The 44,747-nt window shown below is 35.9% G+C and carries 39 protein-coding genes and 4 tRNA genes; 16 read left to right on the top strand and 27 right to left on the bottom strand.

Features of this window, described 5'->3' with window-relative positions:
* Positions 1–197 precede the first annotated feature (197 nt).
* On the bottom strand, positions 198–1,787 hold the full coding sequence (locus AC59HC_RS22210; protein ID WP_496559383.1) for an ABC-F family ATP-binding cassette domain-containing protein: 1,590 nt from the start codon (positions 1,785–1,787) through the stop codon (positions 198–200).
* A 393-nt stretch (positions 1,788–2,180) separates the two neighbouring features.
* On the opposite strand from AC59HC_RS22210, the gene AC59HC_RS22205 reads away from it, so the two are divergent.
* From AC59HC_RS22205 to AC59HC_RS22180, 6 genes are all read left to right on the top strand, one after another.
* Positions 2,181–2,735 (top strand): phosphoribosyltransferase, encoded by a 555-nt coding sequence (locus AC59HC_RS22205; RefSeq protein ID WP_047374145.1) that lies wholly within the window; start codon positions 2,181–2,183, stop codon positions 2,733–2,735.
* A 151-nt stretch (positions 2,736–2,886) separates the two neighbouring features.
* The gene (locus tag AC59HC_RS22200; RefSeq protein WP_202839791.1) at positions 2,887–3,465 is read left to right on the top strand and encodes an adenylate kinase; all 579 of its coding nucleotides are present in this window, start codon (positions 2,887–2,889) and stop codon (positions 3,463–3,465) included.
* A gap of 61 nt (positions 3,466–3,526) precedes the next feature.
* Positions 3,527–4,510 carry a GTPase ObgE gene (gene obgE, locus AC59HC_RS22195; RefSeq protein ID WP_202839793.1) on the top strand — a complete coding sequence of 328 codons (984 nt, stop codon included), beginning with the start codon at positions 3,527–3,529 and terminating at the stop codon, positions 4,508–4,510.
* 305 nt (positions 4,511–4,815) lie between these two features.
* Positions 4,816–5,307 carry a DUF6438 domain-containing protein gene (locus AC59HC_RS22190; RefSeq protein WP_411414348.1) on the top strand — a complete coding sequence of 164 codons (492 nt, stop codon included), beginning with the start codon at positions 4,816–4,818 and terminating at the stop codon, positions 5,305–5,307.
* Between the two features lie 94 nt (positions 5,308–5,401).
* A complete protein-coding gene (locus AC59HC_RS22185) occupies positions 5,402–6,031 on the top strand; it encodes a porin family protein (protein WP_411414347.1) in 630 nt (209 codons plus the stop codon).
* Between the two features lie 178 nt (positions 6,032–6,209).
* Positions 6,210–7,514: a DEAD/DEAH box helicase gene (locus AC59HC_RS22180; protein WP_110010791.1), complete on the top strand. Its 1,305-nt coding sequence runs from the start codon at positions 6,210–6,212 to the stop codon at positions 7,512–7,514.
* Between the two features lie 220 nt (positions 7,515–7,734).
* On the opposite strand, the gene AC59HC_RS22175 is transcribed toward AC59HC_RS22180, so the two are convergent.
* The 7 genes from AC59HC_RS22175 to AC59HC_RS22145 form a co-directional block, all read right to left on the bottom strand.
* Entirely contained in the window at positions 7,735–8,496 is a 762-nt protein-coding gene (locus tag AC59HC_RS22175) for a TatD family hydrolase (protein ID WP_137905421.1), read from the bottom strand.
* A 5-nt stretch (positions 8,497–8,501) separates the two neighbouring features.
* The gene (locus AC59HC_RS22170; RefSeq protein WP_411414345.1) at positions 8,502–9,023 is read right to left on the bottom strand and encodes a DUF4269 domain-containing protein; all 522 of its coding nucleotides are present in this window, start codon (positions 9,021–9,023) and stop codon (positions 8,502–8,504) included.
* Complete coding sequence (locus tag AC59HC_RS22165; RefSeq protein ID WP_343643837.1) at positions 9,024–9,974, bottom strand: GSCFA domain-containing protein; 951 nt, start codon at positions 9,972–9,974, stop codon at positions 9,024–9,026. It abuts the gene before it with no gap.
* A gap of 76 nt (positions 9,975–10,050) precedes the next feature.
* Positions 10,051–11,022, bottom strand: a complete 972-nt coding sequence (locus AC59HC_RS22160) for a polyprenyl synthetase family protein (RefSeq protein ID WP_110010795.1) — start codon at positions 11,020–11,022, stop codon at positions 10,051–10,053.
* A 102-nt stretch (positions 11,023–11,124) separates the two neighbouring features.
* Complete coding sequence (locus tag AC59HC_RS22155; protein WP_110010796.1) at positions 11,125–12,267, bottom strand: inorganic phosphate transporter; 1,143 nt, start codon at positions 12,265–12,267, stop codon at positions 11,125–11,127.
* Between the two features lie 13 nt (positions 12,268–12,280).
* Complete coding sequence (locus tag AC59HC_RS22150; protein ID WP_027374906.1) at positions 12,281–12,919, bottom strand: DUF47 domain-containing protein; 639 nt, start codon at positions 12,917–12,919, stop codon at positions 12,281–12,283.
* A 150-nt stretch (positions 12,920–13,069) separates the two neighbouring features.
* Positions 13,070–14,767 carry a DEAD/DEAH box helicase gene (locus tag AC59HC_RS22145; RefSeq protein WP_202839809.1) on the bottom strand — a complete coding sequence of 566 codons (1,698 nt, stop codon included), beginning with the start codon at positions 14,765–14,767 and terminating at the stop codon, positions 13,070–13,072.
* A 441-nt stretch (positions 14,768–15,208) separates the two neighbouring features.
* On the opposite strand from AC59HC_RS22145, the gene AC59HC_RS22140 reads away from it, so the two are divergent.
* The 3 genes from AC59HC_RS22140 to AC59HC_RS22130 all read left to right on the top strand — a co-directional run bounded on the left by AC59HC_RS22140 (position 15,209) and on the right by AC59HC_RS22130 (position 18,400).
* Positions 15,209–15,874, top strand: coding sequence for a DUF2461 domain-containing protein (locus AC59HC_RS22140; RefSeq protein WP_343644243.1), 666 nt, complete (start codon positions 15,209–15,211; stop codon positions 15,872–15,874).
* 243 nt (positions 15,875–16,117) lie between these two features.
* Positions 16,118–16,912, top strand: coding sequence for an FkbM family methyltransferase (locus AC59HC_RS22135; protein WP_202839813.1), 795 nt, complete (start codon positions 16,118–16,120; stop codon positions 16,910–16,912).
* Between the two features lie 9 nt (positions 16,913–16,921).
* Positions 16,922–18,400 carry a lipopolysaccharide biosynthesis protein gene (locus tag AC59HC_RS22130; protein ID WP_429816230.1) on the top strand — a complete coding sequence of 493 codons (1,479 nt, stop codon included), beginning with the start codon at positions 16,922–16,924 and terminating at the stop codon, positions 18,398–18,400.
* A gap of 19 nt (positions 18,401–18,419) precedes the next feature.
* On the opposite strand, the gene AC59HC_RS22125 is transcribed toward AC59HC_RS22130, so the two are convergent.
* From AC59HC_RS22125 to AC59HC_RS22110, 4 genes are all read right to left on the bottom strand, one after another.
* Entirely contained in the window at positions 18,420–19,460 is a 1,041-nt protein-coding gene (locus AC59HC_RS22125; protein ID WP_496559382.1) for a hypothetical protein, read from the bottom strand.
* 119 nt (positions 19,461–19,579) lie between these two features.
* A complete protein-coding gene (locus AC59HC_RS22120) occupies positions 19,580–20,434 on the bottom strand; it encodes a glycosyltransferase family 2 protein (protein WP_496559381.1) in 855 nt (284 codons plus the stop codon).
* A gap of 91 nt (positions 20,435–20,525) precedes the next feature.
* Entirely contained in the window at positions 20,526–21,926 is a 1,401-nt protein-coding gene (aspA, locus tag AC59HC_RS22115) for an aspartate ammonia-lyase (protein ID WP_227943907.1), read from the bottom strand.
* A gap of 72 nt (positions 21,927–21,998) precedes the next feature.
* A complete protein-coding gene (locus tag AC59HC_RS22110) occupies positions 21,999–23,024 on the bottom strand; it encodes an N-acetylmuramoyl-L-alanine amidase (protein WP_496559380.1) in 1,026 nt (341 codons plus the stop codon).
* Positions 23,025–23,159: 135 nt separating this feature from the next.
* On the opposite strand from AC59HC_RS22110, the gene AC59HC_RS22105 reads away from it, so the two are divergent.
* From AC59HC_RS22105 to AC59HC_RS22095, 3 genes are all read left to right on the top strand, one after another.
* Positions 23,160–23,244, top strand: a tRNA-Ser gene (locus tag AC59HC_RS22105).
* Between the two features lie 14 nt (positions 23,245–23,258).
* Positions 23,259–23,333 (top strand) — tRNA-Pro (locus AC59HC_RS22100).
* A gap of 41 nt (positions 23,334–23,374) precedes the next feature.
* Positions 23,375–23,448: transfer RNA gene (locus tag AC59HC_RS22095), tRNA-Arg, on the top strand.
* Positions 23,449–24,058: 610 nt separating this feature from the next.
* Here the strand turns inward: AC59HC_RS22095 and AC59HC_RS22090 are convergent.
* Complete coding sequence (locus AC59HC_RS22090; RefSeq protein WP_496559379.1) at positions 24,059–25,189, bottom strand: hypothetical protein; 1,131 nt, start codon at positions 25,187–25,189, stop codon at positions 24,059–24,061.
* Positions 25,189–26,829: a helix-turn-helix domain-containing protein gene (locus AC59HC_RS22085; protein WP_496559378.1), complete on the bottom strand. Its 1,641-nt coding sequence runs from the start codon at positions 26,827–26,829 to the stop codon at positions 25,189–25,191. The genes AC59HC_RS22090 and AC59HC_RS22085 overlap by 1 nt, the downstream gene beginning before the upstream one ends.
* Before the next feature lie 350 nt (positions 26,830–27,179).
* Here AC59HC_RS22085 and AC59HC_RS22080 point away from each other — a divergent pair, with 350 nt between their 5' ends.
* From AC59HC_RS22080 to AC59HC_RS22070, 3 genes are all read left to right on the top strand, one after another.
* Positions 27,180–29,471 (top strand): fibronectin type III domain-containing protein, encoded by a 2,292-nt coding sequence (locus AC59HC_RS22080; protein WP_496559377.1) that lies wholly within the window; start codon positions 27,180–27,182, stop codon positions 29,469–29,471.
* Positions 29,472–29,549: 78 nt separating this feature from the next.
* Entirely contained in the window at positions 29,550–32,705 is a 3,156-nt protein-coding gene (locus tag AC59HC_RS22075) for an FIDD domain-containing protein (RefSeq protein WP_496559376.1), read from the top strand.
* Between the two features lie 57 nt (positions 32,706–32,762).
* Entirely contained in the window at positions 32,763–35,849 is a 3,087-nt protein-coding gene (locus AC59HC_RS22070) for an FIDD domain-containing protein (RefSeq protein ID WP_496559375.1), read from the top strand.
* 103 nt (positions 35,850–35,952) lie between these two features.
* On the opposite strand, the gene AC59HC_RS22065 is transcribed toward AC59HC_RS22070, so the two are convergent.
* The 13 genes from AC59HC_RS22065 to AC59HC_RS22005 form a co-directional block, all read right to left on the bottom strand.
* Complete coding sequence (locus tag AC59HC_RS22065; RefSeq protein WP_496559374.1) at positions 35,953–36,477, bottom strand: thermonuclease family protein; 525 nt, start codon at positions 36,475–36,477, stop codon at positions 35,953–35,955.
* 142 nt (positions 36,478–36,619) lie between these two features.
* Positions 36,620–37,324, bottom strand: a complete 705-nt coding sequence (locus AC59HC_RS22060) for a hypothetical protein (protein WP_496559373.1) — start codon at positions 37,322–37,324, stop codon at positions 36,620–36,622.
* A gap of 19 nt (positions 37,325–37,343) precedes the next feature.
* A complete protein-coding gene (locus AC59HC_RS22055) occupies positions 37,344–37,838 on the bottom strand; it encodes a hypothetical protein (RefSeq protein WP_496559386.1) in 495 nt (164 codons plus the stop codon).
* Between the two features lie 84 nt (positions 37,839–37,922).
* On the bottom strand, positions 37,923–38,324 hold the full coding sequence (locus AC59HC_RS22050; RefSeq protein ID WP_496559372.1) for a hypothetical protein: 402 nt from the start codon (positions 38,322–38,324) through the stop codon (positions 37,923–37,925).
* A gap of 7 nt (positions 38,325–38,331) precedes the next feature.
* Entirely contained in the window at positions 38,332–38,781 is a 450-nt protein-coding gene (locus AC59HC_RS22045; RefSeq protein ID WP_496559371.1) for a hypothetical protein, read from the bottom strand.
* The gene (locus AC59HC_RS22040) at positions 38,781–39,314 is read right to left on the bottom strand and encodes an RHS repeat domain-containing protein (protein WP_496559385.1); all 534 of its coding nucleotides are present in this window, start codon (positions 39,312–39,314) and stop codon (positions 38,781–38,783) included. Before AC59HC_RS22040 ends, AC59HC_RS22045 begins: the two co-directional genes overlap by 1 nt.
* A gap of 135 nt (positions 39,315–39,449) precedes the next feature.
* Positions 39,450–39,794: a hypothetical protein gene (locus AC59HC_RS22035; RefSeq protein ID WP_496559370.1), complete on the bottom strand. Its 345-nt coding sequence runs from the start codon at positions 39,792–39,794 to the stop codon at positions 39,450–39,452.
* Positions 39,791–40,807, bottom strand: a complete 1,017-nt coding sequence (locus AC59HC_RS22030) for an RHS repeat-associated core domain-containing protein (RefSeq protein ID WP_496559384.1) — start codon at positions 40,805–40,807, stop codon at positions 39,791–39,793. Before AC59HC_RS22030 ends, AC59HC_RS22035 begins: the two co-directional genes overlap by 4 nt.
* A 117-nt stretch (positions 40,808–40,924) precedes the next feature.
* Positions 40,925–41,527, bottom strand: coding sequence for a hypothetical protein (locus AC59HC_RS22025; RefSeq protein WP_496559369.1), 603 nt, complete (start codon positions 41,525–41,527; stop codon positions 40,925–40,927).
* An 886-nt stretch (positions 41,528–42,413) separates the two neighbouring features.
* A complete protein-coding gene (locus AC59HC_RS22020; RefSeq protein ID WP_496559368.1) occupies positions 42,414–43,052 on the bottom strand; it encodes a hypothetical protein in 639 nt (212 codons plus the stop codon).
* A 218-nt stretch (positions 43,053–43,270) separates the two neighbouring features.
* Positions 43,271–43,510, bottom strand: coding sequence for a hypothetical protein (locus AC59HC_RS22015; RefSeq protein ID WP_496559367.1), 240 nt, complete (start codon positions 43,508–43,510; stop codon positions 43,271–43,273).
* Between the two features lie 144 nt (positions 43,511–43,654).
* Positions 43,655–44,053 (bottom strand): hypothetical protein, encoded by a 399-nt coding sequence (locus AC59HC_RS22010; protein ID WP_496559366.1) that lies wholly within the window; start codon positions 44,051–44,053, stop codon positions 43,655–43,657.
* A gap of 82 nt (positions 44,054–44,135) precedes the next feature.
* A complete protein-coding gene (locus AC59HC_RS22005; protein WP_496559365.1) occupies positions 44,136–44,429 on the bottom strand; it encodes a hypothetical protein in 294 nt (97 codons plus the stop codon).
* A gap of 240 nt (positions 44,430–44,669) precedes the next feature.
* Between AC59HC_RS22005 and AC59HC_RS22000 the strand changes: the two genes are divergently transcribed.
* Positions 44,670–44,744, top strand: a tRNA-Pro gene (locus AC59HC_RS22000).
* Positions 44,745–44,747: the final 3 nt, after the last annotated feature.

Here is a 44,747-nt window from a genome sequence, read left to right as displayed (position 1 = left end):
AGGGTAAAAATCAAAGACGTTCACCCTACGCAAGCTAACTCAAGGTCGCTTTTATAAATATAAATGTATAAAAAATAATTTGGAAGTTAACACAGAATCTAAAGCCGGATGAATTTTAATTTTTTTGATAAAAGGGCTAAAGCCCACCCCTATTGAATATCTAAAGAATTTTGTCTGATTTGCAAGAAATATAATAATTACCCCAGCATCAATTCTCTTTCAATTCCAATCTCCTGAAGAAAAACTTCATCATGGGAAATCACCAGTAGAGTTCCATGATAATCTTTTATAGAATTGGTGAGAATTTCCACATTCTGGAGATCTAAATTATTCGTAGGTTCATCAAGGATAATCATATCGGGTGCTTTATTACTGATGGAAAGCCCACAAAGAAGCAACCGTAAACGCTCTCCACCACTTAGTATTCCACATTTTTTGTCCCAGGTATCTTTCCAAAATAAAAATCTGGACAGTAATGTTTTCACTTCGGATTCCTGCATGGCATTGTCATTGAAAGTCTGTACAAAATCGTAAAGCGTTGAATCATTATTAATAAGGGAATATTCCTGGTCAATATAGATACTGTTGAATTCTGTCTTATTTATTTTTCCTTCCGAAGGTTTAATATTTTCCAACAGAAGCTTTATCAGGGTAGTTTTTCCGGAACCGTTTGAGCCTTTCACTGATATTCGGTCTCCGCTTCGCACCTCCATACTGATGTTTTCTTTCCAGAGTTTTTCTTTTCCGTAAGTGAAATTAATATCTTCAACGGTAACAAGGATCTTTCCTGAATGTAGATTGGAATCATTAAAATTAACTTTCATCTGATCAGAATTCTTTAAGGAGGAACGCAGATCTCTTAAGTCACCGGAAATACCACTAATTTTCTCTGCGTGTAGACTTTTAAGTTTTGAACTGTTTTTTTCCGCATTATTCCGAAGGGTATTCATCATAATCCTTGCTACTCCGGATTTTTCCTGCTTGCCTTTACCTCGTGCATCCAGCTTTTGTTTTCTTTCCAGGGTTTCCCGTTCTTTTTCTTTTGCTTTTTTTAAAGCCCGCTCTTTGGAATGGATATCATTTTGCAATGCTTCCTCCTCCACTTCTTTCTGTTCGGCATAAAAGTCATAGTTTCCACCATAAGTTGCAATTCCCTGATTACTTAACTCAAATATGGTATCCACAAGATTGAGCAAAGTACGGTCGTGGCTTACGATAACCACTGTTGCATCTGTTTTGTCAATAAGATCATACAAGAGTTTTCTTCCTTCCCTGTCCAGGTGATTGGTCGGTTCATCCAATAAGATAATATCAGGTTGGTTGATCTGAATTCCAGCAAGAAAAACTTTAGTCTTCTGTCCTCCGCTCAGGTCTTCCAGTTTTTGAGTTAATTCAAAATTTTCGAGACCCCAATGCTCCAAAGCATTCTGGCATCTTTCTTCAATATCCCAGTCGTCATTGAGCGTTTCAAAATATATTTCGTCCACCTCACCATTGGTAATTTTTTGAAGAGCATGGAGTTTCTGATCTATCCTCAGGCATTCTGCAATGGTAAGATCATTTAAATTTCCAAACATCTGCGGTACATAAAAGATATTACCCTGGATATTGGTATTGCCGTTTAGAGGCTGTATTTCTCCCGCGATTATTTTCAGCAGGGTTGATTTTCCCACTCCATTACTCCCTACCAGAGCAGATTTGGTATGATACTGTATTGTTAAATTGATATGATTAAATAGAAGATTTCCTCCCGGAAACCCAAAGGATATATTTTGCAGTAAAATCATGATTTCTTTCTTAATAAAGGTTGAACACCAGCAACATTGTTGTTACCGTTTTATTGAGTCTGAAAGAAATGATATCCTACATGTCTGTTTTTTTGGGTTTTGAAAGAACAAAGATACTCATTTTTCTGAATATTTGTTTTTATCAATAATCAGGACATTTATCATTATCCTTTTCTTCCTTATTTCAAACACCTGCTTTTAATCCCTTTCAAAATCCTTTTTTTAAGGCTATATCATTCTATCTAATTAAAAATCTTATCATTCTTACTATTTAAACATACTTCGCTGTAATATTCAATTTTGTTGTTGCAATACCTTTTAACTTTCGAACTGACAAAAACAGGAAAGTATTTTAATCAAAAATCCGTAACTTTGCCAACTACTAAAAATTTTATGGAAAGCATTAAAGTTCACGACAAAACTTTCGTTCCTTATTTAAAGGATGCCGAAATTCAGGAAATTGTAAAAGAGACAGCGTTAAGAATTTATGAAGATTACAAGGACGAAGTTCCTGTTTTCATAGGGGTTTTAAATGGGGTGGTGATGTTCTTCTCAGATCTTTTAAAATATTACCCGGGAGAATGCGAAATTGCCTTCATTCAAATGAGTTCTTATGTAGGAACTGAGTCTACAGGGATCGTTTATCAGAAAATGGAGCTTACCAAAGATGTAAGAGACCGTCATATTATTCTTGTTGAAGATATTGTAGATACAGGAAATACCGTTGAAAGTCTTTTCAAATATTTCAAAGAAACACAACGTCCTAAATCTGTAAAACTGGCTAGTTTCCTACTGAAACCGGAGATTTACAAGAAAGATTTCAAACTGGATTATATCGGAAAGGAAATTCCTAACAAGTTTGTGCTTGGATATGGACTGGATTATGACGAATTGGGTAGAAACCTTCCGAATTTATATCAGCTGGAAGACGGACAAATCAACCATTAAACGCTGTTGGCTATTAGCTGATAGCTTTTAGCTTAAAATTATATAAAGAAATAAATTTAATAATAACTTAAAAAAGCTGAAAGCAAAGAGCAAACCGCCAAAAGCCTAAAGCCAGAAGCAAAATGCCAATTGCCTAAAGCGAATCAACATTATGATAAACATTGTTCTGTTCGGCCCTCCAGGAAGTGGAAAAGGAACACAAGCTCAGAATCTGATCGAAAAATTCAATTTAAAACAGGTTTCAACAGGTGATCTTTTCAGATACAACATGAAAAATGACACTGAACTTGGAAAACTGGCTAAATCATACATCGATAAGGGAGAATTGGTTCCGGATCAGGTAACAACAGATATGCTGATCGATGAGATCAAAAAACCAACTGATACCAACGGTTTTATTTTTGACGGATATCCAAGAACAACTGCACAGACAGAAGCTTTGGAAACAATCGTTAAAGAAGTACTGAATGACGAGATTGATATCTGTCTTTCATTGGTGGTAGAGGACAAAATTTTGGTGGAAAGACTTCTGAAAAGAGGTGAAACCAGCGGAAGATCAGACGACAGCAATGTAGAGATCATCGAAAACAGAATTAAAGAATATTATACCAAAACAGCAGAAGTTGCCGAGCTTTATAAGAAGCAGGGAAAATATGTAGAGGTAAATGGTGTTGGAGAAATTGATGAGATTTCCCAAAAACTTTTCGCTGAGGTAGAGAAAATTAAATAATCGGGATATGGCAGGGATAAGAAATTTTGTCCTGTAGCCTGAAGCCCGCAACACAAACTATATGTCTAACTTTGTAGATTACGTAAAGATCCATTGTAAAAGCGGACACGGAGGTGCTGGTTCTGCCCACCTTCGCCGTGAAAAGTATATTCCTAAAGGTGGTCCTGACGGAGGCGACGGAGGTCGTGGAGGTCATATCATCATGAAAGGAAATGCCAATGAATGGACTTTGCTTCCACTCCGATACACCCGTCACGTAAAAGCAGAACGTGGTGAAAACGGAGGAAAAAACCAGCTTACCGGTGCCTACGGAGCTGATGTTTATATTGAGGTTCCGGTGGGAACTATTGCCAAAAATGAAGAAGGCGAAATTATTGGTGAAATTTTAGAAGACGGACAGGAAATCATCCTGATGCATGGTGGTAAAGGAGGGTTAGGAAACGAGCACTTCAAGTCTTCTACGAATCAGACCCCAAGATATGCACAGCCAGGTCTTCCGGGAGAAGAAGGGTATATCGTTTTCGAGCTTAAAATTTTGGCAGATGTAGGTCTGGTTGGGTTTCCAAATGCCGGAAAATCTACACTTTTAGCATCTGTTTCTGCGGCAAAACCAAAAATTGCCAATTATGCCTTTACGACACTGACTCCTAACCTCGGAATTGTTGATTACAGAAATTACAAATCATTTGTAATGGCTGATATTCCGGGTATTATTGAAGGAGCAGCAGAAGGAAAAGGTTTAGGACACAGATTCCTGAGACATATCGAAAGAAACTCTATCCTTTTATTCTTAATTCCGGCTGATTCTGAAGATCATTTCAATGAGTTTAAGATTCTTGAAAATGAACTGAAGGAGTACAATCCTGAACTTCTGGATAAAGATTTCATTATTTCCATTTCAAAATCTGACCTTTTGGATGATGAACTGAAAAAGGAAATTGCAGCAGAGTTCCCGGAAAACAAACAGCCTCTGTTCTTCTCAGGTGTTACCGGAGAAGGTCTCATGGAACTTAAGGATGCGATCTGGAAACAGTTGCACGGATAAAATATTGATTTATCAGTTGTAAAAACTGCGTCATAAAAAACAGCCTCAGATTTCTCTAAGGCTGTTTTTTTTATAATGAATTTTCTTCTGTTAAATATTATTTTAAACCATTAGAAGGGTTTACGAGATCAAGTAAAATTAAGTTCAATTATTCCGATTTTAAGCGTGAAGTGAGACTTTGTTCTTAATATCTTCATCCGAATCTTAATGGTTCAATAAAAATTAAACTGATTTAACATAAAAACAAAAGAAAATTTTCTCTTTTGGAACAATTATTGGGAGATCCTCTGAAATTGAAAAAAACTATGAAATATTTGCTAGCCATTTGTGCATTTGTATTTTTAACATCCTGTACAACCTCTCAAAAAGTAAATTCAAAATATGCTGCCATTGAATATGAGGCGACTCCATGTTTTGGATTTTGTCCTGTTTTTAAAATGACCATCAATGCGGACAGAACTGCAGTCTTTGAAGCGGAACATTTTAATTTTAATGATAAACCTTCAAAAGATGAGTTTTCAAAGCCGCGTGAAGGAACTTTTAAAGGAACCATTAAAGAAGAGGATTACAATAAATTAATCAGCTTGCTCGACGGATTAAATGTAAAAGCATTAAATGATAAATACGGCGAACACAATATCACCGATCTTCCAACCTCTTATTTAAGAATCAAATTTGCTGACGGAACTTCAAAAAATGTGGAAGATTATGGAAAACGTGGAAGCGAGAAACTCTCAGAAGTGTACCAGTTTTTTGAAAATCTGAGAAAAAACCAGGAATGGACTAAAGTGAAATAAGCCTTATAAAAATATTTAAACTATCTTTACCGCAATAATTCCTTCTTTTGGGAGGAATTATTATTTTACAGAACTATTAACCATTCAAAAAAACATGAAGAAGAACATTTTTATCGCTCTGGCATTTGTTTTATCAACAATAAGTAATGCACAAACAACTTCCGAATCTATGAGCTTTGGAGTAAAAGGAGGATATACCTTATCCAGCATGAAATTCTTTAACACACAACTCGATTCAAAATCTTATTTCTACGCCGGAATCCTGGCCGAGCAACCTTTGTCCTCTAAATTTGGCTTGCAGGCTGAAGTATTATATACACAACTGGGTGGTAAAGACGCTTATCCCTGGTATGAGCTGGTAGGCAACGAAGTGGTAAACATGGGTAACATGAACTTTAATTATAAATTCAACCAGATACAGGTTCCCATTTCAGTAAAATATTATATTGTTCCGGAGCTTTCTGCTTCTGTAGGGATGAACTTAGGATTTAATATATCATCCAAAGTAAAAATGAATACTGTTTTTGATGAGGCTGAAACGCACAATTACGAATCTTTAAAAACCTTGAATTTATTTCCTTTTCTGGGTGCAGAATATAAGATTAATCAAAAGTTTTTTGTTGACGCCAGATACAATTTCAATTTTATAGAAATGAATAAAAGCAATGCAGTTCCCATTAAAATGGGATTTCTTCAGGCTGGCGTAGGATATAGATTTAAATAAACTGCAGATATCTAACAGAAAAAAATGGCGGCTCACATTCGGGCGGCCATTTCTGTTTTTCAATAGGCAATAAGTATAAAAAAGTGGAAAAAGATACTTAAAAATATTTAGACTACCTTTGCAGAATGTAATTCTTTCAGACTGAAGGAATTTTTATTTAAATTTTAAAATAATTCATTTGAATTTTACAGACTTAAACTTAATAGAACCTATTGCAAAAGCAATCCAGGAGCAGGGCTACACGACTCCGACTCCTATCCAGGAAAGATCTATTCCTGATATTTTAGAAGGCAGAGACTTTTTAGGTTGTGCGCAGACAGGAACAGGAAAAACAGCCGCTTTTTCCATCCCTATCCTACAGAATTTATCCAAAAATAAAATTCCCAATAAACATATAAAAGCCTTAATCCTTACCCCCACCAGAGAACTGGCCATTCAGATTGAGGAAAACATTAATGCTTACGGTAAATATCTTCCGTTAAAACAACTTGTTATTTTCGGAGGCGTAAAACAAGGAAATCAGGAAGCTGCTTTGAGAAAAGGGGTTGATATTCTGGTAGCAACACCAGGAAGACTTCTGGACTTTATTGCTCAGGGAATCATCAGCCTGAAAAACCTTGAAATTTTTGTTCTTGATGAAGCAGACAGAATGCTGGATATGGGATTTGTACATGATGTAAAAAGAGTTATTAAACTTTTACCTCAGAAGAGACAGACTTTATTCTTTTCGGCAACAATGCCGGCTGAAATTCAGAAACTGGCTAATTCTATCCTGAATAATCCTGTGAAAGTGGAGGTAACTCCGGTTTCTTCTACAGCAGATACCATCAAACAATCTGTATATTTTGTAGAAAAAGATAACAAACTGAATTTGCTTTCTCACATTCTTCAAAATGATATTTCAGATTCTGTACTGGTTTTTGCCAGAACGAAGCATGGCGCGGATAAGATTTCAAGAAAACTTCAGAAAGATAATATCTCTGCAGAAGCGATTCACGGTAACAAATCTCAGAATGCACGACAAAATGCGTTGAACAATTTCAAATCCGGAAAAACAAGGGTTCTTGTGGCGACAGATATTGCAGCCAGAGGAATTGATATTGATGAATTGAAGTTCGTAATCAATTTTGAACTGTCTGATGTTTCTGAAACCTATGTACACAGAATCGGAAGAACAGGAAGAGCCGGAGCTGAAGGAACCTCTATTTCTTTTGTAGACGGACTTGATCTTCTGAATTTAAAGAATACAGAAAAGCTGATCGGCAAAAAAATTCCTGTGATCAAGGATCATCCGTTCCATACAGATGATCTGGTGGCACAGAAGAGGGATTCGAATAATAAACCTGTTCCTGCCGGCGGCGGAAAGCCCAAAACAGAAAACAGTAATAATTCAAGGTCTAATAATAACCGTAAAAAGCCTTCTGCGGGAGCTTCTCTAGGTTTTAAAAAGCCTAAGAATAAGAATTTCACAAGAAAAAAATAAAAAATAAACCCCTTTTCAGTGTTGAAAAGGGGTTTATTTATCTTATTATTAAAGCTTATATTGCTTAACTTGGCTGAATTCGGGATAAGAATTGCAGGTTTTAATAGAGTCTGGAAGCTGGGAGCTGGAAGAGGGAAGTTATTGAGGTTATAACAATAACTGCCAGAAATTATAAGACTAACAGTAACCTCCAGCTTCTGTCTTCCAGCTTCCAGCCGCTTTACTTAAAAAGATTTTTTGCATTCTCTGTTGTGATACGGTCTATCTCTGTAAAGTCTTTTCCATAAATATTCACCAGTTTTCCGGCTACCAGATCAAGATAAGAACTTTCATTTCTTTTGCCTCTGTGAGGAACCGGTGCGAGATAAGGAGAATCTGTTTCCAGAACAATTTTATCCAATGGAACTTCGTTCAGAAACTGATCTATTTTTCCATTTTTAAAAGTGACTACTCCACCGATTCCTAAGATAAAATTAAGATCAATAGCATGTTGTGCCTGTTCCAGATTCCCTGAAAAACAATGGAAAATTCCTCTTAATTTAGGATGTTTTTTTCTTTCTAAAACCTCAAATGTCTCATCAAAACTTTCTCTTGTATGAATGACAATTGGAAGATCTTTTTCTATGGCCCAGTCGATCTGCTGCTCAAAGGCTTTCACCTGAATATCGAGTGTTGTTTTATCCCAGTACAGATCTATTCCGATCTCTCCTATCGCAGGAAAATGTCTTTGATCAAGATAATTTTTTACGATTTCAAGTTCTTTTTCCCAGGATTCCTGTTTTACATAACAAGGATGTAATCCCATCATAGAAAAAATCTGCCCCGGATATTCTGTTTCCAGCTGCAGCATTTTCTCATGAGACCCTGAGTCAATAGCCGGAAGGTAGAATTCTGTAATTCCTTTATCTAAAGCTCTCTGAATAGCTTCTTTTCTGTCTTCATCAAATTCTTCTGCGTATAGATGTGTATGTGTATCAATCATTTTATTTAAAATTTCAATAGATCTTCATAAGGGTTTTCAAGTCCCAGCAATAATCCGAAAGCGGGTTCTGTTTTTATTCCCTGTTTTTTAAGTTCTATTATTTTCTGTTTAAATTCTTCTCCTTTTTCCTGTAATATTTTGTATTCGGCAACCATATGAAGATAAGCGTTTTGCTCTATTGTAGGTTTATTCTGTCCGAAAATCTCGATGGGGAAACCATCAAGCATAAAATTTAATGTAATGCATTTTTCACCGTTTACGATAGGATATTCCACTTCTGCGTCTTGAGGAATGAGCTGACAAAATAGTAAATCATCCAGAAAGTCTTGCTCAAATTTTAAATCCACCTCAAAAATAAGATCCAGATCACTTCCTTTGATATCAATTTCTATAGGAACAGTTCCTGCCAGAATCGGAGAATAATCTTTCAGTTTCTCAAAGACACGATACTTTGTAAGAATTTCATAAGCTCTTTTCTGTCTTTCATTTCCATCCTTCAGATAATCAATTCTGGTAAAATCAGGCATTTAAAATATTTTATGTTTTACTTTTTTACGCTGTGCTTCAATTCTTTGATCCAGTTTTTCTCTGAATTCTATAAACTTGGGATCTTTCTTATCGCTGGTCTTATGTTCAAGAGCTTTGATAATCTTAAAATTTTCTTTGATAAAATTCTGGGTTTCTTCTGAAAAATACGACCTTCCGAATTTCTCAAAAATATAATTAACCGCCTGAGCGCTGGGATGGATCATATCTTCTTTGTAAAAACGGTAATCCCGGAGATCATCCATCAAAACCTCATAGACAGGCAGATAATGACAGTCTTCAAACATTGAAATTGATTCATGAATAGCTGTAATCAGTTTCGATTTGCTTAATTGATTTTCTACCATTCCATCCTTGGTATGTCTTACGGGAGAAACGGTAAACAGGATTTGGACTCCTTCTTTACAAATGTCTTTAAGGTCCAGAATAGTCTGGTAAATTGAACTGGTAAGCTCCTGATGGGACAGCAGTCTTTTCTCAAAAAACTTTTGCGGAATTTTATGACAGTTGGCTACCAGTTTATTTTTGGGCAGAAACTCATAAATAAATGATGATCCATAAGTAATGATGATCCAGTCGGCTTCCTGAAGAAAGGCATTTCCCGCTTCAATAGCTCCATTAATCTTATCTAAGGTCTGATGAATATAACGGGTATCAAAACTGGTATGATGATCCAGAGAGATATATTCTTCATTGTAAGTAATCAGTTCCTCTTCTTCATAAAATGCAGAATCATGTAATCTGTTGATGGCATGATTGATGGAATAAGGATTAAAAATCGTCCCGAAAGGATTATTAAGGGTCTGAAGTTGTCCGTCCTGCAATAGATCTGTCATTTCAGAGGCAAAACATGATCCTATTGAGAATATTTTATCTTCAATCTCAATCTTCTTTTCTGATGCGGGAATATCAACTTCTGTTCTGAATTTCATTGTATAAGGGTTAGGTTGCAGGAAATAAGTAGCGGGCAAATTACTGTTACCTGCTACCTATCATCTGCTGCCTATATTAACTTTCTCTTCTCAACAAATAATTGGCCAGTTCAATAAAAGGTTTTTTCTTTTCTTCCGGCACATCAATTTTCTGAAGATAACTTTGTCCGATTTCATTGTGTTTTTCAATCAGTCGTAATGCTTTTTCATCCACTTTTGTTCTTCTGAAAATCTTTTCTACCCCGTACACTTTATCAACGTTTTCCGTCTTTTTAGAATACCAGTAATCCAGTTCTTTTCTTTCCTCATCTGTAGCATGTTCTCTTGCTAACAGATACAGAACTGTTTTTTTATTTTCGTAAATATCTCCGGCGTGTTTCTTTCCAAACTGTGCCTGATCTCCGAATACATCAAGATAATCATCCATAATTTGGAAGGCAATTCCGATATGTTTTCCGAAATTGAAAATAGCTTTAGCATCTTTAAAATCTGCTTTTGCAATCAAAGCTCCTATTTCAAATGAAGAGGCACTCAACACTCCGGTTTTGTAGGTAATCATTCTGATATAATCATCAAAAGTAACATCCTTCTGAGTTTCAAAGTTGATATCATACTGCTGTCCTTCGCAAAGCAAAAGCCCTGTGTGGGTAAATATTCTGATACAAGCTTTGAAGATTTCAGGTTCAAGATCTTCAAAGAACTTGTACGCTTTCAGCATCAGTCCGTCTCCGGAAAGAATTCCTACGTTAAGACCATGTAAAGTATGAATGGTAGGCTTGTTTCTTCTCAAAGGAGCTTCGTCCATAATATCATCATGGATCAGGGTGAAGTTATGGAAAAACTCGATAGCCAACGCTGGCTTGATGGCCTGTTTAAGATCTCCACCGAACATCTCACATGCCATCAGCACCATAATGGGACGAAGACGTTTTCCGCCATGGGAAATAATATAATTCATCGGCTCGTAGAGCTCCGAAGGTTTATCTTTAAAAGTATATTTAGTGATGGCATCTGCAACAATCTGCTGGTATCTGTCTAAAAATTCCATAAAATCTTATAATTTGAACAAAAATACGATTTTTCAAGGCTTTATAAAACAAAAAACTTTGCCCAAAAGGACAAAGTTTGTATAATTATATGATTTGTTTTTTTAGAAAACGAAGGTTACCACAAGATAGGTAATTCCTGCAACAATTGCAGAGATTGGAATGGTAAGAACCCAGGCCCAAAGTAAGCTTACAGTGATTCCCCATCTTACCGCTGAAATTCTTTTTGTTAATCCTACCCCGATGATAGAACCTGTAATCGTATGGGTTGTAGATACAGGAATACCAAAGTGGTCTGTGATGAATAAAGTAATAGCACCTGCAGTTTCTGCACTTACTCCTTCTAATGAAGTTACTTTGGTAATCTTGGTACCCATTGTTTTGATGATCTTCCAACCACCGCTCATTGTACCTAAACCGATGGCAAGGAACGAAACTAAAGGAACCCAGATATAATGCTGCGCAAAATAATCAAAACGTTCTGCAGAAGGAATATTCAGATACTGAACATCCTGAAGCATATTAACGTGATAGTAAATTACCGCTGCACCAATGATCCCCATTACTTTCTGTGCATCATTCAAACCATGTCCCAAGCTGAATAAAGCGGATGAAGCCAGCTGCAATCTTTTGAAAGACTGGTCTGCTTTGTGCGGGTTTGACCTTTTATAAAGATGTACAATGATCAGGGTAATGATAATTGAAATAATCATCCCTATAATCGGAGCCATGAAAATGAACAGGAAGATAGGAATTACTTTATCAAATTTCACCACACTCTGGTGTGTTACCTGATTGAAAGCTTCTTTCACAGTACCCCACATTCCAAGATCCGGCTGGGCTGCAGCCACATCGTGATAATCCATCATGAAAGCATGCATAAGAGCTGCTCCCAGGAATCCTCCGATCAGCGTATGTGATGATGATGAAGGGATTCCGAACCACCATGTAAGCAGGTTCCAGGCAATAGCTGCCACAAGACCGGAAAATATAACTTCAAGGGTGATAAAATTCTCGTTAACTGTTTTGGCAATTGTATTACCAATTTTGAATTCTCCAATAATATAAGCAGCTATAAAGAATGCTGCGAAGTTCCAAAGCGCCGCCCAAAGTACAGCCTGGAATGGAGTTAAAACTTTTGTAGAAACTATAGTTGCAATTGAGTTGGCTGCATCATGGAAACCATTGATATAATCGAAGATCAGGGCCAGCGCAATAATAACTACAAGTAAAATCGGAAATTCCATTTTTTGCTATGTATTAGGCGTATTTAATCATGATGTTCTCAATGGTATTGGCAACATCTTCTGCTTTGTCTGTTACAATTTCAAGGTAGTTTAATACAGATGAAACTTTAATAATGTTGATGGCATCATTGGTTTCAAATAATTCTACCATTGAGTTGGAAAGCAAATCGTCAGCAATATTCTCAATAGAGTTCACCTTAATACAAGCTTCTTTCACCTGCTCCATGTTTTTGAACCCTTTAAGGTTTTTCATTGCATTCTGAATTTCAAGACATGCTTTGTGGATCAATAAAGAGAAGTCTGAATACGCCTTCATCTCAGGTGATTTGTAAAGGAAAATATATTTTGTGGATGCGTAGATATAATCAGCGATATCATCAAGCCCTGTTGCCAATGTGTGGATATCCTCACGGTCAAAAGGTGTAATGAAGTTTTTCCCTAATTCTACGAAAATTTCGTGAGTAAGTTCATCGTTCTTGTGTTCGAAGTCGCTCATTTTCTTCAACATTGAATCGTCATTAAGATCGAAATCCTTGATTCCTGTGTTGAATTCTTCTGACATTGCAACTAGATTTTCAGTTACTTTTTCGAAAAGTACAAAGAAGATTTTATCTTTTGGTTGAAAAGCGTGGAAAATATTACCAATTCCCATTTTTTAGTATTTATAATTCGTGTGCAAATTTCTTAAAAAAGGATTGTACGTGAAACTATATAACATTAAGTTTTGTTAACATTCGCTTAACTACTGATTATCAAATAAAAAAACCGGCATGAATGCCGGTTTTATATGGTATAGGAAGGATTAGTTGGCTACTTCAGCTCTCATATCTTTTCCTTTGAACTTCATCGATTGAATATTGCTCAATACATTGTCTTTGAACGATTTTTCAACTTCGAAGAAAGAGAATTTCTCTAAGATTTCGATATCACCGATTTCCGCTCTTTTCTTGCTTTTTCCGCCAGCAGTAGCTTTGTTGATAATATCTAAAACATCAAGCTTCTTCAAATGGTCTTTTTTACCAAGGTTGAAGAAGAATCTTACCATGTTTTCATCTCTTCTTCTTGGTTTTCCGCCACGATCTCTGTCTCTGTCACGTCCGCGATCTCTGTCCCTGCCTCTATCTCTGTCTCTGTCACGTCCACGGTCTCTTCTTGAGTAATCGTCATCCCTGCTGCTTAATTTCTGCTCAGCAAGGTCGTGCTTGTCTTTGTAGTATAAAGCAAGATCTTTCAACTGGAACTGTAGCAGCTGGTGCACCAGTTCTTCTTTTGTGAAGTTGCTCAGATCCGGGATTAAGCTATCATCAAATTCGAAAAGATCTTCGTGCTCTGTCAATAATTTTTCAAATACACCTCCTACCTGAGCTTTGATAATATCATCACCTGTAGGGATAAATCTTTCGTGGATTTCAATTTTCGTTGCAGATTTGATCTGCTTCAGCTTTCTGCTTTCTTCAGGCTTGATCAAAGCCATAGAAATACCGTCTTTTCCAGCTCTACCTGTTCTTCCGCTTCTGTGAACGAATACTTCAGGGTCATCCGGTAAAGAGAAGTGAATAACGTGAGTAAGAGAGTTTACATCCAGTCCTCTTGCTGCAACATCTGTAGCCACAAGAATATCAATGTTTTTCAATCTGAATTTCTTCATTACCGTATCTCTCTGCGCCTGAGAAAGATCACCGTGAAGAGCATCAGCGGCATATCCGTTCTGCATTAAGAAATCAGCAACCTCCTGAGTTTCCATTCTCGTTCTGCAGAAGATAATGGAGTACTGGTTTGGATTTGCATCGATAAGTCTCTTCAATGCTTCTTTTTTCTGACGGTATCCTACAACATAGTATTCGTGAGTAATGTTCTTCTTCACTTCGTTGATAGAACCTACAGAAATACGATGTGGTTTTGTAAGATAATTTTTGGAAATTCTTTCCACCTCTTTATTCATCGTTGCAGAGAATAAGAAAGTTTGTTTCGTTTCCGGAGTTTCGCTTAGAATCGTTTCCAATTCGTCTTTGAATCCCATAGAAAGCATTTCATCAGCTTCGTCTAATACTAACCAATGGATCGCAGAAAAATCTAATGCTTTTCTGTTGATAAGATCAATTACTCTTCCCGGAGTTCCCACGATAATCTGTGGCTTATCCTTCAAAGATCTCATCTGCTCTACAATACTACTTCCACCATAAACCGCAGTTGTCTTGATGTCTTTCATATACTTAGAGTAATTCTTTATGTCCTTCGAAATCTGAAGACATAATTCCCGTGTCGGACAAAGCACCAATAATTGGATTTTGCGACTCGTATCGTCAATCATATCCAAAATCGGAAGCGAAAACGCTGCTGTTTTGCCTGTCCCTGTCTGCGCAAGTGCGATCAAGTCGCGAATATCTGAAAGAATAAAAGGGATAGTCTGTTTTTGGATTTCTGTTGGGCTTTCGTAACCCAGTTCGCCAATTGCCTTAAGGATATCAGGACTTAAATTGGTTTCCGTAAATAAATTCATTAACTATTTTAAAATTTTTGCAAAGATACAATAAATATTTGATTTGTTTTTGAATAAATTTTTAAATATGCAAACTTAAATTCACAATCCTTTAATATTTCTTTGATTTTTGGAAAATTAAATCTAAAAAAAGAAGCCTAGATTTAAAAAGTTGTTAAACATTATTTTTTTTTATTAAATTGGATTAATTTTTTCTGTGTTATTTATGAATTTTCAAAAATAAAGCCATGAAATGCAAATTTTTGTTTTTCATATTCTTATTTATCGCTATTGAACATTGTCTCTTCATTAATAGTTTTTGTACATTTGAGTTGTGGGATTCGGGGTCCGGGTTGCGAGATCCGACATCCGAGACTTTGATTCGGGATTCTGGGTATGAAATCCAGAATTGAGAATAGATTTTGAATCTCACTTAATAACAAAAAAAACACCTATTACAATATGTCTTCAAGTATTTCTTCCAAAACATTTGATTTTTTAAAAAAGTTAAACAAAAACAATAACCGCGAGTGGTTTAATGAAAATAAAAACTTATACACAGAATCGCAGCAAAACGTGGTTTCCTTTCTGGATGAGCTCATCAGAGAGATGTCCGGTTTTGATGAAGAACTTGCCAGAATAGACAGTAAAAAAGCCTTATTCAGGATTTACAGAGATACCCGTTTTTCAAAGGACAAGTCACCTTATAAAACCAATTTCGGAGCTTCTCTGGGAATGGGAAAAGGAAATCAGAAAGGAGGTTATTATCTTCACCTTGAACCCGGAAAATCCTTTTTAGCCGGAGGAATCTATATGCCTGAATCTTCTGTACTGAAAGAAGTCCGTAAGGAAATTTCTTTGTATGGAGATGATTTCCTGAAAATTCTCAATAATAAAGATTTTAAAAAACATTTTCCGGAGCTTGATCAGGAAGATAAACTGAAGAAAGTCCCTCAAGGCTTTGAAAAGGAAGACCCTATGGCAGAATACCTCAAGCTTAAAAACTTTATTGTGATATACTCTCTGAAAGATGTGGAAGTACTGGACAAAAATGCAGTGAAAAATATGAGCAGCGTTTTCAAGCTGATGAAACCTTTCAATGATTTCCTGAATACGCCTCTGCTTTAATTTGTGATCATAAATCGCAGATTCAACAGACAACTGTGTGTATTCTTACCGGCCACGATGTTTAAAACATGTGTTGCAGAGATAAAGATATCTCTGTGACAAATTGAGAATATCTTAAAATTCAATGGGGTTACAAAATCAAATTTTAAAATTCAGTACTGAAAATCAAGCTATTACAATTAACATTTTTTAAGAAAAGTTTTACATTTTTATGTATCTTTGCTGTTCGCCAAAAAGCCAACAATGTCTTTATACCAAAAAATTGCAGAGAAACTACAATACATAAGCCCGAATTTTTACAAAAAAAGATATTTTAAAACTTTAAATAATCTTAATAAAAACAACTTTTCGGAACGTAATGTAGAACCGGAACTGGTATGGATCAAAGAATACCTTTCTAAAAATGCTGTAATCCTTGATATTGGTGCGAATGTAGGAACTTTCCTTTATCAGTTGGAAAAAACGTTAAATCATGACCATATTTATGGTTTTGAGCCTAACAAAAAGCTTTGCACACGATTGAAAAGACTGTTTCCGGGCATGCATATCTTTCCTCTTGCTCTTTCTGACGAAAACAGAATTGCTGAGTTCAAAGTACCCATTATAAACGGAAAAACGGTTGCTTCCCGCGGTACTTTAAACACGGCTTACAAAGAAAAGGGAGAAGAGAAAAGTTATACAGAGAAAGTAAAAGTGATCAAGCTGGATGAATGGGCAGCACTTGAACATTTCAACAGACTTGATTTTATCAAAATAGACGTTGAAGGAAATGAAATAAAGACCCTTTCCGGTGCGAGAGAAACTATCAGACAGTTCAAACCAACCCTTATGGTTGAGATGGAACAAAGACACCATGAAACGCCTATCTGGAATGAGATATCCGAAGTGATGAGCTGGGGATATGACGCCAAATATCTGAACAGAAACAGTTTTACGCTGGAGGATCTTACAGAAGATATTATTACACAAAATACAAACGACGAAAAAAATAAAACTCAGTACATCAACAATATTATTTTTATACCTAAAAACATTTAAAACAACTTTATGAGTGTAGTAGCGAGACAAGGCTTCAAATATTCCATTATCGGTTATATTGGTTTTTTGCTGGGCACCGTTTCCGCAATATTCATATTTCCGAATGATTTTGAATTTTACGGAAAGCTGCGCTACAGTATGCAAACCGCTGAAATGCTCGTTCCTTTTGTTGTTTTTGGTATTTCTTATGCGAATGTAAAATTTTTTAACGCTTTACAGAAAGAAGGAAAAAACCAGAATATGCTTTCACTATCTCTTGTGACTGTCCTGATCAATTTTCTCATTTTTGTTACTGTATTTTTTATCCTCCCCTATTTTTATCCGAAATTTGTACATTCAGAAGCATGGAAAATTAAAAAAATTATTTTACCCTTAATTTTAATTTTGTCACTTTGTGCTATTTTCAATAAATACACTTCAAATTATAAAAGAATTGTCGTCTCGAATATCTTTGACAATCTTTTCCCTAAAATAGCAAATCTGGGGGCTTTCTGTCTTTTCTTCTATTTTTCTTTGTCTCAGAATATTGCACTGGCTTTTTTCTTCGGAATATTTGCGCTCATGCTGTTCGGGTATATTTATTATACCAATAAGCTGGAAAAAATAAAGTTCGACATCAGCACAGATTATTTCAAAAAAAATAATTTCTGGAAGGAATTCCTGAACTACAGTTTCTTTGGATTTCTGGGAACGTTTGGAAATTATCTGGCGATCAACAGTTTTATGATTGGAGAATTTATGGGAATGGAAGAAAACGGGATATATTCCGTTCTCTATGCTTTGATTTCTCTGATCTCTATCCCCCAACTGGGACTATTCAATATTTCGGCTCCGATTATCAGTAAAAATCTGGCAGACGGAGATATGGTAGAACTGGACAGGTTCCATAAGAAAACTTCTTTAACACTTTATTTCCTTGGTGCTGTGTTGTTCTCGTGCATTATGGTTGGATTTCCATATCTGACGCAGTTTATGCCAAAGAACGGAACCATGCTCAGAGAGTACGAGCCGGTAGTATGGATCTGGGGCTCTGCTGTATTGATCGACCTTGCAACGGGATTCAATGGAAATATTATTTCACTCTCAAAATATTACAGATTCAATATTCTGGTCATGCTTTTACTGGCCGGATTAACGATCGGACTGAATTATTATTTTATTAAAAACACACCACTTAAACTGATCGGAATTGCTTTATCTACAGCTATTTCACTTACGATTTACAATGTGGTGAAGATTGTTTTCAATTATATTGTATTTAAAGTTTCGCCTTTAAGTATTGAAATGATTTTCGTGTCTATTATCTGTACTTTAGCCATTACAGTAGCCATTGTTCTTCCTAATTTCAACAGCAACCTGCTTAATCTTGTTTACAAACCTGCAGTTGTTCTGGTACTGATCTATATCGGAAATTACTTCACCAAGATTTTCCCGGTTGAAGATTATCTGAATATGAGGTTTATCAAGAGTGTATTTAAGATAAAATAAGAGAATAATCCAGACTTTTTTAGATCAAAGATGTTAAAAATTGTTCCAGTCTCTTCTGAACTTCTTTTCTGCTGTATGTTTTATAAAAATCAAATAGAGTTTCCGAAACAGTGCTTAATTGTTCAAGAACATTTTCTTTTTCAGCAATAATAAAGTCTAATTTTGAGGGATAATTTCCTGGAAAAACAGCCAGTTTCCCATAGGCTATGGCATCGCCCAGGTTTCCTGTCATTTTAGTCAGTCCATAGGTTTCTTTCATGCTAAAGAATTCTGTATCCTGCTGAATCGGGCACCACAAAACGTCTGCTTTCTGCATCCATTTTTCAAAATCCCCGGAGGACACTCTTTCTGAAAAATAGGTAATTTTAATGTTTTCGGGTAATTCTCCGGACAGATTTTCAAGTTGTTTTAACTCGTGTCCGCCTGCTTTTCCAAGGAAAACAAACTGGCAAATCCTGTCTGTATGGAGATTCTGAATAGTTTTAAAAATATAGGCGTAATCTCTTCTCTTTTGCGAAACACCGCCTGGAATTACGACCATAAGATTTTCATTTTTTGTCCTGTCAAAATCTCTGGTATAAAACAGCGGCAGATACTGATATTGATCCGAAATCAATGCTTCATCCAGTACAAAAAGAGACCGGGATGTCTGATACACTTTGGTCTTGTACAGCAACCCTTCTTTCAGCCACAATTTTAACCTGAAAATAACATCTCCTTTGAAAACGCTTTTTATCAGGTCCAGCTTTGAAGATTTTATGAAATTAAGATTATGGGTAATAACTGCTGTATTGTACTTTTTTGTTACTGCAAAAAATGTATTAAAATAACGATGAACAGTTCCTATTACCACAAGGTCATATCCTTTCCCTTTTAACTGATCCAGAATCATGGAACTGTCTGATAAGAAAACAGATTCGTTATGATGGCTGATCTGATCTTTTATCCTTTTTGAAAAATAATAGTCTACGGCAAAATCCTCAGAACCTTCCATAATATCCATGAAAGCCTGAGCAATTTCTGCATGAGTGTCTATTTCTATGTACGCTATTTTTTTCACGGGTTAACGGGAGTTATATCTTAAGTTTGGCTAAAGCCAATGGATTTTTTTTTTTAATTAAACGGGCTAAAGCCTGTTTCTATTGATGCACATTTACAATGTATAAAATAATTTATCTTTTACATCTTCAGCCATTTCTTTTTCAACATTTTCAGACGCTGATCATTAACGGCTTTTTGTTCTTCTTTTGTAATTTTCAATTCTAATTTCTTTGATCTGCAGTTTTCATAAGACCTGATAATATCAAAGAAAAATGAAGCAGACTTACTTTTCACAGCTTCTTTTGAGGAGGCTATGTATGCCAGAAACCTGTTCAGTCCTAAGAAATAAAAATATCTTCCGTAATAATCCGCAGGGCGTATCGTGTAATCGGCTCCTTTTACTTTAATCAGCTTTACATGCAGCTCCGGAAGAACAACTTCTTTCCATCCAAGATTATCCAGTAAAATGGAATCAATATTATCCCAGCCCAGTGTTTCCCTTATGCCGCCAATCTGAATAAAACATTCTTTACGGTAGGCCTTCATAGGACCTCTTACATGATGTTTATTGGAATTTCCCTCATATACCCAGTTTCCGTCTTTTTCAATATACAAAAGACCTCCTACCAATCCAAATTCCGGATGCGTGGCAAAAGCTGTTTCTACTACTGACAGATAATTTTCCGGAAGAATGATATCGGCATCAAATTTACAGATAATATCAAATTCATCCATAGCCTGGGTCTGAAGTCCGTTTTTGAAAGCGTGAACCACTTTTGATCCCGGCTGATGTTCAGATTTCTGAAGGTTGACCGTTTCAAAACGGGAATCAGCTTCCATATATTTTCTGATCACCTCAGCTGTTCTGTCTGTAGAACCGTCATTCACTACCACTACTTTAAAATCTTTGCTGCTTTGCTGTTGTAAAGAATCAAGAGTAAATGGAAGGTTGTTTTCTTCGTTATGGGCAGGAATTATGATTAAAAACCTCACGAATTATAGTATAAATGATGAATAATAAATGATCAATGATGAGAAGCTTTTGAGGGCATCAATTACCATTGATCATTTATCGTTGATGAATTTATTTGTTATGCGGTTTCAGCATGTTCTTCGGATCAAGAATTTCGTCCAGCTTTTCCTGAGAGAGAATTCCTTTTTCCAGAACAAGATTGTAAACGCTTTTCCCGGTTTCCAAAGCTTCTTTTGCAATCTGTGTAGACTGTTTGTACCCGATGTAAGGATTCAATGCCGTTACAATTCCGATGCTGTGTTTCACCATATTCAGGCAGACTTCCTTATTGGCCGTAATTCCAACCACACACTTGTCGCGAAGTGTATCCAAAGCATTGCAAAGGAAGTTGATATTTTCCATGATGGCATGAGAAAGTACCGGTTCCATTACATTCAGCTGTAACTGTCCTGCTTCTGCTGCAAAGGTTACCGTAAGATCGTTTCCAATCACTTTGAAACATACCTGGTTAACCACTTCCGGAATTACAGGATTTACTTTCCCCGGCATAATAGAAGACCCCGGCTGCATTGGCGGAAGATTAATTTCAAAAAGGCCTGCTCTTGGACCTGATGAAAGTAATCTTAAATCATTACAGATTTTAGACAGTTTTACTGCAAGGCGTTTCATTGCTGAAGAGTAGATCACATAAGATCCTGTATCTGGAGTTGCTTCTACTAAATCCGGTGCTGAAACAATTGGGAATCCCGTAATCTGGGCTAAATTTTTAGCACAAAGAGTAGCATATCCTACCGGAGCATTCAATCCTGTTCCGATCGCTGTAGCTCCCATATTTACTTCTACAAAAAGGTTTGCATTGTTATTCAGCTTGGAGATATCCTCTTCCAAAGTGGCTGCATACGCTTCAAATTCCTGCCCTAAAGTCATCGGGACAGCGTCCTGAAGTTGTGTACGTCCCATTTTGATTACATCCTGAAATTCCTGTCCTTTTGCACGGAAAGCAGTGATAATTCTTTCTAATTTTTCTACCAGCCCAATGTTCATCTGAAGCAATCCCATTTTGATAGCTGTAGGATAAGCGTCATTGGTAGACTGAGAAAGGTTGATATGATCATTAGGCGAACAGAATTCGTATTCTCCTTTATTTTTTCCTAATTTTTCCAATACGATATTAGCGATCACTTCATTCGCATTCATGTTGATGGAAGTTCCTGCTCCCCCCTGAATCATATCTACCGGAAACTGCTCATGATATTTCCCTTCTACAATTTCATCACACGCTTCTGCTATTTTAAAATACAGGTTTTCGTCCAGAAGTCCTAATTCATAATTGGTTTTTGCTGCTGCTTTTTTAACAAAAGCCAACCCTTTTATGAAATCCGGATACGAAGACAAAAGCTGTCCTGAGATTTTAAAATTGTCGATAGCCCTTTGTGTCTGAACCCCATAATAAGCATCTAAAGGCACATTCAGTTCGCCTAATAGATCACTTTCTTTTCTGAAATTTTCCATTACAGATATTTTACTGTTTTTGATCGTTTAAAGATAGCAAAAACGCATCTAACCGATGCGTTTTAATTTGAATTATTTTAGTGGATATTTTTGATTTAAAGCCTGGAGTATTGCCCATGTTTCAGCATCCATGATTCCGTCATAATTTTGTGGACGGAAGTGGTACTGGAATGCTTCAATTGTTTTCTTGGTAGCATCATCCCATTGTCCGCTAGGATCAAGTGCATATCCGAATTTCTGCAATGAAGTCTGAATAAGGAAAATAAAACTGGACTCATTATATTTTGCTGCCAGGTCAGCTTGTGCAGGTTCAAGATAAGTCTGTTTAGCAGCTTCATCATACCACATTCCAACCTGATATTCGTCATAGAGCTTTTTCCACGGAAACATCGGTCCCGGATCCTGTTTTCTTGTAGGAGCAATATCTGAATGCCCCAATACGTTTGTTGGCTGGATCTGATATCTTGTTACAATATCTTTAACCAGAGCAGCCACTTTTTTCACCTGCTCATCACTAAAAGGGGCAAAAGTTCTTTTACCGGTACTATCTGTGGTATATCCTGTATTTACAATTTCAATACCGATAGAATTATCGTTAAGATTTTTATCATTTCTCCATGCACTTATCCCTGCGTGGTATGCTCTTTTATTTTCATCTACCAATTGATAGATCTCGTTATCTCCGGTATTATTTACCAGATAATGAGCACTTACTGCCTGTTGGGTAAGAACACTGATTGATTTATCATCTGCAAGAGCTGTATAATGTAATATCAGATAACGCTGTCTGAAATTCTGGGCCACTGCAGGAAAATAAGTTTTTACCACTTTATATCCGCCCGGTTTTGCAGATACAATAGAACCATAACTCACCGTATTATCATTTTTGGTTGGATCTGCTATATTGGTCGTAAAAAATTCTACTCCATGATCAGATATAACTTTGGGTTTTGGAGCAACCGGAGGTTTTGTCTGAACCGTTGGTTTCGCCTGTGTTATTGGGGTTTTCGGTTTGTAAGTATTTTTTTTCACATTTTGCTGAGAAGTACATGAAAAAACAAATGTGCTTAATCCGATGATATATAATGTTTTACGCATCAGTTTGGTTTTTGGATGATTTATTAGTTCAAAAATACACAAAATTTTCTTGAATTTTATTTGGTAAATAAAGAAATCTGTTCTATATTTGCACTCGCAATAACGGAACAACGATCATTAAAAAATAAACAAAAAGGAGGGTTGCCGGAGTGGTTAACGGAGCAGTTTGCTAAACTGTCGACGCGAAAGTGTCGCAAGGGTTCGAATCCCTTACCCTCCGCTCTTCTATATATTCGGGGCGTAGCGTAGTCCGGTCATCGCGCCTGGTTTGGGACCAGGAGGTCGCAGGTTCGAATCCTGCCGCCCCGACTTTTTAATGTGCTTATTACTAAGCGGGAATCAACTTCTAAGGGTGCGTAGCTCAGCTGGATAGAGCATCTGCCTTCTAAGCAGACGGTCAAAGGTTCGAATCCTTTCGCGCTCACAAAAAATCTCACAATTTTTATTGTGAGATTTTTTGTTTTTAAAGGGTTACAATTTTATTTTACAATCCAACAATTTTAATGAATCAAACAGGCTAGAGCATCCCGATTTCAATCGGGACGGCAAAGGTTCGAATCCTTTCGCGCTCACAAAAAATCTCACAATTTTTATTGTGAGATTTTTTGTTTTTAAAGGGTTACAATTTTATTTTACAATCCAACAATTTTAATGAATCAAACAGGATAGAGCATCCCGATTTCAATCGGGACGGTCAAAGGTTCGAATCCTTTCGCACTCACAAAAAATCTCACAATTTTTATTGTGAGATTTTTTGTTTTTATTAACTTCATACAAATTGATCTGCACGATTTATTTTCATCAAAAAATCTTGAACTTTTTGTTTATATTAGTTCTATATGCTATTGTTATATACTTCATTCTAAATCTTTGGATAAATTCTATGTGGGACATTCCTCAGAGCCTTTACAGGAAAGGTGAAAAAGATTCAAAGGATTTACCACCACATAAATAACCATAGTATTTTTAGAAGATTGAAGAAATTCAATAAGAACAAGCTTAACCAAAAATTATAAAAGCCGGATAATCTCTGTTTAATCCCTGATAAGCTGTTTAATTTCATCCTGGTATTTTCTATTCTGCTTTCTGATTTTCATAACAAAATAGGAAAAGATACTTAGTATAAAAAGTCCAAGAATCATCATCCCAGCCATAAAATAATTATATCTGGTGGCTAGCTTTTCACTTTTTTTCAGAGTCTCCATATTATGAACATCAATAGCGTGATTGATAGAGCTTAATTCACTCTGCTCTCTTTTGAATTTCGTTTCAAAATATTTCTTGCTGTACACCTGATAAAGGTCCGGGTTTCCCATTGCCAGATAATTATCCGCCATTTCTTTATAAATTCCTTCATTAAGAGTCAGGTCTCCCGCTTCCCTACCCAGTTCTTCAGCTTTTATCAGCAGTGTAAGAGCTTCCTGATTCTGATGTTTTTGTTTATTCATCTCCGCAAGGCCCTTTAAAGCAAATGCCTCCAGGCTTTTTGCTTTGATTAACCTTGCCAGATTCATAGATTTCATAAAAGCTGTTCCGGCATTGTCGGGCTGGTTCAGATTGAGATAACAGTTCCCTATATTGTAATAAATGATGCTTTGGTTAAAATATGTTTTCTCCTGCTCTTTTACTTTTTCAAAATTTCTGATGGCAATTAAAAATTCCTGAAGAGCTATTTCCGGATTCGACTGACTTTTATAAATCATTCCTCTTAATGCATAACTTCTCGCCGTTTCAAAATGTCTCAGATAAGAATCTTCCGGAAGTTTTGTGAGATATTCATCAGCTTCATCCAGTGTTTCAAGACTTTTGCTGAAGAGTTCCATCTGCTGATACTGCACGGCAGCCGCAATCAAAAAACTGGTGTGAATTTTAGGATCATTCGTTTTCTGAAGCAATTCTCTTGCTTTTAGAATATATTGCAGAGATTCATCAAAGTTTCTTTTGGCAATTCCCGCTGTGGACAAAATCAGATAAATTTTAATGGATTTCTCAAGTCCGTTTTCTTTTCTAAGCAGTTTTTTTCCAATACTGGTAGCATAATCCGGATTGTTATAAATCTCACGGTTGGCAAGCTTCATCAGGGAATCATCAGAAATTTCCTGTCCTGAAAGAGCTGTCTGGAAAAGCAAAACACTCAGTAAAATGATATGGATAAAGAATTTCATCAGCTTTTATTTTTTATAATTTCCTGAATGTAGGTATTGGGAGACATCCCCGTGATCGATTTAAACACATTTGTAAATGCTCCGTGAGATGAAAACCCTGCGTATTCCGCCAGATAGCTTACTTTATAATTCAGATAGGCAGGATCTGTTTTCAGAAGCCGGGCAATGTGATCAATTCTAAGCTCATTAATATAGCCGTTAAAATTTTTTCCTTTGTTATTATTGATCACTTCCGACAAATATTTGGTATTTATTCCTGTCTGAGCAGATAAGATCGCCAGCGACATGTTCTTGTTCAGGTAACTGTCAGATTTTTCCCAGTCTTTGAGCTTCTGCAGAATTTCTTCTTCTTTTTCTTTTGAAATTTTAGAGAGATCTTTTTCCTGGGCTTTATTTTCTTTTAAAATTTCGATTGGTCTTTCAGCTACTCCTCCTGTTATTTCTTCTTTGAATTTCAGTTTTTCAAAAAAAACAAGCTGCTTCTTAAAATCTTTGGCTCTTGCGGATTCAATCAGAAAATAAGCAGTCATTATCAGGATAAGAACTAAAATAATACTTCCTGCTATCCGAAGCTGGTTTATCTTATTTTGTTTCTGAAATTCAAGATTTTTATTATGGTAAGTTTCAAGCAGCTTTACAACATACTGAATCCCTTCTTTTTTGTTAGAATCCAGCTTTGCTTTCAGATCTGTATATAATTTATTGTAGTAGTAATATTTTTCATCATTATTAAGAGCCAGATAGTTGCGGGCAAATAATTCGTAAAAAATAATTTTCAGATCGTTATAAGGAAGATTTTCGATTTCAGAGAATCCTTTTTCCAACTTTTGGATGGCTGTATTATAGTCTCCTTTCATAAAATAGTATCGGGAAAGACTTTCATAAGCAAATGCACAGATAAAGGCATTATTTCCATGCTTTTCAATATCCGCAATGACACTATCAAACAATTTTTTTGATTCTTCCAGTTTGTTCTGACGTAAGAGAAAAGTAGACCTGAAAATGCTATTTTCCCATCTGATAATTCTGTTTTCTTCATTTGTACCAGTGAGATAAGAATCACTCTTATCCATATTCAGTACAGCAGACTCATAGTCTCTTACCATCCCTGCATTGATAGTCTGAAGCTGAAATAACTTGGCGAGAACCATACGTTCTTTTGGATTCTGGCTTTTTAACAGATCCGGATCTTTTAAAATACCTGCAATGATTTTTTTTGACTGCCCATACAATCCTAAATTCTGATACTGATCTGCCAGATTATAATCATCAAACAATTGGATGAATTGTGAAAGATTCCCTCTTTTATCATCTTCTTCCTTCTGATTGGAAATACTTACGGATTGCACATAGTTTCCCTGTAGGGCATAAGCCTGGGAAATAATATTCCGGAGAATGACTTTATGTTCTATATTTTTATCACTGATCAGAAGACTTTGTGAATAGCTGATACACTCTTCAGGATTCTGATATAATTTCTGAAATGCTTTATCGGTTAAAATACTGAAATCCGGAGCCGGCTGCCCATTTATAAAAACCGGGCACCACAAAATGAAAAACAATATTACCATATTACTTTTCAGCATTTTTCTTACCATGAGGACCATTTTCCCACTGTTCTTAACTGATATTTCTATCATTACTCCTTTTAAACCACAAAATCACATATTACTGATTTACAATATTTTAATTTTAAAATTCTTGTAAATTCAGTGAATTATGCAAGCACATTCCTTGATGAGGGGCAAATATAACGCTAATATTGTTCAAACCTTTAAGTCGATTCAAAATATTAGACTTATTCTCAAATTTCAATGTAACCATCACACCTATTAGCCATTATTATTAAAAGAAATTAAAGAGAATATCACTATCATCTAATATATGATTTTTTAAGACATCAATCAATCATCTGTATTCATTAATATAGAAAAGAAATAAAACGCAGACAATAAAGGCGGTATCTAATCTTAAAAAAAATAAAAATAAAATGAGAAAACACTACTTATTATGGATGATTTTCTTCCTCTCAGTTTATCAACTGAATGCACAGACTTACTGTGTTCCTACTGCCGGAGCTTCAGGCCAGAACAATTACTTAAAAAATGCTGTTTTTTCTGATCAGGGAGGTTTATATTATACAGCCACCGCATATCAGGCTTATGCAGATAATTCTTCCAGTCAGATCGTAACTTCCTATCCTGGAGGAACAGTGAACGTTCATCTGGATTTTGCCGGATCAGGAGTAAAATCCTATATCTGGATCGACTGGAATAATGACGGGGATTTTGATGATTTTTATGAGAATCCACTAGGCCCATCAAGTTATTCGGTTGTTGATGATCAGTTTTTTATTCCGCCTTCTCAGGCATCGGGAATATATAGAATCAGGGTACAGAGCGGAACTTCATTTCCCAATCCGGTAAATCCGTGCGGACCTAACAATTATGGTAATTTTGTAGATTTCAGTTTGAAGATAGATGCTTCTCCGGCCTGTTTTGTTCCAACAACTCTTACTTCTTCCGGTATTACCAACAATTCTGCAATTATTTCCTGGACTGCCCCAACTACAGCACCAGGAAGCTATGAATATTATTATACTTCTTCCACTACTATTCCGGATGCCTCTACTCCGATATCGGGAACCAGTAATACAGTCTCAGCACCAATCAGCGGACTTTTGCCTTTTACGACTTACTATTTTTATGTGAGATCAGTTTGCGGTACATCTAAAAGTGCATGGTCTTTAAGGGGGATATTTAAAACCAAGTGCGATGCTAAAACTTCAATGTTTGAAGATTTCGAAAATGCTGCAAGCGGGCCTAATAACGCTGACTGCTGGGATAGAATTATTTTGGGAACAGGATATCAGACTATTGCTTCCGGTAGTGGTGTGAATAACAGTAAAGCGATGTATCAAAGCGCTAATGGTGCAGCCAACACAACCATCGCCGTACTTCCAATGTTCAGTAATGTAAACGCTGGAACCCATTGGTTGAGATTTAAAGCCAAAGTAAGCAGTACAGCCGGAGTATTAGATATTGGCTATGTTACCAGTGATACTGATGCTTCTTCTTTTGTGAATATTCAATCTGTGAATATCAGCAATACGATTTATGACGGTTATGAATACAGCGTTGTAGTGCCCAATACCGTTCCTGCCAATGCAAGACTGGCCATAAGACATGGAGGAGTTCCTTCTGTGAGTATTTACTGGGATAATGTATACTGGGAGCCTAAACCAACTTGTCTCATTCCTACAAATATTGTATTATCCAATGCAACCAGTGCAACAGCGAATATTACATGGACAGCACCCTCTCCTGCACCAGCAATGGGATATGATATCTACTACAGTACAAACAACATTGTTCCAACCTCATCTACAGCTCCCAGTATAACAGGGGTAACAGCAAATCCTTATACTATCCAAGGATTAAACTCTGCAACAACATATTATGTCTGGGTGAGATCAAGATGCAGCTTCTCCGATCAGAGTGCATGGAGTAATATTGCTTCTATCCTGACTCTCTGTGCACCTGTGGCTGGTTTATCCGAGAATTTTGACTCTTATACTACAGGGCTGTTAACCAATGCTCCATGCTGGGGAAGAATTGTAACAGGAATCGCTGGCGTAAACATTAATGGAAACGGAGCTTTCTCCGGAACGAGACATATATTACAGCGCAGTATTTCTGCAGGAGATATATCAATTGCCATATTACCCGTATTCACGAACATCAATGCCGGAACCCATTCTTTAAAATTCAATGCTTATTGCAGTGTTAATACGGGAAAATTAGAAGTCGGATATATGACCAATCCGGCGGATGCTGCCAGTTTCACATTGATCCAGCAGCTGGATATCACAAATACATCCTATACTCCAGCTACAGGAAGCAGTGACTACACTGTTACGATTCCCAATACCGTTCCTGCAGGAGCAAGGCTGGCCATCCGCAATACATATGCTCTTTCAGGGAATGCACAATATTACTGGGATAATATTTCATGGGCTCCTACCCAGACTATGAATGTACATGAGAATACAACCCAAACAAAAACCGGCATCTACCCTAATCCTTTCACTGATGTAATTAAGTTTACTGAAAGCAAAAATCTAAAATCAGTCAGAATCTACAGTACTTCCGGGCAATTCATCACTGAGATCAGAAATTTTGAAAATACCATTTCATTAAAGGATCTGGCATCAGGAGTATATGTAGCAAGAATGGAAATGAAAGACGGTACTTCTCATACCGTAAAAGTTATAAAGAAATAAATGTTGTCTCTGCCATTAAAAGCGGCTGAAATTGATCTGTCGCTTTTATGGCAGTTTTTTTCCCCATAAACTTATTCAATGAAAGACTTTTACTTTGTTTATACTCCGGATTTTACTATAATAAAGCAATGGTTCATACTGATCAGAAGGCTGTTGCTTACGGTATCTCTTTTTCTGTCTGCCACCAATACTCTTTTTTCCCAAAGAGATACTGAACATTGGTTTGCTCCTATGATGTCCAGACTTAATGATTCCAATAAGCAGGCTTTATTTTTATCTACAGATTCCATGACTCCTTTTCCTGTTACAATCTATAACAATAATACCGTCATCGGAACTGTAACTATCAGTAAAGGTAATCCTCAATCTTTTGACATTCCTGTGGATCATATGATTACAGGATTACAATCGGAGGCTTTTAAAGTAACCGGACGAGGTCTTTATCTCAAAGGAGACAAACCTTTTTTCTGTACTTTCAGGTTTTCCACAAAAAATCATGGAGAAATCCTTACGTCCAAAGGAAAAGCTGGTATTGGAAACAAATTTTATGTTGCTTATGGGCCTATTGCTACAGCTTCTTCCAATAACAATTTCACCTGTGGAGTACTTGCTACTGAAGACAATACAATGGTAACAGTATCTAATTATGGAGCTTCCGTTCAATTCTCCAATGGGACTACTGGTACCAACACGCCTTCAATGACTTTTACCTTACAAAAAGGGCAGTCGTATATTATAGAAGGTACAGGAAACCAGGCAGGAAACCAAAGCGGTTTTATTGGAGCTAAAATTGAGTCTAATAAACCCATAAGTGTCACAAACGGAAACTTCAATGGCCAGATTACTAATTCTAACAATGGCGGTGATATTTTAATGGATCAATCAATTCCTGTTGAACGCTTGGGAGATGAGTTTGTTCTCGTTAAAGGAATGGCTCCGATTGCTTCTAATGTAGAAGGTGCTATCGTAACGGCAACAGAAAATAATACACAGGTCTATCTTAATGATGATGTAAACCCTATAGCCACCCTTAATGAGGGGCAATTCTACCACATCAACTCTTCTTCTTACAGTAATCAGAACAGCAGCGGACATTACAATATGCGGATCCGGACAACTAAAAGAGTTTATGTTTACCAGCTTATGGCCGGAACTTCAACTTCATTTGTTGAGATTACTATTGGAGCCAATTATATACCCCCTCTCAGCTGTTTTCTTCCTAAGAAAATTGATGAAATAGGGATGATCAATATATTACCTTACTACACAACTATTACGCCTGCCGTTAAGCTTAATATTATAACCGGGTCCGGGGCAACGGTAACAGTTAACGGAACACTATTAACCTCTGCACAGGGTCCGTTTCCAGTCACCGGAAATGCAAATTGGGTATCTTATTCTGTCTCTAATATTACAGGTAATGTTACCGTTCAGTCTACCCAAGCAGTTACAGCAGGAATTGCTGCCGGTGAAGGAAATGTAGGCTACGGTGGTTATTTTGCCGGATTTTCTTCTATCCCTGTTATTGCAAGGAAAAACGGAACCTGTATTCCCGGTATGACCCTGGAGGTAGATGACAGTTATTCTTCCTATCAGTGGAATTTTAATGGAGCAGCTATTCCGGGAGCAAACAGCAATACTTACACTCCTACCCAGCCGGGAAATTATACAGTGACTGTATCAGTGGGAGGAAGCTGTCCGCCTGCGACAACTCCTGTTTATAAAGCATTTTCCTGTCTGGTACAGACAACAAAAGCGCTGACAGTATGCTCGACAGGCACCCCTTTGACTATAACCCCAGCTTTTACTAATTCTTCCCAAACTCCGGTTCCGGGTACTGTACAGATCATCACTCCGCCAGCCAATGGTACACTCCATGTAAACCCTACAACAGGACTGCTTACTTATACAGCTAATACAGGGGCTGCAGCCGATACATTCACTTATAAATTCTGTGGTAACGTTCCCGAATTTACCGATTGTGAAGAAGTAAAGGTAAACATTACCGTACAATCAGTGAATGTTGTCAATACTACAATCAAGGCCTGCAATAATAACGGAACAGGAATTTTTGATCTTACTTCCGCCAATGTGGGAGGTCCGTCGGGAAGTATAAAAAAGTATTACCCAACCTTAGCAGATCTGACGGCTGGAACCAATGAAATTATACAGGCTAATGCTTATGTATCTGCTATTCCTAAAGATATTTATGTAAAAGTTTCAACTCCTGAAGGATGTTCTGCCCAGGCAAAAATCAGTCTTTTGTTCAGTCTTTCCCCACAGGTTCAGAATGCTTCTTTAGCGTCATGTTATATGGATTCAGCTCCGGATAAAGGAAGTTTTAATCTTACACAGGTTTCGGTTACCAATGAAACAGGTGTTACAAAAGAATATTATAAAACGATACAGGATGCCGTAGCCGGAATCAATGCTATTCAAAACCCTAATGCCTTCATCTCGACCAGCGGAACAATATACATTAAAGTAATTAATGCTACTGGTTGTTATACTATTGCAACGGTAACTCTTACCGTTACCCTGCCTCATCCTTCTCCTTTGCTTAAAGATCAGTTTATCTGTTTTAATTCTACAACCACACTGGATGCAGGAACGGGATATCAGTCATATGAATGGAGCACAGGCGCTACTACCTCATCAATCTCCGATGCAGGAGTGGGAAATTACTGGGTGATTCTGGAACATGATCATTGCTTTACCAAACAGAATATTACGATAAAGGCCGCTCCCCAACCTGTTATCAAAAATATTGATATTGAAAATAATAAAGCTACTCTTACCGTAACCGGCGGACAGCCTCCTTATCTATACTCTCTTGATGGTGCCAGCTGGCAAAGCTCTAATATTTTCATTAACCTCCCGAACGGACAGAACAAATTTTACGTAAAAGATTCTTATAACTGTGAACCTTTAAAAGTAGAATTAACAGTTATTAATCTGATCAGCGCTATTACGCCTAATGGTGATAATATTAATGACACAATTTCGTATGCAGATTTTGCTTATAAAAAAGATCTGTCTTTTACGGTGTACGACAGATACGGCAACAATGTTTTTACCGGGACACGCTTTAACAATTACACATGGGACGGTATGTTCAGTAATAAAAAACTGTTTACCGGAACTTATTGGTACAGCATCACCTGGAAAGAGCCAGCTCTGCAGGATGCCATCATTAAATACACCGGATGGATCTTGTTGAAAAATAAAGATTAATTCAAAGGCTCACAGCCACTGTCAAGTTCAATTTAATTTAATTTTCCCTACAATTTTATGAAAAGGATCATATTTATTTTTATACTGTTATTCTTATCTTCAATTGCTTATGCACAGCGGGATACAGACCACTGGTTTGCTCCCATGGTGGTAAGTTCTTCCAACGGGTCGCCGAAACAGGCACTTTATCTTTCCACAGATAATATAACTCCTTTTCCCGTTACCATTTACAATAATAACACCGTTATTGGAACGGTTACTATCAGCAAAGGAAATCCACAGACCTTTGATGTACCCTGGAATCTGATGACAGGCCAGAATACAACGGATGCCATGAGTGTAAAAACAAGAGGCCTCTATCTTCACGGTGATTTACCTTTCTTTGCTACCTACAGATTTTCGGAAATCAATCACGGGGAAATCTTAACATCAAAGGGAAAAGCTGGAATCGGAACGAAGTTTTATGCAGTGTATTCACCATTGATGAACAATCAGATCAGTCAGAACTTCACTTGTGGTATTCTGGCAACAGAGGACAATACCCAGGTTAAAGTTTCCGGATATGCCATGACTACCTGGTTTTATAATAATTTCAACGGACTGACCCATCCGAGTATTACAATTACTCTGAATAAAGGACAGTCTTATATTTTTGCAGGCTATGCCAATAAACCCGGAAATAAAGATGGTTTTATCGGAGCTAAAATAGAATCTACGAAACCGATATCAGTAACCAACGGAAATTACCACGGTCAGTTTGGGCTGGCTCCTCCTTATAACGGTGAAGACATTGTGATGGATCAGTCTGTTCCTGTAGAACGCCTTGGTCAGGAGTTTGTTCTTATTAAAGGAATGGGTAACCTTCTTCCTGAAATCGAGGGCGCCATCATTGTTGCTACTGAAAATAATACGGAAATCAGACTGAACAACAACCCTACTCCGGTTGCCACTCTGAACGAAGGACAATATTACCGTGTCAGTGCAATGAATTATATCGTTAACGGGCCATCCCATCTCAATATGTATATCAAAGCATCAAAAAATGTGTATGTTTATCAGCTCCTTTCAGGCATTGCAGATAATGATGCCACAGAAGGTTTTAATTACATTCCTCCTTTGAACTGTTTTCTTCCCACTGTTATTGATGAAATTGGAAAAATTGGAGAAATGCCCTACTATACGACATTCAACACGCCACTTTCTGTAAAGCTCAATATCCTGACGCAGGCAGGCGCCGGAGTGGCAGTAAACGGGGTAACACCTGCAGCGGCACAGGGACCTTTTCCGGTAACCGGAACTTCAGACTGGGTTTCTTACTCTATTCCCAATATATCCGGAAATGTTACGGTAACTTCCACCAAAGCTGTTACGGCCGGTATTATTGGAGGCAGCGGAAATCTGGGGTATGGAGGATATTTTGCAGGATTCAATTCTATTCCGGTGATTAGCAAGTCTTCGGGAGAATGTGTTCCGGGAATTGTGTTAGAAGTAGAAAGCGGCTTTGATCATTATCAGTGGAACCTCAACGGAACTCCTATTCCGGGAGCCAACGGTAATACCTACACTCCTACACAAGCAGGAAACTATACCGTATCGATTACGAAAAGCACCTGTACGCCTCTTACAACCTATCCTTACAAAGTATTTACCTGCCTTGTTCATACAGTAAAACTGATGAATGTCTGTAGTGCCGGTACTCCTGCTACCATCACTCCTACCTTCTCAAATTCTACACAGATTCCGGTACCGGGTACTGTACAGATCATAACGCCTCCTGCAAACGGAACTTTAACTGTAAATCCTGCAACGGGAGTCCTTACTTACACGGCCAATACAGGTACTACCACTGATACTTTTACTTATAAGTTCTGTGGAAATGATCCCGATTTTACAGATTGTGAACAGGTAAAAGTAAATGTAACCGTTCAGCCCCTGATTTTAACAGATACTACGGTAAAGAGCTGCGAGAGTAACGGAACAGGTATTTTCGATCTCACGACTGCTGCTGTGGGAGGACCGGCTAATGCTGTCAGGAAATATTATCCTACAATGGCCGATTTAAATGCCGGTACCAATGAAATTATTCCAGCCAATGCTTATTCATCAGCTGTCCTTGCTACGGTTTTTGTAAAAGTGACAACGGTAGAAGGCTGTACAGCTAATGCAAAAATCACACTTCAGTTTTATCCCAAACCAAATGTGCAGAATGCTGCACTCTCGGGTTGTTTTATTCCGGCCAGTCCTAGTACAGGAATATTTAACCTGGCAACAGCACTTGTCACTACGACCAATCCTGTGACCAAAAAGTATTATCCGACATTGAATGATGCAATCAACGGAACCAATGAAATAACAACTCCGAATGCTTATACTTCTCCCAATACCATAGTATGTGTAAAAGTAATCAATGCTAACGGCTGTTTTGACTTTGCTCAGGTCACTTTAACAGTAACACCACCTAAACCTTCACCGCTTTTGACAGACCAGTACATATGCCCGGACGCTCGGGTTACATTAGATGCAGGGCCAGGTTATACCTCTTACTTGTGGAGCACAGGAGCAACCACTCCCTCTATCACAGCTTCCATAGGTAATTATTGGGTGATCCTGACTTCCAACGGATGTGAAACAAAGCAATTTGTAAAGGTGATGTCTGTTCCGGTTCCAAAAATCAAAAAAGTGGAAACTACAGGAAATACAGTTACACTTACTGTAGAAGGCGGTACACCTCCTTACCAATATTCAAGGGATGGAATGGTATGGCAGGATTCTAATGTTTTTACAGGCCTTCCAAGAGGTAAAAATATTTTTTTTGTGAAAGACTCCAGCAACTGCCACCCTGTAGAAGTACAGATTCTGGTTCCAAATCTTATCAATGCCATTACTCCCAACAGTGATGGTATCAATGACACACTGGATTATACGGAGCTTGCATTTCTGAGAGATTTAAAGTTTGGTATATTCAACCGGTACGGACAGCTTATCCATTCTTCGGATAAAAACAATAATTTCAAATGGGATGGCACTATCGGAGGTACTCCGGTAAACAGCGGCACCTATTGGTATGAAATAAAGTGGACGGATCCGGATACCCAGAAAATGGTTTCCTACACCGGATGGATTCTGGTAAAAAACAGGAATTAGATCAAATACAATTATCCAATCAGGATTGTAATACTTTTTGTTTAAAGAAACTGTCTCATTTTTTTGAGACAGTTTTTGTTTTTTCTTCTATCCTTTAGAATATTTATGCAACTCCTTTTATTTTTGCTCCGTTCTTAGCCGCTTCGATTTTCTTAGTATTCCTAAGCTCACGTTTCATTTTACGGTAGTCCCACGGAGCAACCGCATTAATATCCTGCCAAAGTCCTATTTTTTTCTGCTGTGCAGCTTCCTGCAGTTTTCCCAAAGTGGTATCTTTGGAATAGGAAAAATACCACCATCCCAATCCTGCTTTGATAAGCTCTCTGGAAAGGTATTTCCCATCGTCATAATACACTTTCGCAATGGATCTTCCATAACGGTCTGTAGTGGTTTCAACAAAGCTTACTGTTTTCCCGAATACCTGAGCAGAAGTAAACTGTTTTGCATTTTTACCGAACGCCTGCCCACTTTCCGGACAATCGACTTCAGCCAACCTCAGTTTTTTTTGCTGGTTTCCTTTTAACAGTAAAGTAATGGTATCTCCGTCTGAAATTTTGATCACTTTTCCGGTAGTCTGTGAGAATAGAAATACAGGGAAAAGTACGTACAGCAGCATTAATCGTTTCATGGGGCAAATATAGGGATTAGTGGAGGTTTTTAATTAAAAAACCTCGCATTTTGCGAGGTTTTCATAATATTAAATTGAGTTATTTGATTTTTTTCACCTCAAAGTCTGGAGACTTTGCGGAGCGAAGGTAAAGAGCCGGAAATTAGGAAGTTGACACTAACATAAAATCTTCAATTTCCCAATAATTATCATGCAATCTTAGTTTAAATATAGCATTTCTACCGTAATAATCTTTTTTTATACGATGGTCAACAAAAACTAATGCTGTTCTTTTAGAAGGATCAAATACAATCTCTGAAAAATAGACAACACCTATCTCACATTCATTTGTATGTTTATCATACTCTGCCAGATCCAGGACTTTTGCGGTACACAAATTAAATTGATTTGCTTTTATAGAACTTCGTGTACTTAATTTTTTAATAATATCTGTATTACTGGAAAATTCTTTTAAAAGCTCCTTCCTACTTTTTATGTCATTTATATGAGCTTCGGGATGACCTGTAATAAAGTTTTTACTACTTGTAGCAAAATATGTATTTTTACTTTTAGTAGAATCTATATACAAATTGCAAAATTTTTCAGGATGATTAAAAATTTCGTTGTGCGCTTTTGTCTTCTCTTCGATATATAAATCCTCATTATGAACTCTTAAACTATCAAAATATCTTTTTTCACCTAAATAATCTTCTCGAAAAAAATAAGGTATCAACTGATCTGTTAAATCATTATATAGTTTTACATTAGTATCGGTAGATTGGCTTACACATTTTTTCATTTCCTCCTTACAATTCGTAAGTAATGAAGAGGATAATAAAATTATAACTATTTTAGTTTTAAAATTCATATTATTTAGGGATTTTGGGTTAATAACATGGTCTTACTCGCAAATTATCTTTTGGTTTTTTATAATTATCTAAAACAGATGGCATTTTTTGTGATTTTAAGTCCCTGATTTCACGTTGTTGCCTAAAATCTTTTGCAGCATTATTCCTCCTAATTCCATCAAACTTTTCAGTAATTATGTCACGATCAGAAGCAGAAAATTGAGTATCTGTTCCAAAATAAACAGCTTCCCAATTATCTCCTGCATCTGGCCTACCACTTTTTGATTTAAAACTCACCTTAAAAATTCCGTCTTTTTCCTGGGATTTACCGCCCATTTTATAGTCTGCACAATGACCACCTTCATGAATTATAATTTCTGCTAAATTATCAATATACTTTCTATCTCCTTTATTTTTTGAAACCGTGTTTACTACGCCAGAATCTATTTTAATAACATTGGGATTATCTGGATCAAAACTCGCCAAATCAAGTAAACTTTCATTCATTATAACAGTGGGCCCATCTCCAGTTATTTGATTTTTTGCCTCAAAGTCTGGAGACTTTGCGGAGCGGGAAATTTTAAGTAATCTTAATTTTTAAATGTTATATGTTATAATTTATTTTAATTGCCATACAGAACTATACATTTTTTTTTGCTTGAAAAACTGTTCCTTATTAATCTCTTGTATCTTGTATCTCTTTACGTGATAATAATAAACGCCTTCATATGCTGAATATTGATTTTTATAATTATTGTTTATAAATTTATTTCCTTCTAAAGTTGATGTAGCAATAATTTCACCTGACTTTATATATACATTTAAAACACTCGGGATTGTTAAACTATAACCATGTTCCTCTTTATGCATTAAATTATATTCTCCATTAATTTCTAATACATAATATTTATCCATAATATGAACTTCATTTTTGCTTATAAAGAAGTCTGAAAGAAAAACTTTTACGAAAAAAACTCCTACTAATAATATTGATATAACTATAAATATTTTAAATTTCATTTTACAATTATTTAATTTTTGAATTTTTATAGGATTGAATAAAAAAGTCTTTTGTTGGTACGGTCCACATATATAAATGAAACTTGCTGCTACTGCTACTCTTATCCCTTTTTAATAAGCCATCTGTTGCTGATCCTAATGTTTTAGTGTCAAAGACACTCATAATGACATTTTTCCCATCATCACTTACTCTTGCTGTTGACCAAAAGCTTCCTAATACATTCTTTTCTTTAAAGAAAGTATTATCCTCATAAAATTTACCCGAAATAAAGTCTCCTAAAGAATTCATAGCTATTTTCCAAAATTCTTGACCTCCAATCTTTCCAATATCATAAAAGTAACCTTGGGTTTCTCCATTCTCAATTTTTCCATCTTTACCTAATAATTTTGCTAATTCAACTTGGGCTTGTTTTACAGAACTTGTATTTTTTACCAAATCAAGAACAGGTCCTGCCATTACAGTATTTTGTGGATCTGTTTGAATCCCAAATATTCCTCCAATAAATTTAGCCGTCTTATTTCTAGTATTAGCAGTATGATCAAAATACCAAGTTTGTGTATTTGGATTAATCCCAAACTATTTGTTTCAAAAGATTTAAAATTATGAGCTCTTCCCTCATACTTTTTAACAATATCTACCTGCTTCCCATCAGGATCAATATATTTAATCGGATTCTGATAAGTATAAATATAAGGATTTAGATTTCCCCAGAAATATACTCCAGCATTATGTTCTCCATCACCATAAAACTGAGTCTCCATCGCTGGATTGTAAACAGCCAATGGATCCACGCCATACCAAATGCTCGCTCTCGGGTTATAATATCTTGCTCCATAATAATACAGCCCTGTTTCTCTATCCAGTTCTTTTGCATTGAACTTATATGGGTTATCATACACTCCTGTTTGCTGCTCCAGCATAGTTTCCCCGAATGGTAAATTTAAGAAAAACTGCGTACTCTGAGCACTGGAATTGGTAACATTACAAATGATAAAGACGATTCTTAAAGTAAAAAACCTCGCATTTTGCGAGGTTTTTTTTAATATTGAATTAAGTTACTTTTGATTTTTTTCACCTCAAAGTTGGGAGACTTTGTGGAGCAGAGGATACTAAATTTAAAACTATTAATTGTCTAACCCAAATTTATCTTCATAATCAAATTTTTCAATTTTATCAGAGTTTTTAATAACTATCTCTAAAGAGCCTTTTGGTTTTAGTATCGAATCTCCAACAGAAACCTTATCCCACCAATCTCTATAAACCACTATACTATCTTTATTGCCATATACCAAGAATGGTATATTGTGATTATCAGAATTAATATACTTTTTGCTAACCATTGATTTTATATCTTTATCTCTAATCTCATCTAAAAAACTACCTTTGTTTTTTGACGTAAATATAAACTTATATAAAAAAACTAATACAGCAACAATTAAAATCATTAATAAATTTTTATTTCTACTCATCGTTTTAAACTTTTATTAATATCTTTAGGAATATCTTTAACGAATCTAGTTTCAGTTCTTGACAACGAAACCCCAAATGCTGGTTTCGATAGACCATACGAAAATCCAAAAGTAGAATAACCTCCCGAATATGATCCCCATTCTTGACTACGTGAAATATCTACACCATCAGCTTTTGCAGTCAAAGAAGATCCTCCCCAAGAAAAGCCACCTCCAAAACCGGTAGTAAAACTATTTCCAAATCCTTTAAAATCATCAACTTTAAATAGAGTTTCTGGATTTGTAGCTTTTATTGTATTAAAATCTACTGATAAGCCGCTGCTATTTGTCACTGCAAAGCCATAAGAATAATAGAACTTCCCTCCCAAAACTCCACCGTAAGAATCTGCGACATATCCAACGCTTCCCGTAGCAGCAACAGGACCGACTAATTTATGAGTATATGAAATCTGAGCAGCCATACCACTTACACTTGTTTGAGAAGTTGTTATAGTAGTACCAGAAACCATTCTTATGGACTTCCCGCCTTCTGCATGGGAGAGGGTCATTTTTCCATTTCCGGTTTTTTCTGTAGCTGAACCGTTAGCATGTAAATAATACATTCTCTCAGACCCATTCCCAAAAGCTCCAATACTTTCACTTTTCCCTACATACCTATAGCCCTTTACTGCCTTATTCGTATCTTTCCATTCGTAATTTCCTGTCATTTTATTTTGATACCAGTCATCTGGTTTCATTCCTGTAGGGTCTATGTACCTTATTGGATTATCAAATGTATAAGCATATGGACTCCAACTTGGATATTTCTCAGCCAATGGATCCACCCCATACCAAATACTCGCTCTTGGGTTATAATATCTCGCTCCATAATAATAAAGACCTGTTTCTCTATCCAGTTCTTTTGCATTAAACTTATATGGGTTATCATATACTCCTGTTTGCTGCTCCAGCATTGTTTCTCCGAATGGTAAATTTAAGAAAAACTGAGTACTCTGAGCACTGGAATTGGTAATATAAAGACGATTCTTAAAGTAAAAAACCTCGAATTTTGCGAGGTTTTCATAATATTAAATTAAGTTATTTGATTTTTTTCACCTCAAAGTCGGGAGACTTTGCGGAGTGCAGGCGAACTATTCAACATCTAATACTTTATGAACATCATTAAAATTATACCATCTTTCTTTTTTACCAGGATAATAATAGTATAATTCATCCAAATAGGTATCTTCTGTAAGAAAGATAGTGCCTTTATTTATTGGTATTATATAATTGTCTAAATTGTTAATGAAACTAATGTATTGACTGTAATTATATTTAGTTTGTGAAGAAATGGTTTCGCAAAGTATATTTTTATTGTCAACTCTATTAACATCATCACTGACACGCCCTCTGCTTGAAACATATTCACTAATCAACTTATTATTAAAAAAAGCTGCTAATTTTTGAGCATCAATTGCTACGAAGAATAAATATCCTCCATTTTTTAAAACTTGAAATAATTCATTTAAGCCTTTAGTAGAATGATTAGTTTTTTTTACAGCCCTACGCTCATTAAGAGTCAAAAAATTCTCTCTGCAAAAACATTTTTTAGCCATTAAGAACTGTTGAAATGCCAAACTATCTTTTTTTAAAAATGTCTGTAATTTTTCATATCTGGTGTTTCCAACAGTAGTTTGTCCCCAAACTATCATATTAAATAGCAAAAAAACTACAACAATGAATATTTTTTTCATCACTTACTTTGTTTATTATTTTTATCTGCAACGTACAAGTAAACAACTTGAGCATCCTTTAGATACATGTGGTCATTTCCACCTGTAACTTTGTTTCCATTGATATTGTTACATGTCCTGTAAAGCTTTACATCTTTCTTTGCAATCACTTGTTCTTATCATAAGACAGTCAATTACTATTTCATAATTAATGAATTTGGAGGGAGTTTTTGCCCAATAAAAACATGCTGATACGTAAGAGTATTTAAAATCAGTATCTATTTCATTCCAATTTATTTCTTTATTATGTTGCCATAAGTTGTATATATAAATGACGTCTTGTTCATAAAAAATGTGTTTATCATGTGATATTATTGATTTAATCTCGATATCATCCCCATCATTAATATCTCTTGTAAATATGTCAGAAAAAATCATGTACATATCAAACCAATTAATTTCACCTCGTTCCAGTTTTTGATTTTTATATGCTATATAAAAGTCATACTCTAGTGTTCATAATCAAATCTTTCTGTTGTATTAGAATTTTTTATAATTACATCTAAAGAACCTTTTGGTTTTATTATTGAGTCTCCAACCAATCTTATCCCACCAATCTCTTTCAATCACTATACTGTCTTTATTGCCATACACCAAAAATGGAATATTGTGATGATCATGATGAATATATTTTTTGCTAACTATTGATTTTATTTCCTTTTCTCTCAGTTCATCTAAAAAATCACCTTTGCTTTCAGACGAAAATATCAGTTTGTATAAAAATACAATTGCAAAAACGATTAACATTATTAATAAATTCCTATTTCTACTCATTGTTCAACCCTTAAATCAAGTTTATATTATTGCCGGAGCAATTTATTAAAGAGAGAGTATAGTTCTAATAATTTCACCAGTTAAAAGGTATTGAAACATAAGTATTTTCAAAAATATGTAAAGGTAAAATTTCTTCTGCCGTTATATTAGTTTCTCTATTTTTAACAATACATACTTTAAGCAGTTCTCCACGATGATGATAGCCATTTAAAATTAATGCGTGAATACCATTGGTGTCTAAAATCCTCATAAACGCTTTAAATTTATCAATATTATCTGTTAATTCCAGGAAACTTAAATCGATATCACCAAAAGAGATATTTTCATCGGTAACGACCTGAACAAAACGTTGTCCGATATCGTATGCAGTTAGGTCTTTAAATTTTTTGTACGCAATTACAGGACTGGTTTCTAAGCAATCCAGATATACTTTTCGTCCTCCTGATAGGTAATTTCTAGTATGCAGCTTAGCATCTTGTAAAACGTCAATATTATTTCTCCTGAAAGCTCTTTTCCATTCATCTATTTGTATTAAAATATTTGCACTTGCATATTCCCATAAAAAAGAATAAACTTTTCGGCCATAAAAAAAATCACCCATTTGAATACCCTCTTCGTGATCATAAAACAACCAGAAACTTTTATACCTCAACTCATTATGTTTAAAAAAAATTGACAGATAATAAGTATTGGTATCTATATATTTTTTCATAAAAATTTAATTGAATTTTTTAAAAAGCCCTTTGGCGGCAATATTATAACTTCCAACAGCAAATATGTATGGGAAATGAGACATGAAGCTTCATAAAATTTTCATAATCAAAAGCATGAAAAATAAAAGTCTACGATATTGACCTCCATTTTATCAATCTTAATTTCCAGATGTAAAAAAAGTAAGAAATTCTTTTATAAAATCATTGATATCCATGCTCACGCTCTCATCACCAGGTTGATAATTTTCCAGTCATCTGTGGTGAGTTTCTTTTTATCCAGTACACCCCGAATTTGCTGAGACGACATTTCATCTATTTGTACACAATAATATATTTTTTCTCCATTATCAACATCTTTTTGAATACAATTAAAAATATACACATCATTTTCAAATAAAGTAACTAATGTTATTATATCATCATACCAGTCAAGTATATATATGTGTGTAATAATCATTCGTGTTTTATTTTTTACTAACATTAATATTGAAAGAATTAATTGATTCTAATAGTTTTAAAGACTTTTAAAAACAGTTTTTTATTCTCTTCACTCAACTCATTGACAATAATGGCCATTTTATTTTTATGAACATCCACGCTGTCAAAGTGTATCCCGATAGCCCCCTTTATTCATTTTTTTGGGCATCATAATCTGGGCTCTGCGCTGATTGATGGTGTCATAGTAGTAGTAATTCACATTATAAACCCCATTTCTGTAATCTCGATCTGAGTTATTAGAAAGATAAGCATTAACTTCTGCATTATTTTTAATCTTTTCAAAGATCTCAACCTCTTCCACAACCATATAGTTATCTTCCTCAAATGGCTTATAATTACCATAATAAATATAACCTATAGATTTATTCCTGACATTGATACTATACACCTGTGAATCTTCAGCCATTTCTTTCTTAATAACAAATGATTGGGGCAAGCTTACGGATACATTGGAAATCCTATGGCTTACAAATTTTTCATTCTTACAACAGGAAGATATCATAGTTAAAAGAAAACATATAAGAAAAAACTGAACTTCAGTCTTCAAATATGATTTTTTATATTTCATTGTTACTGATCTGCTTTTAATAAAAAGTTATTTTCAGTTTCCTCATTTCATTCATCAGCTCCTTTTTATATAAATCAATACGAATACCTCGAATAGAAGGGAAATTGTGGGATTTGGCATCAAAATAATATGCTATTCTGTTCAGAAATTCTTCTTGATGATCTTCCAGATATTGATCAATCTGATCTGCTATTTCTGCATCTAGATAATCCTTCGGAGGTTTAACGTAAAAACCGAAATTAATAGAATCATTTTGGAATGCTTTTTCCAACGCAAAAATGTAAATCTTATAAAAATCCTTTGTTTTCATTTTAGATTAAAAAATAAAATACCACGGACAGATGATTGCAGATCCCAAAAGAGGAAAAAAGAAAAATTTTTAAACTTTTTAAAACAAGATAAGTCTATGGTTATTAACCCGGTAAAGGTAATAAAAAAGAATTCAGGAAAATTAATTAAAAAATATTCTTCATTTTATTTTTTTTATTCCAAAAAGTATTGCAAATTTGCAGCCCTAAAAACGATGTAAATTCGTTATTAATAACACTCTCGGGGCGTAGCGTAGTCCGGTCATCGCGCCTGGTTTGGGACCAGGAGGTCGCAGGTTCGAATCCTGCCGCCCCGACTT

Source organism: Chryseobacterium sp. DZ-32 (genome assembly GCF_059587025.1).
Note: the sequence above shows the minus strand (reverse complement) of the source record. Positions and strands in the feature narration are given on the sequence as shown.

What these genes read in the sequence shown, in the direction of transcription:
- AC59HC_RS22060 (WP_496559373.1), bottom strand. Translation starts at nt 37,324, where the DNA reads ATGAATTTTAAAACTAAAATAGTTATAATTTTATTATCCTCTTCATTA.
- AC59HC_RS22170 (WP_411414345.1), bottom strand. Translation starts at nt 9,023, where the DNA reads ATGCCTGATTTTACCAGAATTGATTATCTGAAGGATGGAAATGAAAGA.
- AC59HC_RS22200 (WP_202839791.1), top strand. Translation starts at nt 2,887, where the DNA reads ATGATAAACATTGTTCTGTTCGGCCCTCCAGGAAGTGGAAAAGGAACA.
- AC59HC_RS22190 (WP_411414348.1), top strand. Translation starts at nt 4,816, where the DNA reads ATGAAATATTTGCTAGCCATTTGTGCATTTGTATTTTTAACATCCTGT.
- obgE (WP_202839793.1), top strand. Translation starts at nt 3,527, where the DNA reads ATGTCTAACTTTGTAGATTACGTAAAGATCCATTGTAAAAGCGGACAC.
- AC59HC_RS22135 (WP_202839813.1), top strand. Translation starts at nt 16,118, where the DNA reads ATGTCTTTATACCAAAAAATTGCAGAGAAACTACAATACATAAGCCCG.
- AC59HC_RS22065 (WP_496559374.1), bottom strand. Translation starts at nt 36,477, where the DNA reads ATGAAACGATTAATGCTGCTGTACGTACTTTTCCCTGTATTTCTATTC.
- AC59HC_RS22140 (WP_343644243.1), top strand. Translation starts at nt 15,209, where the DNA reads ATGTCTTCAAGTATTTCTTCCAAAACATTTGATTTTTTAAAAAAGTTA.
- aspA (WP_227943907.1), bottom strand. Translation starts at nt 21,926, where the DNA reads ATGGAAAATTTCAGAAAAGAAAGTGATCTATTAGGCGAACTGAATGTG.
- AC59HC_RS22050 (WP_496559372.1), bottom strand. Translation starts at nt 38,324, where the DNA reads ATGAAATTTAAAATATTTATAGTTATATCAATATTATTAGTAGGAGTT.
- AC59HC_RS22015 (WP_496559367.1), bottom strand. Translation starts at nt 43,510, where the DNA reads ATGATTATTACACACATATATATACTTGACTGGTATGATGATATAATA.
- AC59HC_RS22035 (WP_496559370.1), bottom strand. Translation starts at nt 39,794, where the DNA reads ATGAGTAGAAATAAAAATTTATTAATGATTTTAATTGTTGCTGTATTA.
- AC59HC_RS22075 (WP_496559376.1), top strand. Translation starts at nt 29,550, where the DNA reads ATGAAAGACTTTTACTTTGTTTATACTCCGGATTTTACTATAATAAAG.
- AC59HC_RS22005 (WP_496559365.1), bottom strand. Translation starts at nt 44,429, where the DNA reads ATGAAAACAAAGGATTTTTATAAGATTTACATTTTTGCGTTGGAAAAA.
- AC59HC_RS22160 (WP_110010795.1), bottom strand. Translation starts at nt 11,022, where the DNA reads ATGGAATTTTTAGACAGATACCAGCAGATTGTTGCAGATGCCATCACT.
- AC59HC_RS22025 (WP_496559369.1), bottom strand. Translation starts at nt 41,527, where the DNA reads ATGAAAAAAATATTCATTGTTGTAGTTTTTTTGCTATTTAATATGATA.
- AC59HC_RS22080 (WP_496559377.1), top strand. Translation starts at nt 27,180, where the DNA reads ATGAGAAAACACTACTTATTATGGATGATTTTCTTCCTCTCAGTTTAT.
- AC59HC_RS22010 (WP_496559366.1), bottom strand. Translation starts at nt 44,053, where the DNA reads ATGATATCTTCCTGTTGTAAGAATGAAAAATTTGTAAGCCATAGGATT.
- AC59HC_RS22130 (WP_429816230.1), top strand. Translation starts at nt 16,922, where the DNA reads ATGAGTGTAGTAGCGAGACAAGGCTTCAAATATTCCATTATCGGTTAT.
- AC59HC_RS22210 (WP_496559383.1), bottom strand. Translation starts at nt 1,787, where the DNA reads ATGATTTTACTGCAAAATATATCCTTTGGGTTTCCGGGAGGAAATCTT.
- AC59HC_RS22175 (WP_137905421.1), bottom strand. Translation starts at nt 8,496, where the DNA reads ATGATTGATACACATACACATCTATACGCAGAAGAATTTGATGAAGAC.
- AC59HC_RS22070 (WP_496559375.1), top strand. Translation starts at nt 32,763, where the DNA reads ATGAAAAGGATCATATTTATTTTTATACTGTTATTCTTATCTTCAATT.
- AC59HC_RS22205 (WP_047374145.1), top strand. Translation starts at nt 2,181, where the DNA reads ATGGAAAGCATTAAAGTTCACGACAAAACTTTCGTTCCTTATTTAAAG.
- AC59HC_RS22020 (WP_496559368.1), bottom strand. Translation starts at nt 43,052, where the DNA reads ATGAAAAAATATATAGATACCAATACTTATTATCTGTCAATTTTTTTT.
- AC59HC_RS22145 (WP_202839809.1), bottom strand. Translation starts at nt 14,767, where the DNA reads ATGAATTTATTTACGGAAACCAATTTAAGTCCTGATATCCTTAAGGCA.
- AC59HC_RS22185 (WP_411414347.1), top strand. Translation starts at nt 5,402, where the DNA reads ATGAAGAAGAACATTTTTATCGCTCTGGCATTTGTTTTATCAACAATA.
- AC59HC_RS22110 (WP_496559380.1), bottom strand. Translation starts at nt 23,024, where the DNA reads ATGCGTAAAACATTATATATCATCGGATTAAGCACATTTGTTTTTTCA.
- AC59HC_RS22045 (WP_496559371.1), bottom strand. Translation starts at nt 38,781, where the DNA reads ATGGCAGGACCTGTTCTTGATTTGGTAAAAAATACAAGTTCTGTAAAA.
- AC59HC_RS22165 (WP_343643837.1), bottom strand. Translation starts at nt 9,974, where the DNA reads ATGAAATTCAGAACAGAAGTTGATATTCCCGCATCAGAAAAGAAGATT.
- AC59HC_RS22090 (WP_496559379.1), bottom strand. Translation starts at nt 25,189, where the DNA reads ATGAAATTCTTTATCCATATCATTTTACTGAGTGTTTTGCTTTTCCAG.
- AC59HC_RS22155 (WP_110010796.1), bottom strand. Translation starts at nt 12,267, where the DNA reads ATGGAATTTCCGATTTTACTTGTAGTTATTATTGCGCTGGCCCTGATC.
- AC59HC_RS22150 (WP_027374906.1), bottom strand. Translation starts at nt 12,919, where the DNA reads ATGGGAATTGGTAATATTTTCCACGCTTTTCAACCAAAAGATAAAATC.
- AC59HC_RS22085 (WP_496559378.1), bottom strand. Translation starts at nt 26,829, where the DNA reads ATGATAGAAATATCAGTTAAGAACAGTGGGAAAATGGTCCTCATGGTA.